Here is a 54,564-nt window from a genome sequence, read left to right as displayed (position 1 = left end):
GCCGGCGACGACTACAATGCGATCCTGGTCCAGGCGCTGGCCGACCGCCTCGCCGAGGCCTTCGCCGAGCGCCTGCACGAACGCGTGCGCAAGGAGTTCTGGGGCTATGTGCCCGAGGAGACGCTGGACAACGACGCCCTGATCGCGGAGAAATATCAGGGTATCCGCCCTGCCCCGGGCTACCCGGCATGCCCCGATCATACCGAGAAGGCGACCCTGTTCCGGCTGCTGGATGCCACCGAGCACAGCGGGCTCACTCTGACTGACAGCTTCGCCATGTGGCCCGCGGCGGCGGTCTCCGGTTGGTACTTCGCGCATCCGGCCTCGAAGTACTTCTCCACCGGCAAGATCGGCCGCGATCAGGTCGAGGCGCTGGCTGCGCGCAAGGGACTTGCCCTGCCCGAGATGGAGCGCTGGCTGGCGCCGGTGCTCTCCTATGACCCAGACGACACGGTAGCGCCCGCCGCCCAGGCTTCCTGAGCGCGACCCGGCGGCTAATAACGCTTAAGCAACAAATTATGATCATTTATTCTTTTGTAGAATAAAACAGAGGCGCTAAGGTGCCCGTGTTGGCAATCCATGACTAGCAGGATTCGGCCCGATGTATCGCTACGATGCCTATGACCAGACGCTCGTCGACGAGCGCGTAGACCAGTTTCGCGACCAGATGGATCGCTACCTCGCCGGTAAGCTGGGCGAAGAAGAGTTCCGTCCCGTTCGACTCCAGAATGGTCTCTATATTCAGCGCCATGCGCCGATGCTGCGCATCGCCATCCCCTACGGCATGCTCAGCAGCGCGCAACTGCGCGCCCTGGCGGCGATCACCCGCCGCTACGACCGCGGCTATGGCCACTTCACCACGCGCCAGAATCTGCAGCTCAACTGGCCGGCGCTGGAAGACGTGCCCGAGATCCTGGCCGATCTGGCCAAGGTGCAGATGCACGCCATCCAGACCAGTGGCAACTGTATCCGCAACACCACCAGCGACCAGTTCGCGGGGATCGCCAAGGACGAAGTGGTCGACCCAAGGCCCTGGTGCGAACTGATCCGGCAGTGGTCCACCCTCCACCCGGAGTTCGCCTACCTGCCGCGCAAGTTCAAGATCGCGGTGACCGGTGCCACCGATGATCGCGCGGCGATTCACGTCCATGACATTGGCCTGCGCCTGTGGCTCGACGATGCCGGCGAGCTGCGCGTGCGTGTGCTCGCCGGGGGCGGCATGGGTCGTACACCGATGATCGGGGAAGTCGTGCGTGAGGATCTGCCCTGGCAGCACCTGCTCACCTACCTCGAAGCGATCGTGCGCGTCTACAACCAGTTCGGCCGCCGCGACAACAAGTTCAAGGCCCGCATCAAGATCCTGGTCAAGGCCCTGGGCGTCGAGGAGTTCACCCGCCGCGTCGAGGCCGAGTGGGCGCATCTCAAGGATGGCCCGCAGACCTTGAACGAAGGTGCGGTGGACGAAGCCAAGACGCACTTCCCCGAGCCGGCGCGTCGCCCGGTCGCCGAATCCGCGATCGTCGCCTACGAGGCACTTCGCCAGGAAAATCGCGCCTTTGCCCGTTTCGTGACCAACAACGTGATGGATCACAAGGTACCTGGCTACAAGGCGGTCACGCTGTCGCTGAAACGTCGCGAGGCGGCCCCGGGCGATATTACCGCCGATCAGATGGACGCGGTGGCGGATCTCGCGGAGAGCTTCGGCTTCGGCGAGCTACGTGTTACCCACGAACAGAACCTGGTGCTCTCCGACGTGCCGGTGGACGAGATCGAGACCCTGTGGCAGCAGCTCGATGCCCTGGGCATGGCCAACCCCACCGTGGGCACCTTGAACGACATCATCTGCTGCCCGGGCGGTGACTTCTGCTCGTTGGCCAACGCGGTCTCGATCCCTATCGCCCAGGCGATTCAGGAGCGCTTCGAGGACCTCGATTTCCTGTATGACCTGGGTCCGATCGATCTCAACATTTCCGGCTGCATGAACGCCTGCGGGCATCACCATGTCGGCAATATCGGCATCCTCGGCGTCGACAAGAAAGGCGAGGAGTACTATCAGATTTCGCTGGGCGGCAACGCCGACGACGACGTATCGTTGGGCAAGATCCTAGGCCCCTCCTTCTATCGCGAGGATGTCCCGGACGTCATCGACAAGGTTCTGAAGGTCTACGTCGAAAAGCGCCTCGACGACGAGCGCTTCCTCGATACCTATCGTCGTGTCGGTCACCAGGCTTTCAAGGAGCGGGTCTATGCCTGAATCGGATACCTCACTCGAATCGCGCGAGGTGGTCACTACCCGTGTGCCGCTGATCAAGCTGGGGCAGCAGGTCGAGGATACCTGGGTGCTGTCCCGCGATACGGAGAGCCTGCCCGAGAGCCGTCCGGCGATCGTGCCGCTGGCGCTGTGGCAAGAGCACACCGACGACAGCGAGCTGGCGCCCTGGCTGCCCAGCGATACCGAGCTGACGTCGGCGCTGGTTGCCACCCTCGAGCGGGAAGCGCTGGTCGCGATCGACTTCCCCGCTTTCACCGACGGCCGCGGCTATACTCTTGCCCGGCTGCTGCGCGAACGCTTCGGCTACGCTGGCGAGATTCGCGCCATCGGGGATGTGCTCATCGATCAGCTCTACTACATGAGCCGCTGTGGCTTCGATGCCCTGGCCCTGCGCGAGGACCAAGATGTCGAAGCGGCGCTGCGCGCGCTCAAGGCGTTCAGCGTCAGCTATCAGCCGGCGGTGGATCTCCACGAGCCGCTGTTCGCCCGCCGTCTGCGTGAGCATCGAGCTGGGTGAACCCGGCTCAGCGACGAAAAAACCCCGGTTCACACCGGGGTTTTTTATGGCTGTACGTTACTCCTCTGTCCGGGCTTGGCGCGGACTCCCGCGCTCTCTAGCCGCGCCGCTTCTGCTGCCTTTCACGGTTGTTGGCGCGGGCCCGCTCCGACTTGCGCAGCATCACGAAGGTCGCGCCGAGCCCGCCCTGATGGGGTGGCGCCGAGGCAAACGCCTGCACCTCCTCGAACTGCTGCAGCCAGTGATGGAGATAGGAGCGCACGACATTGGCACGGCCGTCGTCCTCGCTGGAGCGCCCGTGCACGATCAGTACGCTGCGCAGGTCGTGGCCGTAGGCATCCTTGAGAAAACCGAACAGGGCGCGGCGACACTCGAGTACCGGCATGCGCAGCAGATGCAGACGCGCCTCGGCGGCGTAACCGCCATGACGCAAGCGCTCGAGGACGCCGATCTGAATACCGTCGCGGCGGTACTCGATCGGATCGTGGGCACCGACCAGATCGACGAACTCGTCGGACAGGAAATCGCGCTCGTCGGCGAGCCCCTGCTGTGCGCTCTCGCGGCGAGCCAGCTGTGCCTCCGAAGGTGTTCCGCGACGCCGCTCTACCCTGGCCTTGTCGCCACCCTTGGTCAGCGGGCGAACGTCATTGCCCAAAGCTTGTCGGAAGGCCTGATGCTCGTTGGTGGCATGACTCATGATGGCGCTCCTCCTGTGATCGGCTCGGGCACCGCGCACCGCGGGCGATGTGGTGACGCGACGTGATGACACATGGCTGATAGACGAATCAGCCTCTTCGAATGCTAGCACGAGGATCGGCGACTGCCTCAATCATCGCTTGCGGACTCCCGCCATCGCGCAAGCACCGCTATGCTCCAGGGCACACCGTCACGATCACCGTGCCGACTGGCCCTAACTTCAAGCTCAGGAACATCGATACGCCCATGCTACGTACGCTGAAATGGATCTTCATTGCGCTGTTCGTGCTGCTCGTCACTGCCGCCGGCTGGTTCTGGTACACCTACAAGAGTCCTTACGGCTACCACCCCGCCGAGCCTGCGATGGTGGATACGCGCATTCCACGACAGGATGTCTTCGTCTATGGCACCCTGCGATATAGCGGGATTCGCTGGCTGGTGACCGGCCGCGCCGGCGATAGCCGCCCTGCCACCCTGGCTGGCTATCGTAAACAGGATCTCGATGTGATCCCGGACGACGGTGGTCAAGTAGAGGGTGAGATCATCAGCGTCACACCAAATGAGCTGCGCGCACTCGATCGCTATGAGCGCGTCGGTGTGCGCTACCAACGCGAAAGCGTCAAGCTCGAGGATGGCAGCATCGTCTGGATCTACAGACTCATCGATCCTTGAGGCGATTATCAAAAATGTTAGATAACGGTATAAATTTGGTAGTGACAGGATCACCCTAGACGTCTCTCGTTTGAGCCTCGCCCGGGGCGAACGTACAATGCAGACTCTCTCCCTCGACCGAACCTGCAGGCGCCATGCCCACGCTCACGCTCTATCACAACCCGCGCTGTTCCAAATCGCGCGAAGCACTGTCGCTGCTCGAATCACGCCGTATCAATGTCACCCTGCACCGCTATCTGGATGATCCCCTCGATCGCGAACAGCTCGCTTCGCTGGCGCGTCGGCTGGGCGACGACGCGCCGCAGATGCTGCGCCGTGATGAGTCCGAGTGGCGCCAGATGGGCATCGACGACCCCACGCTGGCACAAATTCTCGATGCCATCGCCGCCCATCCCCGGCTGCTGCAGCGCCCTATCGTCGATGATGGTGAGTACGCGGTCATCGGGCGCCCTCCGCAAGCCGTACTGCAGTTGATCTGAACGCCACTCGATGCCCGGCCCCTGGCGTCATGCCAAGACGCTACCCCACTACGCTACCCGCTTCTGAGGAGATCCGATGGGCTCTGATACCGCGACCCGGGGCAACGACATGCCCTACGTGCTGGTTCTCTACTACTCGCGCCACGGCGCTACCCGGACCCTGGCCGACGAGATCGCTAAGGGCGTCGACAGCGTGGCCGGTATCGAGACGCGTCTGCGCACTGTCCCGGCGGTCTCCCCGGTCAGCGAAGCGACCGCACCGGAGATCCCCGATGAGGGGGCGATCTACGTCGAGGAGGAGGATCTACGCCAGTGTGCCGGGCTGGCACTCGGTAGCCCTACCCGCTTCGGCAATATGGCGGCACCGCTCAAATACTTTCTGGATACCACCAGCGGTTTGTGGATGAACGGTGTCTTGGTGGATCGCCCGGCCACCGCCTTCACCTCTACCGCGAGCCTGCACGGTGGCCAGGAGAGTACGCTGCTGACCATGCTGATTCCGCTGCTGCACCACGGCATGGTCTATGCTGGCGTGCCCTACAGCGAGACTCGCCTGATTCATACCCGTAGTGGCGGCACGCCCTATGGCACCAGCCATGTCGCCGGCGCCGATGGCTCCCGCGAGGTCGACGACGACGAGCGCCACCTGGCGCGGGCCCAGGGCCGGCGGATCGCCGAGCTGTCACTGGGTCTGGCACGGATGCGGGAGGCGCGTGGATGAGTGAACGACTCGATGCCGAGCCCCCCGGCGAAGGCCCGTCCGCGGCCTCGATCAAGGCAAGCCGCAGCGTGTGGGCGGCCTATCTGGTGCTGCTGGCGCTACTGATCGTCGGCGGCCTCTGGCGCTACTCACAGGCCCACGCCGAAGCCGCCGCCCTGGTGGTTCGGGCGCTGCCGCTGGTGCTGTTCCTGCCGACGCTGCTGCTGCGCAGACGGCGCGGCCATCTGTGGTTGACCGCGGTGGGGCTGCTCTATCTGGCCCAGGGCGGGCTGATCATGGCCAATGGCGGCAGTTCGCCGCTGGTGATCGCCGAGATGCTGGCCGCGGCGGCCCTGGCTGTCTCCGCCTTCCGCTACTTCCGCCGGCAGGGCCCGCGCCAACGCCGTCCTTCATGAGACCCTCCGGTGCGCTGATCCTGGCCATGCTGGTGCTCAGCGTGATCGCCAGCCTGTTCGACTGGCCGCTGTGGCCGGCGGCAATCCTGGCCTGGCTGGCGACCCTGCGTCTGCTGCGTGGCCTGCCACGCGCCTCGCGTCGCCAGGCAAGCCTGCTGCTGGCCGCCGGGGCACTTCTGTGGGCAGTCGCCTTGTTACGTGGCACCCCGTACCCGCTATGGCAGGCCTTCACCACCAATCAGACGCTGCTGATGATGTTCGCCGGGGTCAGCTTCCTGACCCTGGCGACTCCGACCGTGCGTAGTGGCGAGGCGAGCAGCGGCAGCCGCCTGGGGACGCTACTGGGGGCGCACCTGTTCGGCGCCGCGATCAATCTGTCGGTGGTGTTCCTGTTCGGCGAACGCATGCAGCGCGATGGCCGTCTCAACCGCACCCAGGCATCGATTCTCGGCCGCAGTTTCGCCGCCGCCGCGACCTGGTCACCCTTCTTTGTCGCCATGGGCGTTGCGCTCACCTATGCGCCCGGGCTCGACTATCTGGCGCTGTTGCCCTGGGGTCTGCTGGCCGGTGCGGCGCTGTTGCTGGTCAACCTCGCCGACGTGGCACGCCTGGATGAGCCATTCCAAGGCTACCCGATCGAGCGCAGCGCCCTGCTGCTGCCGTGCCTGCTGGCGGTCGCGGTGATCGCCCTCCACCTGCTCTGGCCGACGCTCTCGATCCCGCTGATCATAGCCCTGGTGGCACCGCCCTTCGCCCTGCTGCTGATGCCGCGCAACGACCGCCGTACGCGTCTGCGACGCCATTTCACTCAGGGGCTGCAAGGGTTGGCACCGCAGTTCGCGCTGTTTCTCGCCGCTGGGGTCATCTCCACCGGGCTGGCGGCACTGCTGGCGAGCCTGCCCGACGGGCTCGACCTGCCGCTGTCGCACTTCGGCCACTGGCAGGCCTGGTTTGCCCTGGGGCTGATCGTGGCCATCGCCTTCACCGGCGTGCATCCGCTGATCGGCATCGCCACTCTGGCCCCCCTGGTAGCACCGCTGCACCCCGACCCGACGCTGCTCGGCATGCTGTTTCTGATGAGCTGGGCGCTGGGTACCGGCAGCAGCCCGCTATCCGGCAGCAACCTGGCGATCTGTGTACGTTACGGCATCAAGGTGCGGCACATGCTGCGCTGGAATCTGGCCTACGCTGTAGGTGGCTGGTTTGCCTGCGGCGCAGTCCTGGCGCTGCACGCCGCCGCGGCATGATGCCGCCCGCATGAGTAACGGCTTGACGTCGGCCGCCGGGCTGCAATGATGACATTCAAAGACACGCCAACGGAGAACCATCATGAGCGATCTGTCCGGCCTGCGCCGCGACTACGAGGGCGAGTCCCTGGCACCCGAGCACACCCCCGACGACCCAATGGCCCTGTTCGACCACTGGCTGGAACAGGCGATCGCCAGCGAAGGGCTCGATGCCAATGCCATGACCCTGGCCACGATCGACGGCGCCGGCTACCCGCATGCGCGCATCGTGCTGCTCAAGGGGGTCGATCCGGACGGCCTGCTGTTCTACACCAACTATCAGAGCCAGAAAGGCAACGAGCTGGCCCACGTCGCCCACGCCGCGCTGGTGTTCTGGTGGCCGGAACTGCAGCGCCAGGTACGCGTCGAGGGGCGGGTCGAGAAGGTCGCCACCGAACGCTCGGACGACTACTTCGCCAGCCGCCCGCGCAAGAGCCAGTTGGCAGCCTGGGTCTCCCAGCAGAGCGTCGAGATCCCCGGACGCGACTGGCTCAAGGAGCGTCTGGCCCGTTTCGAGCAGGTGTATGCGGACAAGGAGGTCGAGCGCCCGCCGCACTGGGGTGGCTATCGCGTGGTGCCGCACACGATGGAGTTCTGGCAGGGGCAGCGCAGCCGTCTCCACGACCGTGTGCGCTACTCACGCCACGATGAGCACGACGTCACCTGGCACCGTACCCGTCTGGCCCCTTGAGGCGATGCCGGCCGGGCTCGATGACCCGGCCAGGCAAAGACGGAAACAGAAAAGAATAGAGAGAAAGATAGCCCTGGGGACAGACACAGAAACGCCCGGTCGTCACGACCGGGCGTTCTCGTTCCGGGGGGTGGTGGCCGACGCGGCGGCCTGGCCGATAACTTACTCGGCAGTGCCCTCGGTCCACTTCTTGACCACGTCAGGATGCTCGCTGACCCACTTCTTGGCATTCTCGTACGGGTCGCTGCCCGGCTTCTGGTTCATCAGCATCACTTCGCCCATCTGCTCCGGCGTCCAGTAGAAGTTGTCGAGGATCGCGTAGGCTTGCGGCATACGCTCCTTGAGCCCCTTGTGAACGACCGTATCGATGTGCTCGGCATCACCGTAGGCCTTCTTGGGATCCTCGAGGTACTTCAGATCCCAGCGCGCGAACATCCAGTGCGGGGTCCAGCCGGTGACCACGATGTCCTGGTGATTCTGGATCGCGTTGGCCAGGGCCGAGGTCATCGCCGCGCCGCTGCTCGACTGCAGCGAGAGGTCATCGATCCCGTACTCTTTCATCGCTTTCTCGGTCATCGACATCAGGCCGGCGCCCGGATCGATCCCTACGATCTTGTCATCGAAGAGATCCGCATTGGCGTTGAGATCGGCGATCGACGGGACCTTCTCATAGGTGTACTCGGGGACCACCAGCCCAAGCTTGGTGCCGTCGAGATTGGGGCCGAGATCCACGACCTCGTCCTTCACCTTCGACAGATAGTCAGCATGCGTGGTCGGCAACCAGGCGGCGACAATCGCGTCGGCATCGCCGGTACCCAGCGCCTGCCACATCACCGCGGCGGAGAGCGAATCCATGTTGACCTTGTAGCCCTCCTGCTCGAGCACCGCGCGCACCACGTTGGTGGAGGCGACTTCCGAAGCCCACTCCACGTAGGCGAGGTTGATCGTGCCCTTGCTCTCCTCGGCCTGGGCGGTACCGGCACCCAGGCTGATCCCTGCGGCCATGGCCAGCATGGTGTAACGAACCGACTGCGACAGTAGATTGCGTGTCATCGACTTCCCCTTCTTGTGCTTGATTTGGCTTGACGTACTGACTTGACGTACTAACGCTCGGTACCGACCGCGGGTCGCGACCTCCAGGCCGTGACCCGAGGCTACCGCGGGCGGCAGCATTCGCGTCGACCTGGGCCGACGCGCCGAACTCGGGTAGTGGAGCGCCGCCAGCGATGGGCCGGCGGCACCCCGTCATTTGGCCCGCTTGCGTCCGCGGAAGGATTGCGTCAGACGGTCCAGCAGCATGGCCATGATGACCACCGCGAGCCCCGCCTCGAAGCCATCACCCGGGCGCAGGCGCTGGATCGCCCGCCACACTTCGCTGCCCAGACCGTTGGCACCGATCATGGCGGCGATCACCACCATCGACAGCGACAGCATGATGGTCTGGTTGATCCCCCCCATCAGCGTCGGCAGCGACAGCGGCAGTTGCACCTTGACCAGCTTCTGGGTCCGCGTCGAGCCGAAGGCATCGGCAGCCTCGACCAGCTCCGTGGGCACCTGGCGGATCCCTAGCGTGGTGAAGCGGATCGCCGGCGGCATCGCGAAGATCACCGTGGCGAAGATGCCGGAGACCGAACCGATGCCGAAGAACGGAATCGCCGGAATCAGATAGACGAAGGCGGGCATCGTCTGCATGAAATCCAGTATCGGCATGATCACACGATAGAAGCGATCGGAGACCGCGGCCAGAATCCCCAGCGGCAGCGCGATCACCACCGCCACCAGGGTGGCGATCACCACCAGGGTCAACGTCTGGATCATCGGGTTCCACAGGCCCAGGTTCCAGATCAGCGCCAGACCCAGTGCCCCACCGATGGCGAGCCGGTGCCCGCTCAGCCGCCAGCACAGCAGCACGATCAGCCCCAGCAAAGCCCACTCCGGCAGCCACATCAGGCCGTCGTTGAGCAGATTGATACCCGCCTGGGTGGTACGCGAGATGGCCCGCGTCACGCCGGAGAACTCGGTGGTCAGAAAGTTCAGGCCGCTCTCGATCCAACTGCCGAGCGGAATTCTTGGAATCTCGAAGTCCATTTATGCCTCTCCCGCTGTCGCCAGTTGTTCGAGTACTGCGCCCTTGACCACTACACCGAGCAGTCGCTTCTCCTCGTCGACCACGGCGATCGGACAGTGCCGATTGGTGAACATCGAATAGAGTCGGGAGAGCGACTCGTCCGGTCCGACACAGGGATAGTCGTCATCGATCAGGTCACGAATGGACTCTGCGCCGGCCTTGGCCGCTTCATCGGCCTGCTCGGCATCGATGATGCCGAGGAGCTTGCGTTCACGATCGATCACATAGATCGAGTCGAGACTGCTCTCGACCATCTTGCGCAGAACGGTTCGCGGACCATCCTCGGCGCGGGCAGTCGCCCTCACCGGGCGCATCGCCCGACGTGCCGTTACCACCCGCGATCTATCGACCCCCTGGGTGAAGCGCGCCACGTAGTCGTCGGCCGGTGAGGTGAGGATCTCTTCGGGGGTGCCGATCTGCACCACTTCACCATCGCGCAGCAGGATGATGCGATCGCCGATATTGAGCGCCTCGTCGAGATCGTGGGTGATGAAGATGGTGGTCTTCTGCATGCGGTGCTGCAGCTCGATCAGCTCCTGCTGCATGTCACGCCGAATCAGCGGGTCCAGTGCCGAAAAGGCTTCGTCCATCAGCAGCACGCTGGAGTCGTTGGCCAGTGCCCGTGCCAGGCCGACGCGCTGCTGCATACCGCCCGATAGCTGGTTGGGATAGGAGTCCTCCCACCCTTCGAGACCGACCTGCTTGAGCGCATCGGCCGCCTTCTTGGCCCGCTCTTCCTTGGGTATGCCGCGAATCTCGAGCCCATACTCGGCGTTCATGCGAACCGTACGGTGGGGAAAGAGGGCAAAGTTCTGGAACACCATCGAAAAGTGCCGACGACGGCACTGCAGCAGTGCCTTCTCGCTCAGTTGGGGAATGTTCTCCCCGTCGATGATGATGTCGCCCTCGGTGGGCTCGATGAGACGGTTGAGACAGCGGATGAGGGTGGACTTACCGGATCCCGAAAGCCCCATGATGACCAGGAGCTCGCCCTCGCGGACGTCGAAATCGATGTTGGAAAGGCCGAGTGTCTGCCCCGTTTGCTCCAGAATCTGGGATCGGTTGAGTCCCTGGTCACGTAGCTGGAGCGCTTTCTTGGTGTCGCTACCAAACACCTTGCTCAAGTTACGAACTTGAATCTTGGTTTGCTGTGCATTTGTCATTTTGTGGCCTGGTGTGGCTGAGCAAAAAGGTCCCGCGCGAGTGTCACCAAAAGTCCGTCGAAGACACACTGTATGGCTTTGGATACGCAGTGTTTCTGATGGCTTACACGCGCTCGGCCCGGTCGCATCATACGAAATTATAGAAAACCCTTCAAACGACGATGATTTGTAATTGAAAACTCATTCAAGGCGTCATCTCTACTGGCGCACAATCCAGTGGCGCTCGGTCCCTCCCCTCGTCTGCGGTATCCTCCTCGGTAGCAACAGCGCCGGCATGGACCCAATGGATCGGGAATCAACCGACGTCAATCCAGCGCCGCCTCCAGACGGTGGCGCTGCCATTCGCTCTGCGGCGTATTGAGCTTCAGCGTCGCCTCGATCACCCCCTCCTCCAGGTTGGTGACGAGCGTGAACCCCAGCTGCTTGAGCAGACGCCGCATGGGCAGATTGTCGGTCAGCACGGTGCCGACCATGACCAGGGTGCCCACCTGCCGGCTGTAGCGAATCATCTTCTCCATCAGTAGCCGCCCGAGCCCGATTCCGTGGAGGTCATCACGCACGATGATCGAGAATTCGGTACGGATATTATCGGGATCGTTCCAGACTCTGACCACGCCGAGCATCTCTTCCCGGTGTGTCTCCTGCCCGGGCTCGGCCGCTTCGTCCGGCACACGCCGGATCGCAATGAACGCCATCTGGCGGTCGTAATTGATCTGGCTGAGCTGGGCCAGCTCGCGCATCGACAGCACCGCCTTGTGGTGGAAATAGCGGTAGCGAATGCTCTGCTCCGAGAGCCGGGTATGGAACTGGGTGATCAAGGGCGCGTCTTCGCCACGGATCGGTCGCACCTCGACCTCATCCCCCGCCAGCGTCACCGTCTCGCGCAACTCTTCGGGGTAAGGCATGATCGCCTGCACCGCACGCTCGCCCAGATCGAGGGCGAAATCGACCGCGGTGAGCCCATCGCGGTTGAGCAGCAAGGGGTTGAGCTCGAGGCCCTTCAACCGCGGCAGATCCGCCGCCATCTGCGACAGCTTGACCAGCAGCTGCGCGACCTGAGTGATCTCCGCCGCGGCATCCTCGCTGTGGGCGCGAATCAGCCGACCCGCGCGGGTACGATCGATCAGCTCCTCGGCCAGGCGCATGTTGAGCGGCGGCAGCGCGATCTGACGATCCGCCATCACGTCGATCTTGTAGCCGCCGCTGCCGAAGACGATGACCGGGCCCAGCTCGGCGTCGCGAGTGATACCGGCACTCAACTGCCATGAGCCCTTGCCGCGCTGCATGGTCTGCAGACAGTAGCTGTAGATGGGGCTCTGCGGCAGGGTCTCGGCAATCCGTTCGCCCAGCCGCACCACTGCGTCGACCACACTGCCGGGCTGCTCCAGATCCTGGGCCAGTGAGCCGGTCTGACGCGAGGCTTCCCGCCAGTAGCGAAATGGCTCGCAGTTGTCGCGATGCACCACCTTGACCGCCCACGGCCCCGGCAGCGCCTGGGTGGCACGCTCGGCCTCCTCGAAGTCCGCCACATAGCGACTGGGCGCACTCTCGATACCGTAGGCGGCGAGTACCTGGGCGGTCTCCTCGTGGGTCAGGCGATCACGCCCACGCCGCAGTGACTCTTCGATCAGCGCATGGCAACGCTTGCGGATCTCGGGGCTAGAGTCGAACGGCAGCGAGGGCGGTGTCTCGTGCAGCAGCGCCTGTACTCGGCGATAGCGCACCAGGTGCAGGAAGGCGCGCACCGCCTTCTCCGGCGACAGGTAGCTGGGAATCCCGGCGCGATTGAAGGCAGCCCGCGCCACCAGCGCCTCCTTGAGACCCATCCAACTCACCAGCAGTCGGTGGCGATAGCGCTCCCGTGCGGCGATCAGTGCCTCGGCGGTAGCTTGCGCGGGAGCCAGCCGGGTCGGCGCATGAAGCACCAGAACCGCATCCACCTGAGCGTCGCGGGTGACGATGTCGAGCGCAGCCAGATAGTCCGCAGGGGTCGCCGAGCCACCGAGATCGATCGGGTTGCGCCCCGGCCGGCTGACGTCGAGCCCCGCCTCGAGCAGCGCCGTCACCGTGGTCTCGCCGAACTCCGCCAGCTGGCCACCGCCATCGATCAGCTTGTCGATCGCCAATAGCGCCGGCCCCACGCCGTTGGAGACGATCGCCAGCCGATCACCCCGCGGCGGCTTGAGTCGGGAGAGGGTCTCCAGCGCATCGAACAGCTCATCGGAGTCCTCCACTCGGACCACCCCGGCTCGCGCCAGCGCGGCCTCGATCACCGCATCACGGCGTTCGATCCCGGGTGTTTCCGGGAGACTGTCGAGGGTGGCCTGGGGGGTACGCCCGCTCTTGATCGCCAGCACCAGGCGGTTGCGCGAGGCGTCGCGCAGGGCGGTCATGAAGTGGCGCGCATTGCGAATGCTCTCCAGGTGCAGGAGCAGCGCCCGGCACTTGCTGGAGAGGTTGAGATAGTCGATGACATCGGGCAGGCGCACGTCGAGGCTGTCGCCGAGGGTGACCAGGTGCGAGAACCCCACCTCGCGCCCCGCCGCCCAGTCGATCATGGCATTGCCGAGCATGCCCGACTGCCCCAGGTAGGCGACGCTGCCATCGGCGATCGGCTGCGCGGCATAGGTGGCGTTGAGCCGCCGGGAGGGCACCGCCACCCCCAGACACTCCGGCCCCAGCACACGCATGCCCGAACGCCGGATCGCCTTTTGCAGGCGCCCACGCAAAGGCGCCTCGCTTTCGAGCGAGGCGCCTCCGGATAGAATGAGTGCGGCACGTACGCCGATCGCACTCAGGTCATCGATCACCTTGGGTAGGCTGCGTAGCGGCGAGCAGATCACGGCCAGATCGGGTGGGCGTGGCAGATCGGCAATGCGGCGCAGGCACTCGACACCATGCACGTCGGCATAACCGCGCGGGTTGACCGCCCAGAGCGGCTTGTCGAACTGCCCTTCCAGCAGATTGCGCAATACCACTCCTCCCAGCGACTCAGGCTTGGGGGACGCTCCGATCACGACCAGTGACTGGGGCGCGAAAAAACGACGCAGGAATTGCGTGGCCACGGTGGACCTCACGGCTCGGGTTATGGTTATTTCAACCCTACACGCTCAGCGCCTCTGCGTTGAGCCCCGGTCGGGATTTAGCCATACCGCCTCGAACCCATGGGCGCGGTGGCCCCGCCCCAGTACGCCAGCGCCCCGGAGGGTCGAAACCGCCGATGATCACGTCGTACCTCACGCATCCTGACCTCGTTCGGCACGACATGGGCGACTCGCACCCGGAAGCTCCCGTGCGTCTCGAGGCGATCCGCAAGCGCCTGATGCTGAGCGGCCTGCTGCAGCAGACGATGCAATCGGAGGCGCCGCCAGCGAGTCAGTTGGCACTGGCCCGCGTACATACACCAGACTACCTGGAAACGCTCGCGCGCCAGCGTCCCCAAAACGGCTTGCAGACACTGGATAACGACACGCGCATGGGGCCCTGGACACTCGAGGCCGCAGCCCTCGCCGCCGGTGCCGCGATCAAGGGAGTCGACCTGGTCTGCGGCAACCGCGCCGACAACGTCTTCTGTGCCGTGCGCCCACCCGGGCATCACGCCGAACGCGCACTGGCGATGGGATTCTGCTTCTACAACAACGTCGCCGTCGCCGCGGCGCATGCGCGGGCCGTGCACGGTCTGGAGCGCATCGCCATCCTCGATTTCGACGTCCACCAGGGCAATGGCACCCTGGATATCTTCCACGACGACCCGAGCGTGCTGGTCTGCAGCAGCTACCAGGAGGCGTTCTACCCCTGGCGCTATCTCGAGGGCGACTGGCCCAACGTGGTCAATACGCCGCTGCCGGCCGGCACCGCCAGCCGCGACTTCCGCCTGGCGATCGAACATGACTGGCTGCCGGCGCTGGAGCACCACCGCCCGCAACTGGTGCTGCTCTCCAGCGGCTTCGACGCTCATCGCGACGATCCGCTGGGTGAACTGGCGCTGGAGCACGGCGACTTCTACTGGATCACCCACCTGGCGATGGATGTCGCCCGCCGCCATGCCGGGGGGCAGTTGGTCTCGGTACTCGAGGGCGGCTATCACCCCAAGGCACTGCCGTTGAGTGTCGAAGCGCACCTCACCGCCCTGCTCGGCCAGCCCTATCCTGGCTAGCCCGACAGCCACTCCCGCGACGCTTTCGTCACGCGCGACGTCGTCATGTGGCAGAGCCGGCCCGCGGCGCTGTGATATTCTGGGCCCACACCGACCCAGACAGAGATTTTCATGGCCGCCAGCAACGATCAGGATGCCGCGCTGCGCATCGCCTCGGGCCGCAAGCCCTTCGTCGAGCCCCTGCGCCTGGGTGAACGGCTGAAGCAGATTCGCCTCTCCAATCAGTGGACCCTGGGCGACGTCAGTGCGCGCACGGGGCTGGCCCGCTCGACCCTGTCCAAGATCGAGAACGACCAGATCTCACCCACCTTCAGCGCGGTACAGAAGCTGATCACCGGGCTGGGCATCGATCTCCCGCAACTGCTGACCCCGGCCAAGTCACGCTCCCACGCCCGAGGGCGGCGCGATCTCACACCCAGTGGCGACGGCAAGCAGCACCCCACGCCCACCTACGAACATGAGCTACTCTCTTGGCAGCTGGCGCAGAAACGCATGGTGCCGTTCAAGACCATCGTGCGGGCACGCCGCTTCGACGAATTCCAGGAGTGGGTGCGCCACGCCGGCGAAGAGTTCCTGATGGTGCTGGAGGGGGAGATCCTGATCTACACCGAATTCTACGAACCGCTCGCCATGGCCACCGGTGATTCACTCTACTTCGATAGCGACATGGGGCATGCGCTGGTCTCCACCAGCGACACCGATGCCGTGGTGCTGTCGGTCTGCACGCCCGGTGAAGGTGACTAGTCAGGCGACACCGATTGTCTGGCCCCTTCTTCGCCCGCCCATGCCGACCATGGGACCCCATCTTCCCGATCCGAGGAGCCCACTACCGATGCAACATCTCGACGACGCCACGCGTACCGAACTCGAGGCGGCCGCTTTCCGCCGCCTGCTGCGCCACCTGGATGCCAACAAGGACGTGCAGAACATCGATCTGATGATCCTTGCCGACTTCTGCCGCAACTGCCTCTCCAAGTGGCTGGTGACCGCCGCCGAAGAGCGCGGCGAGACACTCGACTATGAAGCCGCGCGCGAATACGTCTACGGTATGCCCTACTCGGCGTGGAAGGCCAACCACCAGGCGCCGGCCAGCGATGCGCAGCTGGCCGCCCTGGAGGCCCGCCAGCAGCGCAAGGCCAATGGTGGAGCGGACGCATGAGCGAGGCGCTGATCCCGCTATCGATCGCGGTACTGACCGTCTCCGACAGCCGTGACGAGCAGAGCGACCGCTCCGGCCAGACTCTGGTCGAGCGGCTCGAAGGGGCCGGCCACCGCCTGGCCGACAAGCGTATCGTGCCGGATGATGTCTATCGTATCCGGGCGGTCGTCGCCAACTGGATCGCCGATCCCGACGTGCAGGTGATCCTGACCACCGGGGGCACTGGCTTCACCGGACGCGATTCGACCCCGGAGGCGATAGCGCCACTGCTCGACAAGCACATCGAAGGTTTCGGCGAGCTGTTCCGCCAGGTCTCGTTCGAGGAGATCGGCAGCTCCACGGTGCAGAGCCGCTGTCTCGGCGGTCTGGCCAATCACACCGTGATCTTCGCCCTGCCCGGCTCCACCGGCGCCTGCCGCACCGGTTGGGATCGGATTCTCGGCGAGCAGCTCGACAGCCGCCACCGCCCGTGCAACTTCGCCAATCTGGTGATTCCGGAACGAGGCACCCACACGCATGGCTGAAACCACTCCCCCGCTCGAGAGCGTGGAGCGCGCGCGGGAAGCCCTGCTCGACGGCGTGGCCCCGCTCGAGCCCGAGCGCATCGCCTGCGCCGAGGCGGCTGGCCGTGTGCTGGCGCAGGACGTTTCCGCGGCGCTCGATGTGCCCCCCGCCGACAACAGCGCCATGGATGGCTATGCCCTGGCCAGCGCCGACTCCGGCGGCGTACTGACGATCTCGCAGCGCATCGCTGCCGGCCAGGCGCCGCAGCCGCTGGCACCCGGCACCTGCGCGCGGCTGTTCACCGGCAGCGAGATACCGCCCGGCGCCGACTGCGTGGCGATCCAGGAGAACGTCACGCTGGAGGATGGGCTGGCACGCATACCACCGACCCAGCCGGGCCAGAACGTGCGCCGCCGCGGGCTCGACGTCAGCGTGGGCAGCCGCCTGCTCGCGGCAGGCACCCGCCTGGGCGGCGCCGCCCTGGGTCTGCTCGCCGGCCAGGGGCTGGAGACGATCGCGGTGGTGAGGCGCCCGCGGGTGGCACTGCTGCTGACCGGCGACGAGATCGTCGAACCGGGGCAGCCGCTGACGCCGGGGCAGATCTACAACAGCAACGGGGCGATGCTGGCCAGCCTGGTCGCCCGCTTCGGCGGCGAACTGGTGGCCCAGGTGCGGGTCGCCGACAGCTTCGACACCACCCGCGCCCGGCTCGCCGAGGCGGCCGCACTGGCCGACGTGATCGTCACCACCGGCGGCGTCAGCGTCGGCGAAGAGGATCACGTCAAGCCAGCCCTGGAGCAGCTCGGCCAGTTGACCCTATGGCGCCTGGCCATGCGCCCCGGCAAGCCGCTGGCACTGGGGACCATCGGCACCACGCGGGTGGTCGGCCTGCCGGGCAACCCGGTCTCCAGCTACGTCGGCGCCTGGCTCTATCTACGCCCGCTGTTGGGGGCATTGATGGGATGCACGGATCAACTGGAACTGCCCCGGGTGCCAGCCGAGGCGGACTTCAGCACCCGCACCGAGGGGCGCCGCCACTATCTGCGCGCCACCCTGGCATTCGAGGGCGAGCGCATCGTGGCCCGGGCCCACCCGGAGCAGAGCTCCGCCGTGCTCACCTCCTGCGCGGCCACCAACGCCTTCGCGGTAATTCCGCCCCACAGCGACATCTCTCCTGGTGATCGCGTCGAGTGCCTCTGGCTGGAAGCGTGACGCAGGCGCAGAAACAGCTCGGAGATAGCCGGCGAGCCGCTGGGTTCGCTGGCACTGGTTCATGGTACCTACCGACTCGGCGGTGGCAGCTCCCGGCTCGGCGATCACCGGTCAGCCGGCAAAGCGCGCCTGCATTTCCGGCCACAGCCGCACGAATGCCGCCTCGAGTCGCGGGTACTCGTCGTCCAGCCAGGGGGTCAACTCGGCCAGCCGGTTAGGACCACGGAGCCGGCTACCGATGCCGGCGATGGCCCGGCAGGTGAAACCGAAATCGGCATAGCGCGCCAGCCAGTCGCCTTCGATCATCGCCGGCACCAGACGCCCCAGCCGATCCGGTGCCGGGGCGCCGCCCAGTACGCGGTAACAGCGCGCCACCAGTTGACGATCGTGATGGCGGGCAGCCAGAAAGTGATCCCACACCAGATCCAGTGCGATACCCACGAAACGCCGCTGTGCGGCCGGGGCGCTGGCACGCAGGGCGAGTACCTCGGGATGGCGATCGATGGCGGCATCCACCTGTCGATGGTGACGAATACCCTCGGCCACCGCTGCCGGCCAGTCTCCCAGCTGCTGGCCCTTGACCCCATCGGCAATTAGATTGCCCCGTAGGAAGTCGTCGCTGCCGTGGCGAGCAAGCTCGGCGTGGGCGAGAAAGTTCATCGGCTGGCGCTCATATACGCTCGCTCATGCGGCGTCACAGGCAGTTGGTTGGCTTGGGTAGGCCGGCCAGACGCGCCCCAACCTTCGCAGGGCTTTCCGGAAACAGCCGCATCAGATAGATCGAGCTGCCTTTCTCCTCGCCCAGCGCCTGGCGCACCGCCTTGACCAGCGGACGCATTGCCGGCGCCGCCTCGTAGCGCTGGTAGAAGTCGCGCAGCAGCGTCAAAACCTCCCAGTGCGCCGCGCTCAGTTCACGTCCCTCCTCGTTCGCCAGTGCTTCCGCCACCGCCGGCGTCCAGTCGGCGAGGGAGACCAGGTATCCCTCGGGGTCGAGACCGATCTCGCGACCTTCGACCGTTATCGTGCGTGCCATCGTCGTCATCAGAACCAGCTCAAACTACGGGGAAAGGTTGCCGTCAACGCGACGAATCCAGCCATGTCGACCACCGTGACGCCGTCACTCAGTCGCTCCAGCAGACCACGGGATGCGGCGTCTTCAGAGAGCACCGAGACACGCCCACCGAAAGCCGCCAGGCTGGGTGCCGCCGCGGGCAGCGCGGCGTAGCAGGCGTCCTCGATCAGCAGCAGATGATCCTCGGCGCCAAAGGCCTCGCTCAGATCCCAGTAGATGCCATCGAACTGGGGCGAGCGGTTGAGCAGATGCAGCATCATCGAAATCTCCTCGCTCAGAAGAGCAGCGTGCGTGGCTGCGCATGGACAAGATGGTCGATCTCATCGGCCTCCAGGGCCAAGGCCGGTAGCGCAAGATCCGCCAGCGTGAGGCCGCGGGCGCGCAGGGCGCTCGCGCTGACCCAGAGCCGCTCGATGTCGTACATCTCCAGCATCGCCAACTGCGCATGGGTCCCCTTCTGCCCTAGCGGCCCAGCCCCCTGGCCCTCGACCAGGGCAAAGACACCATCTCCCTGGAACAGCAGACCGACCGCTTGACCGAAGGCCGCGGCCACCAGGGCGACATCGACGCCCTCGCGCAGCCAGCTGCTGCCGTGCGGCGGATGGCGCAGTATGACCAGCAGGTCGAGCGATATCGGCTGGGTGTCGGCGGCTGGCGCCGTTTCATCGTCTGTCATGGCACTCACTCTGACACTCACTCGTGAATCGGCTCTCAGGGGGCAAAGGTGATCACGCGATCATTGCCCAGCATGGCATCGACCAGTTGCCCCAGCCCGGTCAACACGAACGGCGGCTCGACGTTGTGCGCCTCGCGACCGTGACGCGCACTCTCCTCGGCGCTCATCAGACCGCGACGCAGACCCGCCGCCACGCAGACCAGCAGCTCAGTGCCATGTTCCTGCGCCAGTGATCGCCAGCCCTCGGCCAGGTGGACCTCGTCCTGCGGCGGCGCCATCAGCATCGAAGCGTTGTGCACGCCGTCACGATAGAAGAACACGCTCGACACCCGATGGCCCTGCGCCACCGCCGCCTGGGCGAAACGCAGCGCCGAGAGCGCGCCCTGCTCGCTGTAGGGCGCGGCGTGAACCAGCAGCGCATAGCTCAACACGTCATATGGCCTATCGATCATGGGAAGGCTCGCATCTTACCAAAGCCGGCCACCCCGCCAAAACGTGGCACCCAAACGCAGAAAACCCCACCGAGGTGGGGTTTCCGTTCAGCGGTTGGGCGGTCAGCGCCCTGCGTGTGGATCAATCGTCGGACATCACGCCCAGAATGGACAGCAGGCTGATGAACAGATTGTAGATCGACACATAGAGCGTGATGGTGGCGAGAATGTAGTTGGTCTCGCCCGCCCGGTGAATGATCTCACTGGTCTGGAACAGGATCGCCGCCGACGAGAACAGCACGAAACCTGCGGATACTGCCAACGCAAGCCCCGGGATGTTGAAGATCATCGCCGCGACCATTGCCAGCACCAGCACGATGGCACCAGCCACCATGAAGTTGCCAAGGAAGCTGAAATCCTTGCGCGTGATCAGCGCCACCGCCGACAGCCCCAGGAAGGTGGCCGCGGTCATGCCCAGCGCGGTCATCACCAACTGCGCACCGTTGGGGATGGAAAGGTAGAGATCGATGATCGGCCCCAGGGTAAAGCCCATGAACCCGGTGAACGCGAACGTCGTCAGAATGCCGGCGGCCGAGTTGGCAGTCTTGTGCACCAGGAACATCAGGCCATAGGCACCGATGAAGAAAATGAAGATGTTGATCTGAGTGACGCCCAGCGCCATCGCGACGCCCGCGGTCACGGCAGAGAACATCAGGGTCATGGCCAGCAGCATGTAGGTGTTGCGTAACACCTTGTTGGTGCTGGCCACGCTCGATCGACGCTCAGTGACGTCGTGCGATGTGCGGTAGTCCATACGTATCCCCTCGGTTATGTCGATTACACCCATGGACCAGAATGCCCTTGCAAAGTTCCCCTGACAAGCGTAAATGGCACCGTCGGAAGTGAAATAACCCTTTGAAAGCTAAAGAACCTGTTGACGACCGAGGGAGAGCTGGTACTATCTCCCGCCGTAAGCCGGAGGGATGGCAGAGCGGTTGAATGCACCGGTCTTGAAAACCGGCAAGGGTTAATGCCCTTCCAGGGTTCGAATCCCTGTCCCTCCGCCACTTTTTTCTTAAGGGTCAGCTACTTAGCTGGCCCTTTTTCTTGCCTGAAGCCTTTTGGAAACGCCGTTTCTATAACGCCTATAACGATCACCGTTATAGAGCTTGCGCCGGACCGGTGCTTAAACGCTTGTTGCTATACGAAAGTCGCACTCCCCCTCGCCGGCTCTCCTGCAGGCATGCAATATTCTCATGATCGCCACGAGCCGGGCTGTTGCCTGCCCCAGTTCCGTTTTCGTCCACCGGCCCCCCAAAGAATCATTTGCCTCTCCGGGGCTTTCTCTGAATACTGTATTTACATACAGTTTATTAGGGAAGGCCATGAATCATGTCCCGCATCCAACTCATCGGCCAGGCGCCGAGTAGCCCGCCCCGCCTCGACATCCCCTGCGCTGAGGTGCTGGCCCGCGCCGGCATTGCCGGTTTTGCTAGCCCCGCGGAGGATTACGCCGGGCGCTCCTTCGACCTCAACGAGCGCTTCATCAAGCACCAAGCCGCAACGTTCATCTTCCAGGTCTCGGGCGACTCGATGGAGGAGTACCGCATCTACGAAGGCGACTTCTTTGGTCGTCGATCGCTCGATTACGCCCAGCCCCGGGCATATCGTCGTCGCACTGGTCGAGAGCGAGCTGACTGTTAAGAAGTGGGTCACCCGCGAGGAGTGGTAACTGCTGTGCTCCGGCGGCAATCGCTATCCACCGATTCCCATGACAGATGTCGAGACCCAGATCTGGGGTGTGGTCCGCTCCGGGCATGCCGAGTTCTGCGTATGATCGCCATCGTCGACTGCAACTCGTTCTACGTGAGCTGCGAGCGGCTGTTCAAACCGCACCTGAACTGAACCGCCCACTCTAGGCGACGCGTACGACCTCGACGTACTGCTTCCCTGGAAGTGGAAGGACGCCCTACCGGCCTGAGTCAGACCGGTACAGATGGGGTTGTTGGATCTTTTACAAGGCTTCGGTTGAGTAGATGAGGCTAAACTTATGGCGAGGTCAGCCGATATCACGTAAGTGTCTACCCCCAACCTCTTGGTACTGCAATGTCTGACAAACCATTATATCAGAATGAAAAAGCACTTGCTCCCGTACAGAAAGTCCTCGATGAAGCCTCTGCTGCTATCAATGATCCAACTCGTGAGAGCTCTCATGACGGTGATGTCAATGAAGTCCTAGCTGCTGCTGGTGGAATTGGAACTGGTGCAGGCATAGGTTTTGCTGGGCTCTACTTTGGGGGGGTAACAGGACTCTCAGCCGCGGGGATAACTTCTGGACTCGCTACGGCAGGGTCTCTGGTCGGTGGCGGCATGGTCGCTGGAATTGGCGTTGTTGCCGCTCCCGCCGCACTACTGGGCGTAGGGGCATACGCCTTCATTTCGAAAAGAAACAAACGAAAGCTACATGAAAAGAAAGAGATGCTCCTTCAGAGTGCGGTGGAGAAGCAGAACAAAATCATCTCCGAGCTGAAAGCTAAATTCGGAGAAAACAAAGAACGGGCTGATTACCTTGAGCGCCTCAATATTGTCTTACAGACGATCATTAAAGACCTTGAAAGCGACTTAAACGGAAAAGCCACGTGACTGGGAAAAGAAGGGGCTATCTTGAAGATGGTAAACGCGTTGCGATTTATCACGCGAGGCAGTCTCGAGAAATCGAGTCAAACCTGTCGGACGAGCGCCAGATTCTGAATGACAGAATCAACTCATCTGAAGAATTGATTCTTAAATACGGCAAGGACCTTCCGAAAGCCCAGCCCACAGGCATTAATAAGCTTACGACACATGCTATAAAAGCCAACAGCTGGGCTGAGGTCATAGCCGAGGCGGAAGCTACTGTTACGGGATCTTTATCTTTCTCTGAAATACTCTCCGCTTCGGAAATCAATCAAGTTATACGCAAACATGGCGGGATCGAAAAAGACTTTGGGTGGCTTCGTAGCCTCGATCGCTACGACTTCGCTCTAGCTGTCTCAGCAGGGATTTTATCAGGATTAATTGACATATTCCTTGTAAGGGTTCCTTCACATAGTGGTTTCCTAGGCAGCCAAGGTGCCGATGGCGGCTGGCTTTCAAATAAAGTCAATGATTCATTTGGCAAGATTCTCTCGCCTGAGAGAATTAAATCGTTGGAGAAGCTATACAACGTCTCTTTCGATCCAGCGTCAAATGCGAAGCTTAATATCAATGTGGAAGGTCTTTCACCTCGCACCCACAGATACCAATCACTAGGCCACGATCCCATATTAGGTTTCATATTTGGGGTCAAAGACATATTAATGGGTGAATTCACGACGATTGACAAATTCGGCAACATCATTGTCCAGCAGACAGCCATTCCATTGTTAGAAGGTGAATGGTTTATCGCTCGTGTGTTAAAAGCTCTAAAACGGGTTGCCGGGCATTTGTTGTCTGATGTCGCCACGCCTGCCGGATTGCCCGCGCCTCTCATGCCACTACTTTCCTTTCTTCAGTTTGGCAAAATTGGTGACAAAAATTACTCCATTGCTGAGCTATCACGAATGATGTATCGAAGTGGTTACGATTTCCGCCACTTCATCGCTGCTTCGATCCCCGTCGCAATCAGTGAGCTCATTATTCGAGCGGGATACATGATACGGAAGCTTCGTGATGGAAAATCAGTGAAGGAGGCCATCCCCGCAGCTTCCGACCCCCGCTTACGCAGACAGTTAATTATTGCTCATGGGACGGCTGGGCTTATAAACATTGGTAAGATCGCAGTCACAAAGAATCCATTGGGTGTCAGCTGGCCATTGGTTCTAATTGTTTTGCGGTACGTAGCGCCTGAAACCAGCTATTTGTTGCACGGCAGTGAAGGAGAAAGAATAAAACAAGTCGAAGCGATGATTGATCGAGACTACAGCAGGATTCATAAACAGCTAAACGAATCTTTGAGCGACTCACCGATAATTGAGATTTGAAACACACCCACCCCATTACCACGAAACAAAAGCAATGAAACTCCTGTATACCAAGAGTCGTTGACTAGGGTTTCCAAGTAGTAGAAAGAGTGGTTACAAGAGGCATGAGATATAAAATTGAAGGCCCAAATGCCTGCATAGGCTCGATCGGAGTCACCATCTCAGACGCTGGAGGCAGGTACGCCGGGGAAACAGTCTTTGTGGTAGATACGTTCTATTACAGGGTTCAAAAAATATTTTCTTCAGGAGCCACCCTGAACAAGCAATTTTATGAATATGCTGATAGAGCCATATCGGACATAGCGGCAGACATTATATCCGGCAAAAGAGACCCAGATGCAATCGAGACAGCGAAAAAGTACAAGCAGGGGCTAGATACTTCATCCCTCATCACATTATAAGAGGCTGAGAAAAGGGCTGAAACTAGTAGATAGGGCTTAGCCTAAACAACAAAGAGGCACATACAATGCCAATGCCGCCACCCGATGTCGCCTTCGGATTGATATTCGGCCTGCCGTTGCTTGCCCTGCTAGTCATGACTGTCGTTCCGCCGTCATGGCAGAACATCCAGGGCTGGCTGCTAATCAGCTTCATCGGTATCCCCGGGTTTCTGATCGTGGTGGCATTGGCTGTGAACCTGCCGATGCTGCTATTCGGTGCAATCTTCCTTGGTGGCGTTGCCGCCGCCAAGGTCTCGTACCCCTAATTGCTCCGGCCGCTCCGGCGACAAAAAAGCGGGCCCTGCAAGTGCCTAGCGTTTTGGATGCCTCGCCGACGGTGATTGCATCCGGCGCAAACTTAGACCCGGTTGGCGAACGCCACCTCGGGCGCCGCTTCAGCCAAGGCCTGCGGTCTCTGAGGGTGGGGCGGCTGAGAGACTTGCCGTTCCAGCTCCTGCCAGCGATCGACCGAACGGGCGATTGACTTGGGGCCGAGCTGGGCGACGACGTAGGTGCTGTCTCGCTTACCCTGCTCGCCTTTGAAAAGGTCGCGGTGGATGGCTCGACGCTGGGCGACCATCAGGCCGCCTCCTTGACCATCGCATCTGCCATCGCCTAGCCCCCTTCCGCGGTGCAGCCCGGCCAGTAGATGCGAGCGATGTAACCGTACAGCGCCGAGACAAACATCGCGGCTGCCGATGCTCGGGCGCCCCGCCTGATTCGGCCAACAACTGAGCCGCCGATTGACGATACGCGGGGGATCGGGGGCGGGGCTGTGCGACAAAAGACCAACGTGCTATTGGCAGCGCAAAATCCCAGTGTAATGCTCCAGAATCGCCCAGAAGAGGCGCTATAAAACCTACACGCAGGGAAGCAACATGAAACCGCTAATGATCGCCATCCTGGTGAGCATGGTCGTGGCCATCACGGCTTTTGCCGCAGAGCCCAGCACAGAGCCCCCTCAGATATTCACCCAAGAGGTTGCCTTCGAGGGCACGTGCCCAGCCGTCGCCCCAGAATTCTCCACGCTCAGCGCGGACGATGGGCAACTGCTGGCACAGGGCTGCTGCAAGGTGTGCCGCAAGAGTAAAGCCTGTGGCAACAGCTGCATCAGCAGAAACTACACCTGCCATCGGCCGCCGGGCTGTGCCTGCGACGGGTGACTTTCCCCCTACCCGAGTTGCGCTTCGATCGCGCTCTTGTCGATCACCGACTGAACACTGACGATCTTGCCATCGCGGAAGGTGTAGAAGACGTTCTCGGCGAAGCGAACCCGCCGGCCATCGACCGCCAGGCCAAGGAAGGTGCCTTGTGGAGTGCAGTCGAATGCCAACCGGGCAGCGATGCGCGGTGGTTCGACCACCAGCAGCTCGATGGTGAAATACAGATCCGGAATGGTCGCGAAATCCTGCTCCAGCATCTCGCGATAGCCAGCGAGTCCCAGCAGGTGGCCGTTGCGGGTCACGGCTTCGTGGACAAAGCGACCCAGCGCGTCCCAGACGTCACGAGTCGCTTTACGAACAAGCGCTTGACTCGTGAATTCTGGTAACAAAGCGCGCCAAGAGTGCTACGCTTCTGAGCAGTTCCCGGTGAAGCCTCCATGTGCCGTCTGCTATCCCTCATTCTGATCTGCTGCCTGCTGGCCGGCTGCGTGTCGGCGGTGCCGCGCGTGAGTGCGACGAATTTCCTCAGAGACAGCCGTACCTGTGAGCGCCAGACGCATCAGATCGCCGGCGAGCCAGAGTACCAGGCGTGCATGGGCCGGCTGGGCTGGCCGGACCCACAGACCCAGAGTGCGCGAATCCAGAGCGACCTCAGCAACGCCAATCGCGACCAGGACTTGCTCAACGAGGCGGTCAACGGGTTACAGTTCGGGTTGCAGTGGGATCTCGATCCCGACTAGGGCCGTGGCATATGCCGCCAGTTGATCACCACCGGCCATGACGCCAAACGGTCATCTGCAGGCGTTAGGCTGACATGGGGCAAGCCTGCCCAATGGCGGAAAGTACGTCCCCATACCGCGAAATCGCCCCCTATACAGCGAAATCGAGTGAGCTACGCTGAACGTCCATCTCTTGCGCGAGGATTCCATCATGGCCGAGCCTTTCATCGAAGTGCGAAAGACCCTCAAGCCGGGGAGCCACAATCAGGTCTCCTACGAAGTCTTCGACGGCGATACCGGCGGCAGCCTGGGCTACTTTGACGAGGAGTCACAGGCCCAGCATCGCGCTGCGCGCATGAACGGCATGATCGAGCGCGAGACCGGCAAGCGGCTGAACCGCCCGTCGCTGGATGCCGAGGTCGAGTAGGCCGCCGCCAGCCCCATTCATTCAACAAGCGCTTACCAGACGAAGACCCGGNNCCGGGTCTTCGTCTGTCTGGCTTTCCCTGATGGCGTGCCTGGCGGTCATTGATAGAGCCTGAGGCCGACTCGGGTCACCCGGTTACCCTCCATCTCGCTGACCACCCAGTGAAAGCCGTGCCAATCGACGTCGTCGCCCACCACCGGGTGACCACCGACACGCAGCGCCACGAACTCGCCCAGCGTCATCTCCTGTTCGCCAGGACTGAGGGTGAGACCGTAGGCGTTGGCCACGTCCTGCATCAACGCCTCGCCGTCGAGCGAGAAGGTCCCGAAGAAGGCGCGCTCGCGTTTGAGTTTGGACTCGCCATTGAACAGCCGATTCAGGGAAGGCAGATCGCCGGTGCGCCCGATCAGGCAGATCACGTCCCCCAGTCGCAGCCGGGTACTGCCCTTGGGATGGAGCATGGCGTGCTGGCGGAAGATGGCCGAGATCAAGGTGCCCGAGGGCAGTCGCAGCAGCCGAATGGGCGCATCGTCCAGTGACTCGTTCTCGACCTTGTAGACGAACATCTCGTAGTCGTTCTCCGGCAACACGCCGAGCTGGCCACGACGGTCCGGCGTCGTGGTCTCGGGTAGCGCCACGCGCATCCAGTGGGCGAATCGCGCCAGGGTCGACCCCTGCAGCAGCAGAGAGATCAGGACCACGAAGAAGGCCACGTTGAAGTAGAGCGCCGAGTTCTCGACACCGCTGATCACCGGGAAGATCGCCAGTACGATGGGCACGGCGCCGCGCAGGCCGACCCAGGAGATGAAGCACAGTTCGCGCCAGCGGAAGTTGAAGAACGGTACCAGCGACACGAGCACCGCGACCGGACGCGCCACCAGAATCAGCGCAATCCCCAGGATCATGCTAGGCACGGCGTAGTTGATCATCTCCGATGGGGTAACCAGCATGCCCAGTACCAGGAACAGCCCGATCTGACTCAGCCAGGCGAGACCGTCATGGACCGGCAGGATGTGCGTCAGATGACGTCCGGGCTGGTTACCGATCATCAGCCCGGTGAGATAGATCGCGAGGAAGCCGCTGCCACCGATGATGCTGGTAGCACCGAAGATGCAGAACCCCAGCGCCAGGGCCAGCAGCGAGTAGAGCCCCGGCGCCAGATCGAGCCAGCGCAGCAGCTTGGCCGAGACCCAGCCGCCGCCGAGGCCGATCGCCAACCCCACGCCAAACTGCAGCACGAAACGCATCAGCGTCTCGCTGATCCCGCTCACACCACCGGTCAGCATCTCCGCCAGGGTGATGGTGAGAAAGATCGCCATCGGGTCGTTGGTCCCCGACTCGATCTCCAGGGTGGCACCGACACGCTCGTTGAGATTGACGCCCTGCCCCTTGAGCATCGAGAAGACCGCGGCGGCGTCGGTGGAGCCGACGATCGCACCGACCAGCAGCCCTTCGATTGGAGTGAGGTCGAGCAGCCACATTGCCAGCAGGCCAATGATGCCACTGGTGAGAAACACCCCGATGGTGGCCAGCGACAACGCCGGTTTGAGACCTACGCGGAAGGTCTGGAAGCGCGTGCGCAGGCCACCATCCAACAGGATCATGGCGAGCGCCAGATGGCCGATCAGAAAGGCTTGCGAGTAGTCGTCGAAATGCAGGCCGAGCACGCCCTCCTCTCCCGCGAGCATGCCCAGCCCGAGGAAAAGCAACAGCAGCGGCACGCCGATCCGGGAGGAGACCCGGCTGGCGAGAATGCTCAGCGCGATCAGCGCGCCGCAAACGAGAAACAAGCTATTGATCGAGTCCACGAGACTATCGTCGGTATCCGTTCCCAAAGATTCAGTATGCCATGTCGTTACCCGATTGCGCGGGGAAGCGCACTGAATTTTTTATCCTTTTCATATGCCTAGAGCCAATGGGGATGTGCCTGGAGCGTCACGCTCTGTGGCCCCTGCACGCCGAGGGCCAGGATGACCGCGCGCATGCCGGCGCGATAGCGGTCGAGCGGCGGCAGATGCTCGGCGCCGTAGGCGTCGACGAAGGCCTCACGCTGTGCCGCGCTCTCGAGTATCAGCTCGAGCAGACACAGATCGAACTCCAGTGGCGCCCATACCAGTGCCTCCCAGTCGGCCCAGTAGCCATCCAGTCCGCCGCGCAGGAACTGGTCCGGGCGCAGGTCGGGCAGACTCCAGACCGCACGGCTGGGCAGCGGCCAGGCGAGATCGGCCAGCTTTGCGGCGTCGAGGCCGCCGTGGCTGGAGACGAAGGCCCATGCCGCCTGCGGCCAGGCGTCGAGAGGATGGACCTCGCCAGCCGGGTGCCCCCATCCCGGTAGCGTGTCGCGATGCAGTCGCCGTAGTTGCCGACCCAACTGGCCTGCGAAGGCAGTATCCATCCGCGCCGCCGGCGCCTGGCGCCAGGGCAGACTCCACAGTGGCGCGCCCTGGAGCCGGCCCAGCCAGGTCAGCGGCAGCGGCGCCAGCGGCAGGTGCTGGGGCAACGAACCTGCCAGCGCCGGCAGTTCATGGGCATGGCGCCAGCGGTCGACACCGAACAGATCACGCATGCCGCGCCAGAACGGATCGTCTTCGGCACCGGTACGGGCCAGCTTGTAGAGCTTGGGCGAGAGCTCCTCACTGCGCCACAGCCAGTTGGCGCTATCGGCAAAGCGCAGCGGCAGCGGCGTCAGCGGTACGCCGGCGTAGAGCGACACGCGGCGCGTCAGTTCGGCATCGGCGATGGGCGGAACATCTGACAAGATCGCGACTCCCCGTCGGGTTCAGAGTATCGGACCGAAGGTGGGCAGCGGCGCCCAGGCGGCGTACAATCGGCGCTCACTGGATAGGGGTGCCCGCCGGCCGGGCTGAGAGTGCAGCGCACAACCCTGGAACCTGAACCGGTTAGCACCGGCGGAGGAAAGGCCAGCCTGCCCGCGCATGACGCCCCCGCCGTTGCAGCCACCTTCATGGGAGTGGTCATGTCACCACCCGGGCTGGACATTCGCCGCGCCTCGCTCACCTTCGGCGCCCGCCCATTGTTCCACGATCTCGCCGTCGAATTCGACGCCGGCAGCTGGACCTGCCTGCTCGGGCGCAGCGGCTGCGGCAAGAGTTCGCTGCTGCGCATGATTGCTGGCCTCGCCCTGCCCGACCGCCACCGCATCGAGTGCACGACCAGCGACGGGCTGCCGCTGCAGGGGCGCCTGGCGTGGATGTCACAGCAGGACCTGCTGGTGCCGTGGCTGCGGGTCATCGGCAACGTGATGCTGGGCACCAGGTGGCGCGGCAGATGGGCCGGCCCGACGGCATCGGAAGCGCGTGAGCGGGCGCTGGCGCTGCTGTCACGTGTGGGCCTGGCAGACAAGGCCGATGCCTGGCCGGCGGCACTCTCCGGCGGCCAGCGCCAGCGTGTGGCGCTGGCACGTACGCTATACGAGGATGCCGGGGTGGTGCTGATGGATGAGCCCTTCTCCGCGGTCGACGCCATCACCCGGCTAGAGCTCCACGACCTGGCCAGCGAACTGCTCGCCTCGCGCACCGTGATCATGGTCACCCACGACCCGCTGGAGGCGCTGCGGCTCGCCGACCACCTGCTGGTGCTGCAGGGCGAGCCAGCCCGCGCAGTGCCGATGGCGGCACCGACAGGTCGGCGGCCGCGGGCGCTGGATGATCCGCAGCTGCTGGCGCATCAGGCCGAGCTGGTGGCCCTGCTGCGGGAGCCGGCACATGTCTGACTCGACCGCACTGCACGCGGCCCGGCCCGGTCTCCTGGGCAAACTCCACGGCTCCACCCGGGCGCTGCTGGCACTGATACTGCTGATCGCCGCCTGGCAGGCGGTCATCACCCTCACCGGGGTGCCGCGCTACATTCTGCCTTCGCCGCTGGCGGTGGCACGGGCGCTGGTCGAACAGCGCGCACTGCTGGCCCACAATGCCCTGGTCACCGCGACCGAAATCCTCGGCGGCTTCATCGGCGGCGTGCTGCTGGGGCTGGCCACGGCCCTGTCACTGGCACGCTTCCGCCCCCTGCGCCGCACCCTGCTGCCACTGCTGCTGATCAGCCAGGCGATACCGCTGTTCGCGCTGGCGCCGATCCTGATGCTATGGCTGGGCTACGGCCTGTGGCCCAAGATCCTGATGGCGATGCTGATCATCTACTTTCCGGTCGCCTCCACCGGCTACGATGGCCTGCGTCAGACTCCCCAGGGGTGGCTAGACCTGGCCACCACCTTCGGTCTGTCGCGGCGCCAGACGCTGCTGCGGGTTCAACTGCCGGCGGCGCTGCCGTCACTCGCCTCGGGACTGCGCATGGCCGCCAGCGCGGCACCGATCGGCGCGGTAATCGGGGAATGGGTCGGCGCCAGCCAGGGCTTGGGCTATCTGATGCTCAACGCCAACGCCCGCCTGCAGATCGATGTGATGTTCGCGGCCCTGGTGGTCCTGGTGGCCTTCGCGCTGGCGCTCTATTTCGGTATCGACGCCGCGATTCGCGCGGCGATGCCCTGGCATCGCGATCGCCTGGAGGCCAGTGCGTGACGCTCCTGGATGACGATCACACGCCGACAATAACCACACCCAGAGGGAACCTGCGTATGTCCACGCTATCTCGAACCACCCCTGCCACACTCGGACCACGTCGCCCGGCGCTGGCCGGCATGATCCTGCTGATATTAGCCGCGCTGCTGCCACTCCGCGCCCTGGCCGATGACGAGGCGCTGGCACCACCCCAGATGATTCCGCTGAGCGTGATGCTCGACTGGTACCCGAATCCGGTCCATGCGCCGATCCTGGTGGCCAAGCAGCTCGGGCTGTTCGCCAAGCGCGGGCTGGATGTCGACATTCAGTCGCCGGCGGACCCCAGCGTGCCGCCCAAGCTGGTCGCCGCCGGGCGCATCGACCTGGCCATCAGCTATCAGCCGCAGTTGCATCTGCAGGTCGACCAGGGGCTGCCGGTGGTGCGCATCGGCACGCTGATCGCCACCCCGCTCAATGCGCTGCTGGTGCGCGCCGACAGAGGTATCGACGACCTCTCCCAGCTCGCCGGCAAGAAGATCGGCTACTCGGTGGGCGGCGTCGAAGAGGTGCTGTTGGCGGCGATGCTCGAGCACCACGGGCTGACGCTGGACGACGTCGAGATGGTCAACGTCAACTTCTCGCTGACGCCGGCGCTGATCAGCCAGAAGGTGGATGCGGTCACCGGCGCCTTCCGCAACTTCGAGCCGGCGCAGATGAAGCAGGAAGGGGTCGAGGGCAAGCCCTTCTATATCGAGGAGGAAGGCGTTCCCACCTACGACGAGCTGATCTTCGTCGGCAATCGCGACACCCTGAACCAGCATCGCGACGCCTACCGCCGCTTCATGGACGCGATCGGCGAGGCCACCGCCTGGATCATCAACCATCCGGATGAGGGCTGGCAGCACTTCATCGCCTATGACCCGTCGCTGGATACTCCGCTCAACAAGGCGGCCTGGAACGCCACCCTACCGCGTTTCGCGCTGCGCCCGGCAGCACTGGACGTCAAGCGCTACCGCGACTTCGAGGCCTTCCTGCTCGAGCGCGGCCAGATCAAAAGCCAGAGCCCGATCTCGCGCCTGGCGGTCGATCTCAACGCACCCTGAGTCAGAATCGGCTACTGTGGGGAGCATGAGCTCCCCCATGCCTCTCTACGACCCGCGACGCGACCCGGCCGAGTCGCTGCCCAGCACCGGTGTCGGCGCCCTCGATGCCCTGCCGTCACATACCGGCGTCTACGTCTTTTTCGGTCAAAACGACCTGCCGCTCTATGTGGGCAAGAGTCTCGACATCCGTACCCGTGTGCGCACCCACGTGCGCGACCCCGCTTCCGGGCGTCACCGCCACATGATCGAGCAGACCCGGCGCATCGCCTGGATTCTGACCAGCGGAGACCTCGGTGCACAGCTGCTCGAGGCGGATCTGATCAAGCGCTGGGTGCCGCTCTACAACCGCCAGCTGCGTCGCCGTGTCAGGCTGATCAGTTGGGACTGGCCGGAAGGTGATGCACGCCCCGAGCTGAGCGATGGCCAGTGGGTGGTCACCGCGCGCTCGCGCTTCTATGGGCTGTTCCGCAATCGCCATACCGCACGCAGTACACTCAAGGATATCGCCACCGAGCAGGGTCTGTGCCTGCAGGTCCTGGGGCTGGAGAGGGGGCGCGGGCGCTGCTTCGGCTATCAGCTGGGACGCTGTCACGGCGCCTGCTGCGGGGAAGAGAGTCTGGAGAGCCATGCTCGACGGGCCAAGGCGGCGATGGAACGGCTGCGGATCGAGAACTGGCCGTGGCCGGGTCGAGTCGCATTTCGCGAACACAGTGACAGCGGCAACGTCGCGCTGCACGTGGTCGACCATTGGCACTACCAGGGCAGTGTCAGCGATCTGCACCAGCTCGAGGTACTACCCGACAACCGCGGTTTCGATATCGACACCTACCGGATTCTCAACCGCTTCCTCGCCGCCCAACCCGACAATCTCGACGTCATTCCCGTGGAGGGCGAGATGATCGACGAAGGCGAGACGGACGGCAGCGATTGAGCGCCACCGAATGGAGCATCGCCGCGTCCACGTCAACGGCGAAGCAGACAGTGGCGGTCCAGGGCTCAAACGGTGGCGGTTCGACTCTCGGATAGGCGCGACTCAGAGAGAGGCGAAAAAGCGCGACAGCGCCTGCAGGAACGCTTCCGGCTGCTCGGCGTGGAGCCAGTGCCCCGCGCCTTCCAGCGTCTGCCAGGTCGCTTCGGGCATCACTGCCGCCACTGCATCACGATGAGCGTCACGCACATAGGGAGAATCACCACCGCGCAGCAGCAGCGCTGGCCCCGGATAGGCGCCCTCGCCGTCCGGCGCGGCGATGATATCCGCATAGCCGTCGGCGATCTCGTCGAGCCCCACCCGCCAGCGCAGGATCCCGGCATCGTCCCGTACCAGATTGGTCGCCAGGAACTGGCGCGTGGCAGCGACCTCCACGCTTTCAGCCATCAGCGCATCGGCCTCGCGGCGCGACTCCGGCTCACCCTCGGCGACCCGACGCATGGCGGCAAAGATCTCGTCATGACCGTGGTCATAGGCTACCGGGGCAATGTCGGCGACGATCAGGCTGGCCACCGCCTGGGGCTGCTGGCGGGCCAGGGTGATCGCCACCTTGCCGCCCATCGAGTGACCCAGCAGATCGAACTGAGTGATCTCGAGCGCGTCGAGCGACTCGGCGACATCATCCGCCATCTGCGCGTAGCGCATCCCCGGCGCATGCGGCGAACGCCCGTGATTGCGCAGATCGACCGCCACCACGCGGCGCGTCTGCTGCCACTGCTTGATAGGCGAGCGCCAGTTATCGGCGCTTCCGAACAGGCCATGCAGCACGACAAGGGGGCGTGTGGCGTCATCGGCATCGACGACGCCGGTATCGATACAGTGCAGTTGCAACCTGGCTCTCCTCTTGCTCTTCTTCCAACTTCGGACTCGCCTTTCGGCGGTGGGCACGCCTTTCGACCAGGGGCTTGTCTTTCAGCCACGGCGCTGGCCGCCTTTGTCGTGGCGCCGGCAGTAAGAATAACAGAGCATCGCTCGACCCGTGTCCGGCCTGCCAGCCCAGGATCTCAGCGCCGCGGCAGGCCCGGCAGTGACTCGTCCCGTCCGCTCAGCAGGAACCGCCCCAGCCAGGCCAGCAGGACCCCGTAGAGCGGCAGGAAGAACAGCAGGCTGATGGTCAGCTTCACCGCGTAGTCGAACCAGGCGATATCCACCCAGTGCTCACGCATGAAGGCGTCGGGACCGTGCCAGAAGGCGATCGCAAAGAATGCGAAGGTGTCGGCCAGGTTACCGAGGATGGTGGAGAGCGTCGGCGCCACCCACCAGGCGCGCAGCCGGCGCAGGCGATCGAAGACATGGATGTCGAGCAGTTGCCCCAGCACATAGGCCATGAAGCTGGCCAGCGCGATGCGACCGACGAACAGGTTCCACTGCCCCAGTGCCTCGAAGCCCTGGAATCGGCCCTGCTGGAACAGCACCGACACCCCATAGGAGATCATCAGCGCCGGCACCATCACCCCGGCGATGATACGGCGCGCGGCCGACTTGCCGAACAGCCGCACGGTGAGATCCGTTGCCAGGAAGATGAACGGGAAGCTGAACGCGCCCCAGGTGGTATGCAGGCCCCACAGCGTGAACGGCAGCTGCACCAGATAGTTACTGGCGGTGATCACCGCCACGTGAAAAGCGACCAGCCACAGCAGCGCCTGGCGAATCTGACTCTCGTCGAGCTTGAGCATGAAAGAACCTTTTTCGTCTGCCGGTCGGCCGAGGGGTAAGGGAACCCTCAGTGACAACGTCCCGCTCGCTGCCGCCTCTCAGCGCGCCACCTGGCGTCGCCTCCGGCGAGCGTCGACGGGGGCGGCATTATAGGTACCCTCTCGATACCAGACCAGATGGACCACTAAAAAAACTTTGTAACTTAACGTTACAAAGGTTAATATAAGAAATGAATGTAACAGATTGTTCAGCGCCGGCCCTGCGAATGCGGACTTCACATATGACGGAACAGACACTCTCGGAAACTCAGTTCGGGCCCGCCACCGCGACCCTGAAGGCGATGGCCAACGAAAGTCGGCTACGCATTCTGTGCCTGCTGATGGCCGGGGAACGCTCGGTGACCCAGATCAACCAGCAGATGGCGCTGAGCCAGTCAGCGCTATCGCAGCATCTTGCTGTGCTGCGCCAGGAGAGGCTGGTCACCACGCGGCGCAGCTCGCAGATCATCTACTACTCGCTCAACGGCGATACCGCCGGGCAGCTGATCGCCACCCTCGCCAATCTAGATCTGGGCTAGGCGCACGCGGCACGTGCCAGAAGTGGGCAGGCCGGGGCAGCGGCCCCACCCGCAGCGCCTCCTCCTGCCCCCGGGCACGCCGGGGGAGCCTCTGGGGCCTGTCTGAAAGGCGGCCGAGCCTGTGCCGACTCCCCTGCGGGCAGGCGGTATGTTCGCGCCGGGGTCTAATGACGCTCCCACCCCAGACGGCCTAGCCGCTCCAGCACCCGATCCAGCGTCCGCTCCACTCCCGCTTCGGCCCCCTTGGCCAGACGGCCGGCGAGACCGCGGCGACTCGTCAGCGAGACGTGCAGGACCCGCGCCTGGCTGGAGAGCTTCTCCAGTAGGTAGGCGTCGCTGGTGCCGACGGCATCGATCAGCCCCTGGGACAGCGCTTCGCTACCGTACCAGATCTCCCCGGTCGCCACCTGCTCGAGGTCGAGCTGCGGGCGGCGCTCGCCCACATACTGCTTGAACAGGTCGTGGGTCGACTGCAGATCCTCGAGAAACTTGGCCCTGCCCTCCTCGCTATTCTCGCCCAGCACGGTCAGGGTGCGCTTGTAGCGTCCCGCCGTCAGCAGCTCGACGTCGACGTCATGCTTCTTGAGCAGCCGGTGTACGTTGGGGATCTGCGCCACCACGCCGATCGAACCGATCACCGCAAAGGGCGCCGCGATCAGGTGATGGGCACAGCACGCCATCATGTAACCGCCGCTGGCCGCGACCTTGTCCACGCACACCGTAAGCCGCGCGCCGGCGTCACGCAGGCGGTCGAGCTGCGCGGCCGCCAGACCGTAGCTGTGGACCAACCCGCCGCCGGAGGTCAGCCGCAGCACCACTTCGTCACCCGATTCGAGCTGCGCTATCAGCAGCGATATCAGTTCGGACAGTGCAGGCGTCGCCGAGGCCTTGAGATCGCCCTCGAAATCCAGCACCCAGACCCGCTCGTTCACCGCTGCCTTGGCCGCCTGCTTCTCTTCACGCTTGAGCCGCTTGGCCAGTTGGCGTCGTCCCGACTTGGGTGTCGCCGCCAGCTGCAGCTGGCGCTGACGGCCGGAGAATCGCGCATCCAGCGAGGTCACCCGCAGCTGGCCGGTGCTACCGCTGTCACCGCCACGGCGGCGGCCACGCGCCATCAGAGCCAGGACCAAAGCCAGCGCGACCACCAGTGTCGCGGTCTTGGCCAGGAACATACCGTACTCCGCCAGCCATTCGATCATGCCCTGCTCCTTACATCATTTATGTCTAATCCATTACCCATCTGGCCCTCGCCGCGAGCCGGCGCGAATAGGATTGCTTATCAAACGCCGGAGACCTTCGCGGGCAGGCGAGAATCGGCTTGAGAAACCGCAACTTGCATAACGCACAGCGCAGTGGTTTGCTTATCCGAACGCTAATGGAGGGCCATCATGGATGACGAGCAACTGATCGCCAAGCTGCAACACCGCTTCGATTCCGCGGCCGCGGGCGATCTCAACGCGACCTATCAGTTTTTACTGCACGACGCCGACGATCATCATCTGGTGATCGAAGGTGGCAGCCTTAGCATCCATACCGGCCACCACGCTGCTCCTGATGTGACCATCGAGAGTGACACGGCCACCCTCATCGCTCTGATCAAGAAAGAGCTCAACGCCATGCAGGCGCTACTCGGTGGCCGGGTCAAGGTCAAGGGCGACATCGGCCTGGCCGCGCGGCTGCCCAAGCTGTTCGGCAAGCGTAACGACTGAACGGGCCTCAGCGTGTCGCCACCGCGCGCCGGTGGGTGTCGATCAACTGGCGCGAGATCGAATAGCTCGGCGGCAGCTCCGGCGGATTCTCCGGCGTGAACCAGGCGGCATCGGCAATCTCGTGACCGTCGATACGAATGCGCCGGCTGGTCGCCTCGGCAAAGAAGCCCATCATCAGCGAGTGCGGGAAAGGCCATGACTGGCTCTTGAAGAAGCTGACCCGCCCCACCTCGACGCCGACCTCTTCCATCACCTCGCGGCGCACCGCCGACTCCACCGCCTCGCCGGGCTCGATGAAGCCCGCCAGGGTCGAGTAGCGCCGTGGCGGAAAGCGCGGGCTGCGTGCCAGCAGCATATCGCGGCCGAAGGTCACCAGGGTGATGATGCAGGGGGAAATACGCGGATAGGCGCGCAGTCCACACTGCTCGCAGCTCATCGCGAACTCATGTGCCAGACGCTGGGTGGGATGGCCACAGCGACCGCAGAAGCGGTGGTCGCGCTCCCAATGGCTGACCTGCAGCGCGGTCGCCAGAACCTCGCTCTCGGCCGGTGATATCTGCGCCAGCCAGTCGCGTGCCGGGGGCCATGCCTCGCCGCCTGCTTCGATCGACAGCGCCACCGGCTCGTCGTGCCAGAAGCCCAGGCGCAGTGCCTGCGGCGGCCACGCCACGTCACGTTCGAGCACGCCCTGACCATCGCTGCTCGGCGCCACGCCCTGGGCATTCAGGCGGATAAGCCAGCCCCGCCGCACATCGGCAGGGGGCAGCTCGCGACGCAGCATCAGGAGGCAGCTCCATCACCGTCCAGCGCATCCCAGCGACACTGGCCGGCAGCTTGACGGATCTGCGCCAGGCGCTCGCGGTGCGCCTGCCATTCGGCATCACTGGGTTGTGCCACGACCAGCGGCGTGGTCGCCCGGTCGAGCTGGAGATGGGCCCCGGCGCCGCTGTCGCTGCGGCTCTCGTTCTCTTCGCTACCGGCCAGCGACAGCGCCGTCTGGCCACCGGTCATGGCGAGATAGACCTCGGCCAGAATCTCCGAGTCGAGCAGTGCGCCGTGCAGCACGCGCTGGCCGTTGTCGATATCGTAGCGCTTGCACAGTGCATCCAGGCTGTTGCGCTGCCCCGGATGCATCTGCCGCGCCATCTTGAGCGTGTCGAGCACGCTGCAGTGCTCGGCCACGGGCCCCAGCACCGGCCCGCCGCGGGCGGCCTCGAGCAGGCGGAACTCGTGGTCGAAGAAGCCGACGTCGAACGGCGCATTGTGGATCACCAGCTGGGCGCCGCGCATGAACGCCCACAGCTCGTCGGCGATCTGGGCGAAGACCGGCTCGTTGGCTACCCGCTCGTTGGTAATACCGTGGATCTCGATCGCCTCGGCCTCGATATGGCGCTCGGGATTGATGTACTGATGGTAGGTACGGCCGGTGAAGCGACGGTTGATCAGCTCGATCCCACCGATCTCGATGATACGGTGCCCTTCGCGCGGGTCGATCCCGGTGGTTTCCGTATCCATGACGATTTGGCGCATGCGGCTCTCCTCAACTCTCAAACACTCGATCTGCAATAGCTCCGGCGCCCACACGCCGGGGGCCAGGGTTGGCGCACGTCAGTCGCCGGCGATCACCGCATCGATCGCCTCGTTGGCCAGACGATCGGCCGTCTCGTTGCCGGCATGGCCGCTGTGGCCCTTGACCCAGTGCCACTCGATGCGATGACGCTGGGTCTCCGCCAGCAGCTCACGCCAAAGCTCGGCATTTTTCACCGGCTCTTTCGAGGCGGTCTTCCAGCCACGCTTCTGCCAGCCGTGGATCCACTCGGTGATCCCCTTGCGCAGATACTGGGAGTCTGTCCACAGCGCCACCTCGCAGGGACGATCCAGGGCCCGTAGCGCCTGGATCGCCGCCATCAGCTCCATGCGGTTGTTGGTGGTGTGACGCTCGCCGCCCTTGAGCGACTTCTGGTGCTGCCCCGAGACCAGCAGCGCACCCCAACCGCCGGGGCCGGGGTTACCGCGGCAGCCGCCGTCGGTGTAGATGGTGACCTGAGGCAGCTTGGCCTGGGGTGTGGCGTCCGCGGTGGAAGCCGATGAAGAGGAAGCTGGCAAAACGTGAATTCTCTCTGGCGTATTGACCCATCGGCGGCACGCATCGATGGGCAGTTCGGCCACGCCAATGGCGGCGGGCGTTCAGGTATCGGCGCCTGGCGAGCGCCCTGGCATTGACGGGATCAGGCACTGCGCGAGCTCTCCACTCGTCGCGTGGCGGCCTCTTGCAACGGCCGCGCCGAAGGGGGATCACCGGCCCTGGCAACGTCCCGCGTCGGCGCCTGGGGATGGTGCCGCGCCAATCCCAGCCAGGCACCGGACTTGGCCCCCACCAGTTTGGGCTCGCGCAGCGTGATCGGCTGCACCGGCAGCGCCCGGCGCCGGGCGATCAGCAGATAGGCCTGGCCCAGCGGCACGTTGTAGCGCCGGCCGAACGTCTCCAGGCACCGGTTGCGTGCCGAGCGCCAGGGCAGCCGGAAGCCGCAGTAGTCTACTCGCTCGATCTCGAAGTCGACAAACTCGAGCCAGTCGCGCAGCCGCCGCGGTGTGCGCCAGGGCTGCTGCCACGGCGGCTGATGCCGGCGTGGGGCACCGCCCGCCGGCGCGTAGGGGTGCCAGCCGAAGACTACCAGCCGGCCATCGGCGCGGGTCACCCGGGCGGCCTCCTGCAACACCTGGTGGGGGCGCTCGACCGCCTCGAGCAGATGGTGGACCACGGTCAGATCGAGGCTGTCATCAGCCAGCGGCAAACGTTCCGGCGCGCAGACCAGGGTATTGGACTGGCGTGCCAAGGCCGCGCTGGGCGCCCACTCCAGTGTGTGGCGAATCGGGCTCATGTCGCTGATCAGTGGCGCCATCCCGAGCTGCAGGCTGAGCACGCCATGGCGATGCTCGCAGTGGGGGCCGAGGCAAGCTCGCTCGGCGCGCCATAGCGCGGCACCGGGCCCGCTATCCCAGAATTGGCGGCCGCGCCGGACCGCATCGGCGAGCCGTTGCTGCGTAGACGTGATTGACACGGGCGCCTTAACTCCCCAAGGTTATCGCTTTTTGAGCGGTGCGCGGCGCCACCCTCGGCGGCGCCGAAGGCAGCATGCGGTGGAACCGGCCGGGTCGATCCGGGTCTCAGCGAGGTCGATCGGTCGTGCACCCTCGACCGCCCCGCGTCGACAACGTCTTCATCGTCGACAACCGCTCCATCGTCGCAAGAGGATGACACATGCTGAGCGTGAAGCCGATTCCCGCGCTGGATGACAACTATATCTGGCTCCTGCGTCAGGACACCACCGATGCGGTTGCCGTGGTCGACCCGGGCGACGCGGCACCGGTGATCGACTGGCTCGAGCGCGAACAGCTACGGCTCGAGAGCGTGCTGATCACCCACCACCATCATGACCATACCGGCGGTCTGCGCGAGCTGATCGAACGCTACGCGCCGCAGGTCTTCGGACCCGAGAATCCGCGTATCGAGGGCATTGGCCAGCGCCTCGGCGAGGGTGACGAGTGCCGCGTGCTGGGACGCCGCTTCGAGGTATCGAGCGTCCCCGGGCACACCCTCGACCATATTGCCTTCTACGCCCCCGGCACGCCGGGCCTGCTGTTCGCCGGCGACACGCTGTTTTCCGCTGGCTGCGGGCGCCTGTTCGAGGGTTCGCCGGAACAGATGCGCCACTCGCTGGCCAAGTTCGACACCCTGCCCGACGACACGCTGGTATTTCCGGCACACGAGTACACCCTGGCCAATCTCGCCTTCGCCAGCGCTGCCGAGCCCGACAACACCGCCCGCGACGCCTACCGCCAGGAGTGCGAGCAGGCGCGCCGGCTGGAGCGGCCGACGCTACCCACCACGCTGGGCCGCGAGCGCCAGATCAATCCGTTCCTGCGCCTCGACCAGCCCGCGCTGCGCCAGACGCTGAGCGAGCAAGGCCCCAGCGCCAGCACGGCGGAGGCCTTCGCTACGCTGCGCGGCTGGAAGGATCGCTTTTGAACGCTGTCCGCCGACGCGGCGCCTCGACCGGCGCTACGGGCGGCGATTTACACCCGAGGATGTCTGCTGCATGAATGCCCGCTCGAGACGCCGCTATCTGGTCATCGGCCTGGCCGGCAGCCTGCTCTGCTCGGCGCTGCCGGCGGCGGCCTGGACCGACCCCGGCCAGCGCCAGTCCGCCCAGCCGCGCCAAGCCACCTTCTGGTCGGCGCTGCGTCTGACCGAAAGACCGGCGGCCGACGCCTGGGACACCCTGCGCCGGGGCTTCGCGCTCTCTCACGAGACCGACAATCCGCGCGTGGCGCACTGGTTGGCGTGGTACCGTCAGCACCCGCACCATGTCGAGTTGATCGCCGAGCAGGCGCGCCCTTGGCTGCACTGGGTGACCCAGCGCCTGACCGCCAACCATCTGCCCACCGAGATCGCCCTGCTGCCGTTCATCGAGAGCGGCTACAACCCGATCGCCACCAACCCCGGTGGGGCCGCTGGGCTGTGGCAGTTCATGCCCGCCACCGGCGACGCCATGGGGCTGTCGCGTACCGCCTGGTACGACGGCCGGCGCGATGTGGTCGCCGCCACCAATGCGGCCATGCGCTACCTGCGTCAGCTCGCCGACCGCTGGTATGACGGCGATCTACTGCTGGCACTGGCCGCCTACAATGCCGGCGCCGGCACCGTCAATGCGGCGCGTGACGCCGCCGCCAATCGCGGCGAGCCGATCGACTACTGGCACCTGCGCCTGCCGAACGAGACCATGAATTACATTCCGCGGCTGCTGGCACTGGCGGAGGTGATCGCCAAGCCTGCGGCGTACGACGTCGCGCTGCCATCGATCCCCAACCGCACACCGTTCGTCAAGGTAGCCACCGACGGCCCGCTGACGCTCTCCCTGGCCGCCGAGCTGTCGGGGGTCGACCCTCAGACCCTGCGCCAGCTCAATCCCGGCTTCAAGCGCGCGTCGACCCGGCCCCGCGAGGATGCCAGCATTCTGGTGCCGGTGGCAGCCAAGCAGCGTTTCCTGGCCAACCTGGCCGAGCTGCCGGACTCCAAGCGAACGGTGCTCGAGCGCTATGTGGTCAGGCGCGGCGATACCCTTTCCGGCATCGCCGCGCGTTTCGCCACCAGCGTCAGCGACCTCCGGCGCGAGAATGGGCTCCACGGGAGCACCATCCGTATCGGCCAGGCGCTCTCGGTGCCGGCCCGCGCGCTCGCCAGCAATTCGCGCTGAGGCGGCTGGCCGGCCCGTAACGGGCATTGGGTGCTGCAACCGGCGTCGACGCGAATACGCCGTTTGCGTACAAAGACCTGGGATTCGGGTATAAAGCACGGCCAGACAACGACGAGTACGGGAGCACGCATGCGAGGGGAGCGGCTGCGAGGCAGGGGCTGGAGAAGCGTCCTGGCGCTGGGCGTGGCGCTGATGATGGCGGCCGGCGGCGTGGCCAATGCCACGCCGGTGCCCACCGTACATGCACTGGCGCTCTACGACGATCCAGCGCTGCCGGCGGACTTCGACCACCTGCCCTACGCCAATCCTGATGCACCCAAGGGCGGCACCCTGCGCCGCGCCGCCAACGGCAGCTTCGATTCGACCAATCCGTTCATCATCCAGGGCACCCCCGCCAGCGGGCTCGAGCAGATCTACGACACCCTGATGGCCTCGAGCGCCGACGAACCCTTCACCATGTACGGGCTGCTCGCCGCGGGGGTGCGTCTCGATCCCGACCGCCACTGGATCGAGTTCGACCTGCGCCCGGAGGCACGCTTCCACGACGGCACCCCGGTCACCGCCGCCGACGTGGTATTCAGCTTTCGCCTACTGCGCGACAAGGGCTCGCCCTTCTATCGCGCCTACTATGCCAGCGTCGACTCGGTCACCGCGCTCGACGCGCATCGCGTGCGCTTCGACTTCCCCGACAACGACTCCCGCGAACTGCCGCTGATCCTGGGCCAGCTACCGGTGCTGCCCGAGCACTACTGGCAGGGGCGCGATTTCACTCGTCCCACCCTCGACAAGCTGCTCGGCTCCGGCCCCTACGCCATCGCCGATATCGATCCCGGCCGGCGCATCGTCTATCGGCGGGTCGACGACTACTGGGGGCGCGATCTACCGATCAACCGCGGCCGCTACAATATCGACCGGCTGGTCTACGACTACTACCGCGACCAGTCGGTGGCGCTGGAGGCCTTTCTCGCCGGGGCGCTCGATCTGCGCCTGGAGAGCAGTGCCAAGAACTGGGCTACCGCCTACGACACCCCGGCAGTCAAGGACGGCGCGATCCGCCGGGTGATCGTCCCCGACGGCCAACCCGCCGGCATGCAGGGCTATATCATCAATACCCGCCGCCCGGCACTCTCCGATCCCCGCGTGCGCCACGCGCTCAATCTGGCCTTCGATTTCGACTGGCTCAACCAGCACATCTTCTATGGCGCCTACCGCCGCACCCAGAGCTACTTCCAGAACTCCGAGATGGCCGCCAGCGGCCTGCCCGGCCCGGCTGAGCTGAAGCTGCTGGCCCCCTACCGCGACCAGCTCCCCGCAGCGGTGTTCGACCAGCCGCTGCCGATCGCACAGCCCCAGGGGCTGCGCCCACGCTTGCGCCAGGCCCTCGAGCTGCTGCGTGAGGCGGGCTACGAGGTGCGCGACGGGGTCATGGTCGAGCGCCAGAGCGGACGGCCGCTGAGGCTGGAGTTCCTGCTCTACGACAGCCAGTTCGAACGCATCACCCAGCCCTTCGTGCACAATCTGGCCCGGCTCGGCATCCAGAGCCGTATCCGTGTGGTCGACGTCAACCAGTACCTGAGCCGGCTGCGCCAGTTCCAGTTCGACCTGATCGTCGGCAGCTATCCGCAGTCGGCCAATCCGGGCAACGAACAGCGTGACTTCTGGACCAGCGCCTACGCCGAGACGCCGCAGAGCCGCAATCTTGCCGGGGTCAGCGATCCGGTGGTCGACGCACTGGTCGACGATCTGATTCGAGCCAACAGCCGCAGCGCACTGGATACCGCCGCCCGCGCCCTCGATCGGGTGCTGCGCTGGGGCTTCTATGTGGTACCGCAGTGGAATTTCGACGGCACCCGGGTAGCGCTGTGGGACAAGTTCGGCTATCCGCAGCCGTTCCCGCGCTACACCCCGGATTTCAGCGTGTGGTGGGTCGATCCCCAGCGCGCCCCGGCGATCACCGCGCGTCAGCGCGGGCAGGAGTAGGCGAACCCATGGCCAGCTATGTCCTGCGTCGCCTGCTGCTGATGATTCCCACCCTGCTGGGAATCCTGCTGCTCAATTTCGTGATCGTCCAGGCGGCGCCCGGCGGCCCCATCGACCAGATGATGGCGCGCTTCGAGGGGCTGAGCAGTAACGCCAGCACCGGGCTGGAGGGCGGCGGCGGGGATAGCGTCGGCGGCCAGCGCGGTATGCGTGCGGCGGGGATCGATGACCAGCTGCGCCAGCAGCTGAGCCGGGAGTTCGGCTTCGACAAGCCGGCCTGGGAACGTTTCGCCCTGATGCTGCGCGACTACGCCACCTTCGATCTCGGCGACAGCCTGTTCCGCGGGCGACCGGTACTCGACCTGATCCTCGATCGCCTGCCGGTGTCGATCTCGCTGGGACTGTGGACCACGCTGCTGGTCTACCTGATCTCGATCCCGCTGGGGATTCGCAAGGCGCTACGCCACGGCAGCGCCTTCGACGTCTGGTCGTCGGGGGTGGTGATCGTCGGCTACGCGATTCCCGGCTTTCTGTTCGCGATCCTGTTGATCGTGGTCTTTGCCGGCGGCAGCTATCTCAACTGGTTCCCCTTGCGCGGGCTGACCTCGGCCAATTTCGACGAGCTCTCCCTGCTCGGCAAGGTGCAGGATTACTTCTGGCACATCACCCTGCCAGTGACCGCCTCGGCGATCGGCAGCTTCGCCACCCTCACCATGCTGACCAAGAACAGCTTCCTCGACGAGATCCACAAGCAGTACGTGCTCACCGCTCGCGCCAAGGGTGCTTCCGAACGCCGGGTGCTCTACGGCCACGTCTTCCGCAACGCCATGCTGATCATCATCGCCGGCATGCCGGCGGCACTGATCGGCATCTTCTTCACCGGCTCGCTGCTGATCGAAGTGATCTTCTCGCTCAACGGTCTGGGTCTGCTGGGCTTCGAAGCGGTGATGCAGCGCGACTATCCGCTGATCTTCGGCACCCTCTACCTGTATACCCTGATCGGCCTGCTGCTCAAGCTGATCTCGGATCTCACCTATGTCTGGGTGGATCCGCGTATCGATTTCGCTACCCGAGAGGCGTGATGAGCGACGTGACCCCAACAGTGAGCGCCGAGACGCCGCGCCAGCGCCGCCCGTGGCTCTCCCCGATCGCGCGCCGACGGCTGCAGATCTTCCGCGCCAGCCGTCGCGCGCACGTTTCGCTATGGTTGTTCACACTCCTGTTCGTGGTGAGCCTGGGCGCCGAGCTGATCGCCAATGACAAACCGCTGGTGATGCAGTACCAGGGCGATTGGTACGTGCCTCTGCTGGTGGACTATCCGGAGACCGATTTCGGCGGCTTCCTGCCCACCACCACCGACTACCGAGATCCCTTCGTGCGCAAGCAGATCGAGCGTCACGGCTGGGCACTGTGGCCACCGGTACCGTTCTCCTACCAGACCCTGGATCGCGATATCCAGGGCCCGGTACCCTCGCCGCCCAGCCTCCGGCACTGGCTCGGCACCGACGACCAGGGCCGCGATGTCTTCGCCCGAGTGCTCTACGGCTTCCGCCTCTCGGTCGCCTTTGCCCTCGCCCTGACCGTCGGCTCGATCGTGCTCGGGGTACTGATCGGCGGCGTGCAGGGCTACTACGGCGGCAAGGTGGATCTGTTCGGCCAGCGACTGATCGAAATCTGGTCGGGCCTGCCGGTGCTGTTCCTGCTGATCATCCTCGCCAGCCTGGTCGAACCCAACGTCTGGTGGCTGCTGGGCATCATGCTGCTGTTCTCGTGGCTGGGGCTGGTCGATATCGTGCGCGCCGAGTTCCTGCGCGCGCGCAACCTGGAATACGTGCGCGCAGCACGGGCTCTGGGTCTACCCTCGCGGCTGATCATGTGGCGCCACGTACTGCCCAACGCCATGGTCGCCACCCTCACCTTCATCCCGTTTCTGTTCACCGGCGCCATCACCACGCTCACCGCGCTGGACTTCCTCGGCTTCGGCCTGCCCCCCGGTTCGCCCTCGCTCGGCGAGCTGGTGGCCCAGGGCAAGAACAACCTGCAGGCGCCGTGGCTCGGCATCACTGCCTTTCTCTCTCTCAGCGTGATGCTGTCACTCCTGGTGTTCATCGGTGAGGGCCTGCGCGACGCCTTCGATCCACGGCATATCGTCGGTGCCAGTGCCGCCACCGCCAGCAGCACGAGGGCCTTGCCATGAACCACCCACCGCTGCTGTCGCTCGAGGGAGTGACGGTTCGTGTCGGCGGCTACCAGGCCGTGACCCGCCTCGATCTGGAGGTGGCGCGCGGAGAGACCGTCGCCGTGGTCGGCGAGTCCGGCTCGGGCAAGTCGGTCAGTGCCCTCGGCGCGCTGGGGCTGCTGCCGCCCGGCAGCGAGGTCGGCGGGCAGCGCCATTTCGCCGGCGAGGATCTGGCGCGCCTCACCACGCGCCAGTGGAATGCTCTGCGCGGCGGCCGTATCGGCTTCGTGTTCCAGGAGCCGATGACCTCCCTCAACCCACTGCACACGGTGGGCAAACAGCTACGTGAGAGTCTGCGCTTGCATCAGGGCCTGCGCGGTCAGCGCGCCACGCAGCGCTGCCGCCAGCTACTCGAACAGGTACACTTGCCGCGGGTCGAAGAACTCTTGAAGACGCGCCCGCATCAGCTCTCCGGTGGCCAGCGCCAGCGGGTAATGATCGCCATGGCAATCGCCAACGACCCGCAGCTGCTGATCGCCGACGAACCGACCACCGCACTCGACGTCACCGTACAGCAGGAGATCCTCGCCCTACTCGACGAGCTGCGCCGGGAACACGGCATGGGAATCCTGCTGATCAGCCACGATCTCAACCTGGTGCGCCGCCACGCCGACCGAGTGGTGGTCATGCACCGCGGCCGGGTGGTCGAAAGCGGCCCGACGCCCCGGGTATTCAGTGCGCCCGCAGCGGACTACACGCGTGCACTGCTCGACGCCATCCCAGACGGCACGCCGGCGGCGCTGCCCGCCGACGCGCCCACGCTGCTGGCGGCGCGCCGCCTCGGGGTCGAGTTCCTGCGCCCGAAACCCCTGCTGCGGCCGCGGCCGCCGGCCTTCGTCGCCCTGGAACCGCTCTCGCTCAACCTGCGTCAGGGCGAGACACTGGGCCTGGTGGGCGAGTCCGGCTCGGGCAAGAGCACCCTCGCCGCGGCCCTGATCCGGCTACTACCTGCCCACGGCGAGATCGACTTCGACGGTGAACGTCTCGACCGCCTCAAGGGCAATGCCCTGCGCCAGCGCCGCCCGCAGTTCCAGATCGTGTTCCAGGACCCCTACGGCTCGCTGTCGCCGCGCATGCCGGTCGCCGATATCGTCAGCGAGGGTCTACGCTTCCACCACCCGGCACTGGACGAGGCCACGCTGGCGGCACGTGTCGCCGAGGCGCTGGCCGAGGTCAATCTGCCAGCGGACTGTGCCCAGCGCTATCCCCATGAGTTTTCTGGCGGCCAGCGCCAGCGCATTGCGATCGCCCGAGCGCTGATTCTCAAGCCACGCCTGCTGGTGCTGGATGAGCCCACCTCGGCGCTGGACCGCAGCGTGCAGAAACAGCTGATCGAGCTGCTGCGCGCGGTCCAGGCGCGCCATCACATCAGCTATCTGTTCATCAGCCACGATCTCGCCGTAGTACGCGCCATGGCGCACCAGATCATGGTGCTCAAGGAGGGTCAGGTGGTGGAGAGCGGCGAGTGCATCCGGGTGCTCGATGCCCCGACCAGCGACTACACTCGCGCGCTAATCGCTGCGGCCGCCCTCGATTGATTCGAGGGCGACGCGATCTGAATGACGCTGAGAGGAGGCTATGGCAAACAGACAAGATAACGGTATAAACATGTTATCTAGTTCGCTGGGCACAGGAAGAAACAGCCTAGAACGCCGCAATCTCCTCGGGGCGCAAATGCCGGCACTCTCCAGGTTCGAGCATCGGGTCGAGGCTGAGCGGGCCGATCGCCTCGCGATGCAGCGACGTCAGCGGATAGCCCACCGCCGTCATCATCCGCCGCACCTGGTGATAGCGCCCTTCGGTCACACCGATCAGCACCTCGTGAGGGCCCACCCGCTCGAACGTCGCCGGCCGGGTCGGTTTCTCTTCGCCCTGCAGCGTGATGCCCTTCTCGAACTGCTGCACCACCCTGGCGGCGACACTTTCCGACATCGCCTCGGCGATCTCGCCGCGGTAGCGCTTGACACAGGCTCGGTTGGGCGAGGTCACCCGATGGGTCCACTGACCATCATCGCTGATCAGCAAAAGCCCCGAGGTATCGACATCCAGCCGCCCTACCGGGTGCAGGCGCTCGATCTGCTCGATCTCGATCAGGCTCATCACCGAGGGGTAGTGGGCCGGGCGCAGCGAGCACTCCACCCCGACCGGCTTGTGCAGCATCAGATAGCGCCAGCCGACGCGGGCCAGCGGCTCCCCCTGCCAACGAACGTCCTGGGTATCCGAGACCTGACGCGAGGCATCGCGTACGGTTTCGCCATCGACACTGACCTCCAGCTGGCGCAGCGCACGCTTGGCCTGGCTGCGCGTCAGTTCGGTGGCTTCACTGAGAAATCTGTCCAACCGCATGTATTCGAAATATTCCTTGAGGCGGCGAGCTTAGAGCCAACCGCGATATTTGAAGTAGAGATAGGGCGAGACCCCCGACAGCACCATCAGCCCGATCGCCATCGGATAGCCGAAGCTCCAGTCGAGCTCCGGCATCACTTGGAAGTTCATCCCGTAGATACTGGCGATCATGGTCGGTGGCAGAAACACCACCGAGGCGATCGAGAAGATCTTGATGATCTGGTTCTGCTCGATATTGATGAACCCCTGGGTGGTATCCATCAGGAAGTTGACCTTGTCGGACAGAAACGTGCTGTGCGACATCAGCACCTCGACATCCTGCAGCGCCTCCTTGGCCTGCTCCTGCAGCTCGGCGTGATAGCGCAGGTGGCGAATGAGGAAGTAGAGCGAGCGCTGGGTATCCATCAGACACAGGCGGATCTTGCCCACGCTATCCTCGACCTTGGCCAGCCGATCGATCGCCTCTTCCAGATCCGCGTCCTCGATCTCCAGCACCATGTGGCTGACCTGCTCGAGATCGCGGTGCATGTCTTCGATGCTGTCGGCGAGGTTCTCGACTTTCTGCTCGAACAGCGTGACGATCAGCGACTGCGGCGAGTGCGCCTCGGTCTGGCCACGCCGGGCGCGCAGCCTGAACAGGCGAAAATCGGCCAGGTCGTCCTCGCGCAGCGACAGCAACCGCTGCGACTGGAGAATGAACACCACGGTGTTGGTCTGATGCTTGCCCTCGTTGCGTGACAGAAACAGCGAGTGCACATGCAGGCCGTCGGTATCGGTGAAGAACCGCGCCGAGGATTCGATCTCCTCGATATCGGTGTTGGCCGGCAGTTCGTCGGCGAGAAACGGCTTCAACGCCTCGCGGTCCTCATCATCGAGGTCGTAGGCATCGATCCAGTTGGCCTCCAGCAGGCGTTCGGCGATGGGGCCCTCGCTGAGCTCTTGGAAATCGTTCTGTTCGAGGCGAAAGGTTCGGATCATTGCCCATCCTTACTCATGCAGGTCATCGTCGAAGTCGGTCAACGCAAAGGCATCTGCGTCTCTCCAGGCGGGAAAGGTATCGCGAAACGATGACAGTGACGCTGCCGACAGGGTCACCGTCTCGACGAAGGGTGTCTCGGGTGGGTGATCCACCAGCGGATCGCCCTTGAAGTCCACGGCCAGGGAGTCGCCGCTGTAGCTCAGGCCGTTGCCATCCTCGCCGATACGATTGACGCCGACCACGTAGCTCAAGTTCTCCACCGCCCGGGCCTTTAGTAGTGTACGCCATGGCCGCCGCCGGGGCGCTGGCCAGTTGGCCACGCACAGCAGCAGATCATAGTCGAACGCCTCGCCCTGGGGCGGCTGCTGGCGCAGCCAGACCGGAAAGCGCAGGTCGTAGCAGACCGCGAGCAGAACCCGGAAGCCGCGATACTCGATCACCCGCCGCTGGCCGCCGGCGGCGTAGTGACGCGGCTCCTCCCCCATCCGAAAGAGATGGCGCTTGTCGTAGGTCAGGGTCAGCCCCTCGGGCTCGGCCCATACCATGCGGTTGTAGGCTCGCCCCCCTTCGGTGATCGCCAGGCTGCCGGTGATGGCGCAGCCGCGAGCGCGCGCCTGCTGCTCGAGCCAGGCCAGCGAGGCGCTAGACTCGGCGGGCTCGGCCAGCGCCTCGGCGTTCATGGTGAAGCCGGTCGCGAACATCTCGGGCAGCACGATCAGGTCGGTCTGCGTCGAGTCCAGCGCCCCCATCCGCGTTTCGAGCAGCGCTCGGTTGGCCGCCGGATCCTCCCAATGAAGCTCCGTCTGTATCAGCGTGACGCGCAGGTCGCTCATGGGTATCTCCTTGTTCGTGCCGGAATTCTGGGATCATTTTCGCACCCGAAGCGCGCTGCGGACATGATAGATTACCGGGTCGCCACATCGAACAGCCAGAGACTCACCGCCATGTCAGCCGCCAACCGCCCTGCCACACCACCCGCGACGCCGACGGGGAGCGCTGACGCGCCACGTCGCGAGGCGCGTCGCGGGGTCGGCTTCGGGCTTGCCGCCTACGGCATCTGGGGCTGCTTTCCGCTGTTCTTCGCCCTGTTCGACGGTGTGCCAGCGGGAGAGATACTGATCCACCGAATTCTGTGGTCGTGCCTGTTCCTGGCGCTGGTGATCACCCTGATGCGGCGCTGGGGGCCAGTGCAGGCGGCTTTCCGCCAGCCGCGCCGACTGCTGCCGGTATTGGGTTGCGCGCTGCTGATCGGGCTCAACTGGGGGCTTTACATCTATGCGGTCGAGAGTCAGCACGTGCTTCAGGCCAGCCTGGGCTACTTCATCACCCCGCTGATCAACGTTGCCCTCGGTATGCTGATACTCAAGGAGCGGCTTAGCCGCTGGCAGGGGGTGGCGATCGCCCTGGCCCTGATCGCGATTCTGATCCAGCTCGTGGTGCTGGGCCGTCTGCCCTGGATCAGTCTGGCGCTAGCGGCCAGTTTCGGCACTTACGGGCTGCTGCGCAAGCAGGTGCCTCTCGACGGCCTGTCGGGTCTGTTTGCCGAGACCACCCTACTACTGCCCTTCAGCCTCGCCGCCCTGGCCTGGCTGGTGTCCCGGGACGCCTCGCACTTCGGCATGGCACTGCCCAACACCGCTCTGCTGGTGATCAGCGGCGTGCTCACCACCCTGCCGCTGCTGGCCTTCGCCGGTGCCGCCCGGCGTCTGCGCCTCTCCACCGTGGGCTTTCTGATGTATATCAATCCGACGCTGCAGTTCGCGCTGGCGCTGTGGGTATTCGACGAGCCCTTGTCGCTGACTCAGTTGATCACCTTCGTGCTGATCTGGCTGGGGCTGGCCTGCTATTCGCTCGATGCCTGGCAAGGGCATCGCGCACGCTGACCCCCGCCGCCCCCGGCACGGCCCATCTGTCTGGCCCACTTCTTCGCCCAGCCAAGGCTGCATCGCCAACGCAAAGCGCCCGCCGCTGAAAACAGCGGCGGGCGCCATGGCAGAACCCGGGCAGCGCCAAACGGTGCTAGATCTGCATGCTCATGACATCCTTGTAGGCCGTCACCAGGCGGTTACGCACCTGAACGCCCATCTCGAAGGAGACACTGGCCTTCTGCATATCGATCATGACATCGTTCAGGGCGACGTCGGGATCACCAGCCTGGAACGCCATCGACTGCTGCTTGGCGCTCTGCTGCATCTGATTGATCCGCCCGAGCGAGGCCTGAAGCTCACCGGCAAAACTACCGGGCTGATCGGGAACGGCCGCAGCGCCGGCACTCTGCCCGGCGGCCTGGTTAGACAGCGCCTGCATCTGCTGCAGCGCAGCCTGAATGGCGGGAACACTCATGCGGGTTTCCTGTAACAAGGTTGCCTGATCGATAGCGTCATGACGCCATACGATGGATGGGACGCTCGCAGACTAGCAGCCGGCGCCGCCATGCCATCGCGCTAAATGCGCGCGAAAACAGCGGCTTTTCCCGTCTTCGCGGTTTACGTTCAAACACATAATGGCTGCCATCACACATATGCCCCCGAACCGGGGCCATCCGGTGCTCGCCAGCCGGGCCCCGGTGCGGGATGAGCAGTCCGCGATGCAGGGAACGGAAAAACCGTATGTCGTCGAGTCAAATCACGGTCGCTGAGCGGGGCGCGGCATGAGCACGGCCACGTCGCCCAACGACACTCAGGCAGCCGGCGCGCAGTCAGCACGCGCTGGCGCCGCGCAGAAGCCCGGTCGCGACTGGCTGGGCAAGCTGCAGAGCAACCCGCGTATCCCACTGATCGTCGGCGGCGCCGCCGCGCTGGCGATCGTCGTCGCGTTGCTGCTGTGGGCGCGTTCGCCCGACTACCGCGTGCTCTATTCCACCCTCACTGACGCCGACGGCGGCCGGATCATTACCCAGCTCGACACCATGGGGGTACCCTACCGCTTCAGCGACGGCGGCCAGGCACTGCTGGTACCGGCTGACCAGGTACGTCCGCTACGCCTCAAGCTCGCCGAGCAGGGGCTACCCCAGGCCAGTGGCGTCGGCTTCGAGCTGATGGACAACCAGGCTTTCGGGATCAGCCAGTTCGCCGAACAGGTCAACTACCAGCGCGCCCTGGAGGGCGAACTCGCCCGAACCATCGCTACTCTCGGCAGCGTCGACCGTGCACGGGTGCACCTGGCCATGGCCAAGCCGTCGGTATTCGTGCGCGAAAGCCAGCCTGCCAGCGCCTCCGTGGTGATCGATCTGCAGCCCGGGCGCGTGCTCAGTCCCGGCCAGGTCAACGCCATCGTACACATGGTCTCGAGCAGCGTGCCCGAGCTGGCCACCAATGCGGTCACCGTGATCGACCAGAACGGCGACCTGCTGACCCAGGATCAGGGCGACGGCACGCGGCTCGACGGCACCCAGCTCGACTACGTGCAAAATCTCGAGAAAACCTACGCCAAGCGTATCGAAGCGATCCTCGCCCCGATCGTCGGCGCCAAGAACGTCAAGGCTCAGGTAACCGCCCAGGTCGACTTCGCCCAGCGTGAACAGACCGCGGAGCGCTACGCGCCGAACCAGGCCCCCAACGAAGCCGCGGTACGCAGCGAGCAGAACAGCGCCTCCTATCAGAGCGACGCCGATCTCGCCATGGGCATCCCCGGCGCCCTGAGCAACCAGCCCCCGGGCACGGCGGCATCGCCGATCAACGCACCGGGCACCCAGGCCAATGGCAATGCGGGCAATAACGGCGCCAACGCGGGCAACAACGCCAATAACAACAATGCCAACAACAACGGCAACAATAATGGGGCCAATAACGCAGGCCAGGGCCAGACCACACAGGATACCAACGCCCAGACAGGGCAGATGCGGCGCGACAGCACCATCAACTACGAGGTGGATCGCACCGTCGAACACGTCAAGCAGCACAGCGGTGCCATCGAGCGCCTGTCGGTGGCGGTGGTGGTCAACTACCGCGAGACCACCGGGGATGATGGGCAGCCCAAGGCGGTCGCCCTGAGCGACGCTGAAATGGATCAGATCCGCGGCCTGGTTCGTCAGGCCATGGGCTACTCCCAGACCCGCGGCGACGATCTGGCCGTGGTCAACAGCCCCTTCCAGACCAGCGAGCCCAGCTTCACCCCGCTGCCCTGGTGGCAGACGCCGGAAATCTGGAGCCTGGGCAAGAGCGTGCTGAAGTATCTGCTGGTCGCGCTGGTCGCCATGTTCCTGTGGTTCAAGGTGGTCAAGCCGCTGGTACGGC

At 64.5% G+C, this 54,564-nt stretch carries 62 protein-coding genes, 1 tRNA gene and 1 riboswitch (2 of these 64 cut by a window edge); of the genes, 37 read left to right on the top strand and 26 right to left on the bottom strand.

Translation table 11 applies throughout. The annotated features are described in order from the left end of the window. From metH to DOM67_RS16145, 3 genes are all read left to right on the top strand, one after another. Positions 1 to 480: the final stretch of a methionine synthase gene (metH, locus tag DOM67_RS16155; protein ID WP_110677770.1), read on the top strand. 3,270 nt of this gene lie to the left of the window's left edge; 480 of the gene's 3,750 nt are visible here — the last part of the coding sequence; the start codon falls outside the window, past its left edge; the stop codon is at positions 478 to 480. A gap of 121 nt (positions 481 to 601) precedes the next feature. Further along, positions 602 to 2,254, top strand: coding sequence for a nitrite/sulfite reductase (locus DOM67_RS16150; protein ID WP_110677768.1), 1,653 nt, complete (start codon positions 602 to 604; stop codon positions 2,252 to 2,254). After that, the gene (locus DOM67_RS16145) at positions 2,247 to 2,789 is read left to right on the top strand and encodes a DUF934 domain-containing protein (protein WP_110677766.1); all 543 of its coding nucleotides are present in this window, start codon (positions 2,247 to 2,249) and stop codon (positions 2,787 to 2,789) included. The genes DOM67_RS16150 and DOM67_RS16145 overlap by 8 nt, the downstream gene beginning before the upstream one ends. A 97-nt stretch (positions 2,790 to 2,886) precedes the next feature. Here DOM67_RS16145 and smrA read toward each other — a convergent pair whose 3' ends face one another. Next, positions 2,887 to 3,486, bottom strand: coding sequence for a DNA endonuclease SmrA (gene smrA / locus DOM67_RS16140; RefSeq protein ID WP_110677764.1), 600 nt, complete (start codon positions 3,484 to 3,486; stop codon positions 2,887 to 2,889). A gap of 245 nt (positions 3,487 to 3,731) precedes the next feature. On the opposite strand from smrA, the gene DOM67_RS16135 reads away from it, so the two are divergent. The 6 genes from DOM67_RS16135 to pdxH all read left to right on the top strand — a co-directional run bounded on the left by DOM67_RS16135 (position 3,732) and on the right by pdxH (position 7,729). Further along, positions 3,732 to 4,157, top strand: coding sequence for a gamma-glutamylcyclotransferase family protein (locus DOM67_RS16135; protein ID WP_157958886.1), 426 nt, complete (start codon positions 3,732 to 3,734; stop codon positions 4,155 to 4,157). A gap of 134 nt (positions 4,158 to 4,291) precedes the next feature. Continuing rightward, the gene (arsC, locus tag DOM67_RS16130; RefSeq protein ID WP_110677760.1) at positions 4,292 to 4,636 is read left to right on the top strand and encodes an arsenate reductase (glutaredoxin); all 345 of its coding nucleotides are present in this window, start codon (positions 4,292 to 4,294) and stop codon (positions 4,634 to 4,636) included. Positions 4,637 to 4,712: 76 nt separating this feature from the next. Beyond that, positions 4,713 to 5,357 carry an NAD(P)H:quinone oxidoreductase gene (wrbA, locus tag DOM67_RS16125; protein ID WP_110677758.1) on the top strand — a complete coding sequence of 215 codons (645 nt, stop codon included), beginning with the start codon at positions 4,713 to 4,715 and terminating at the stop codon, positions 5,355 to 5,357. Beyond that, on the top strand, positions 5,354 to 5,752 hold the full coding sequence (locus tag DOM67_RS16120; protein ID WP_110677756.1) for a DUF2069 domain-containing protein: 399 nt from the start codon (positions 5,354 to 5,356) through the stop codon (positions 5,750 to 5,752). Before wrbA ends, DOM67_RS16120 begins: the two co-directional genes overlap by 4 nt. Beyond that, entirely contained in the window at positions 5,749 to 6,999 is a 1,251-nt protein-coding gene (locus DOM67_RS16115) for a hypothetical protein (protein ID WP_232825285.1), read from the top strand. The genes DOM67_RS16120 and DOM67_RS16115 overlap by 4 nt, the downstream gene beginning before the upstream one ends. A gap of 79 nt (positions 7,000 to 7,078) precedes the next feature. Continuing rightward, positions 7,079 to 7,729 carry a pyridoxamine 5'-phosphate oxidase gene (gene pdxH, locus DOM67_RS16110; RefSeq protein WP_110677752.1) on the top strand — a complete coding sequence of 217 codons (651 nt, stop codon included), beginning with the start codon at positions 7,079 to 7,081 and terminating at the stop codon, positions 7,727 to 7,729. Positions 7,730 to 7,891: 162 nt separating this feature from the next. Here pdxH and DOM67_RS16105 read toward each other — a convergent pair whose 3' ends face one another. The 4 genes from DOM67_RS16105 to DOM67_RS16090 all read right to left on the bottom strand — a co-directional run bounded on the left by DOM67_RS16105 (position 7,892) and on the right by DOM67_RS16090 (position 14,085). Then, a complete protein-coding gene (locus DOM67_RS16105) occupies positions 7,892 to 8,782 on the bottom strand; it encodes a glycine betaine ABC transporter substrate-binding protein (protein WP_110677750.1) in 891 nt (296 codons plus the stop codon). 192 nt (positions 8,783 to 8,974) lie between these two features. Continuing rightward, positions 8,975 to 9,817, bottom strand: coding sequence for a proline/glycine betaine ABC transporter permease (locus tag DOM67_RS16100; protein ID WP_110677748.1), 843 nt, complete (start codon positions 9,815 to 9,817; stop codon positions 8,975 to 8,977). Next, positions 9,818 to 11,020: a glycine betaine/L-proline ABC transporter ATP-binding protein gene (locus tag DOM67_RS16095; protein WP_110677746.1), complete on the bottom strand. Its 1,203-nt coding sequence runs from the start codon at positions 11,018 to 11,020 to the stop codon at positions 9,818 to 9,820. A 305-nt stretch (positions 11,021 to 11,325) separates the two neighbouring features. Further along, complete coding sequence (locus DOM67_RS16090; RefSeq protein WP_110677744.1) at positions 11,326 to 14,085, bottom strand: bifunctional acetate--CoA ligase family protein/GNAT family N-acetyltransferase; 2,760 nt, start codon at positions 14,083 to 14,085, stop codon at positions 11,326 to 11,328. A gap of 155 nt (positions 14,086 to 14,240) precedes the next feature. On the opposite strand from DOM67_RS16090, the gene DOM67_RS16085 reads away from it, so the two are divergent. The 5 genes from DOM67_RS16085 to glp all read left to right on the top strand — a co-directional run bounded on the left by DOM67_RS16085 (position 14,241) and on the right by glp (position 18,051). Beyond that, positions 14,241 to 15,176 carry a histone deacetylase family protein gene (locus tag DOM67_RS16085; protein ID WP_110677743.1) on the top strand — a complete coding sequence of 312 codons (936 nt, stop codon included), beginning with the start codon at positions 14,241 to 14,243 and terminating at the stop codon, positions 15,174 to 15,176. 111 nt (positions 15,177 to 15,287) lie between these two features. Further along, the gene (locus DOM67_RS16080) at positions 15,288 to 15,920 is read left to right on the top strand and encodes an XRE family transcriptional regulator (RefSeq protein ID WP_110677741.1); all 633 of its coding nucleotides are present in this window, start codon (positions 15,288 to 15,290) and stop codon (positions 15,918 to 15,920) included. Positions 15,921 to 16,008: 88 nt separating this feature from the next. Continuing rightward, entirely contained in the window at positions 16,009 to 16,335 is a 327-nt protein-coding gene (locus DOM67_RS16075) for a DUF1244 domain-containing protein (protein ID WP_110677739.1), read from the top strand. Then, positions 16,332 to 16,859, top strand: a complete 528-nt coding sequence (gene moaB, locus DOM67_RS16070; RefSeq protein ID WP_110677737.1) for a molybdenum cofactor biosynthesis protein B — start codon at positions 16,332 to 16,334, stop codon at positions 16,857 to 16,859. The genes DOM67_RS16075 and moaB overlap by 4 nt, the downstream gene beginning before the upstream one ends. Continuing rightward, the gene (gene glp / locus DOM67_RS16065) at positions 16,852 to 18,051 is read left to right on the top strand and encodes a gephyrin-like molybdotransferase Glp (protein ID WP_110677735.1); all 1,200 of its coding nucleotides are present in this window, start codon (positions 16,852 to 16,854) and stop codon (positions 18,049 to 18,051) included. Before moaB ends, glp begins: the two co-directional genes overlap by 8 nt. 111 nt (positions 18,052 to 18,162) lie before the next feature. On the opposite strand, the gene DOM67_RS16060 is transcribed toward glp, so the two are convergent. The 6 genes from DOM67_RS16060 to DOM67_RS16035 form a co-directional block, all read right to left on the bottom strand. Continuing rightward, positions 18,163 to 18,711, bottom strand: a complete 549-nt coding sequence (locus tag DOM67_RS16060) for an ACP phosphodiesterase (protein ID WP_110677732.1) — start codon at positions 18,709 to 18,711, stop codon at positions 18,163 to 18,165. Between the two features lie 34 nt (positions 18,712 to 18,745). Continuing rightward, positions 18,746 to 19,093 carry a TusE/DsrC/DsvC family sulfur relay protein gene (locus tag DOM67_RS16055; protein WP_110677730.1) on the bottom strand — a complete coding sequence of 116 codons (348 nt, stop codon included), beginning with the start codon at positions 19,091 to 19,093 and terminating at the stop codon, positions 18,746 to 18,748. Then, positions 19,093 to 19,383, bottom strand: coding sequence for a sulfurtransferase complex subunit TusB (gene tusB / locus DOM67_RS16050; RefSeq protein WP_110677728.1), 291 nt, complete (start codon positions 19,381 to 19,383; stop codon positions 19,093 to 19,095). The genes DOM67_RS16055 and tusB overlap by 1 nt, the downstream gene beginning before the upstream one ends. A 14-nt stretch (positions 19,384 to 19,397) precedes the next feature. Next, positions 19,398 to 19,799, bottom strand: a complete 402-nt coding sequence (gene tusC, locus DOM67_RS16045; RefSeq protein WP_110677726.1) for a sulfurtransferase complex subunit TusC — start codon at positions 19,797 to 19,799, stop codon at positions 19,398 to 19,400. Positions 19,800 to 19,834: 35 nt separating this feature from the next. Next, positions 19,835 to 20,227 (bottom strand): sulfurtransferase complex subunit TusD, encoded by a 393-nt coding sequence (tusD, locus tag DOM67_RS16040; protein WP_110678013.1) that lies wholly within the window; start codon positions 20,225 to 20,227, stop codon positions 19,835 to 19,837. Between the two features lie 145 nt (positions 20,228 to 20,372). Next, a complete protein-coding gene (locus DOM67_RS16035; RefSeq protein WP_110677724.1) occupies positions 20,373 to 21,044 on the bottom strand; it encodes a Bax inhibitor-1/YccA family protein in 672 nt (223 codons plus the stop codon). A gap of 163 nt (positions 21,045 to 21,207) precedes the next feature. Here DOM67_RS16035 and DOM67_RS16030 point away from each other — a divergent pair. From DOM67_RS16030 to DOM67_RS16010, 6 genes are all read left to right on the top strand, one after another. After that, a tRNA-Ser gene (locus tag DOM67_RS16030) sits at positions 21,208 to 21,297 on the top strand. Between the two features lie 325 nt (positions 21,298 to 21,622). Then, the gene (locus tag DOM67_RS16025; RefSeq protein ID WP_232825284.1) at positions 21,623 to 21,934 is read left to right on the top strand and encodes a S24 family peptidase; all 312 of its coding nucleotides are present in this window, start codon (positions 21,623 to 21,625) and stop codon (positions 21,932 to 21,934) included. 402 nt (positions 21,935 to 22,336) lie between these two features. Beyond that, on the top strand, positions 22,337 to 22,873 hold the full coding sequence (locus DOM67_RS16020; RefSeq protein ID WP_110677723.1) for a hypothetical protein: 537 nt from the start codon (positions 22,337 to 22,339) through the stop codon (positions 22,871 to 22,873). Next, complete coding sequence (locus DOM67_RS16015; RefSeq protein ID WP_110677721.1) at positions 22,870 to 24,231, top strand: hypothetical protein; 1,362 nt, start codon at positions 22,870 to 22,872, stop codon at positions 24,229 to 24,231. The genes DOM67_RS16020 and DOM67_RS16015 overlap by 4 nt, the downstream gene beginning before the upstream one ends. A 104-nt stretch (positions 24,232 to 24,335) precedes the next feature. Beyond that, on the top strand, positions 24,336 to 24,632 hold the full coding sequence (locus tag DOM67_RS19845; RefSeq protein ID WP_157958885.1) for a hypothetical protein: 297 nt from the start codon (positions 24,336 to 24,338) through the stop codon (positions 24,630 to 24,632). A gap of 65 nt (positions 24,633 to 24,697) precedes the next feature. Next, positions 24,698 to 24,937, top strand: coding sequence for a hypothetical protein (locus DOM67_RS16010; RefSeq protein WP_110677719.1), 240 nt, complete (start codon positions 24,698 to 24,700; stop codon positions 24,935 to 24,937). Positions 24,938 to 25,029: 92 nt separating this feature from the next. Here DOM67_RS16010 and DOM67_RS20015 read toward each other — a convergent pair whose 3' ends face one another. Continuing rightward, a complete protein-coding gene (locus tag DOM67_RS20015) occupies positions 25,030 to 25,251 on the bottom strand; it encodes a hypothetical protein (protein ID WP_198651840.1) in 222 nt (73 codons plus the stop codon). Positions 25,252 to 25,549: 298 nt separating this feature from the next. Between DOM67_RS20015 and DOM67_RS16000 the strand changes: the two genes are divergently transcribed. Next, the gene (locus DOM67_RS16000) at positions 25,550 to 25,834 is read left to right on the top strand and encodes a hypothetical protein (RefSeq protein WP_157958884.1); all 285 of its coding nucleotides are present in this window, start codon (positions 25,550 to 25,552) and stop codon (positions 25,832 to 25,834) included. A gap of 8 nt (positions 25,835 to 25,842) precedes the next feature. Here the strand turns inward: DOM67_RS16000 and DOM67_RS15995 are convergent, their stop codons facing one another. Beyond that, entirely contained in the window at positions 25,843 to 26,223 is a 381-nt protein-coding gene (locus DOM67_RS15995) for an ester cyclase (RefSeq protein WP_110677715.1), read from the bottom strand. Between the two features lie 48 nt (positions 26,224 to 26,271). On the opposite strand from DOM67_RS15995, the gene DOM67_RS15990 reads away from it, so the two are divergent. Both DOM67_RS15990 and DOM67_RS15985 read left to right on the top strand, forming a co-directional pair. Next, positions 26,272 to 26,574, top strand: coding sequence for a hypothetical protein (locus DOM67_RS15990; RefSeq protein WP_110677713.1), 303 nt, complete (start codon positions 26,272 to 26,274; stop codon positions 26,572 to 26,574). A 190-nt stretch (positions 26,575 to 26,764) separates the two neighbouring features. Further along, positions 26,765 to 26,980, top strand: coding sequence for a hypothetical protein (locus DOM67_RS15985; RefSeq protein ID WP_110677711.1), 216 nt, complete (start codon positions 26,765 to 26,767; stop codon positions 26,978 to 26,980). 98 nt (positions 26,981 to 27,078) lie between these two features. On the opposite strand, the gene DOM67_RS15980 is transcribed toward DOM67_RS15985, so the two are convergent. Both DOM67_RS15980 and DOM67_RS15975 read right to left on the bottom strand, forming a co-directional pair. Then, positions 27,079 to 28,788, bottom strand: coding sequence for a potassium/proton antiporter (locus tag DOM67_RS15980; RefSeq protein WP_110677709.1), 1,710 nt, complete (start codon positions 28,786 to 28,788; stop codon positions 27,079 to 27,081). Between the two features lie 98 nt (positions 28,789 to 28,886). Then, entirely contained in the window at positions 28,887 to 29,738 is an 852-nt protein-coding gene (locus DOM67_RS15975; protein WP_110677707.1) for a hypothetical protein, read from the bottom strand. A 75-nt stretch (positions 29,739 to 29,813) separates the two neighbouring features. Continuing rightward, positions 29,814 to 29,916, top strand: a riboswitch (TPP riboswitch). Between the two features lie 41 nt (positions 29,917 to 29,957). Here DOM67_RS15975 and DOM67_RS15970 point away from each other — a divergent pair. The 4 genes from DOM67_RS15970 to DOM67_RS15955 are packed head-to-tail and all read left to right on the top strand — an operon-like array spanning position 29,958 to position 33,528. Next, complete coding sequence (locus DOM67_RS15970; RefSeq protein WP_188115128.1) at positions 29,958 to 30,713, top strand: ABC transporter ATP-binding protein; 756 nt, start codon at positions 29,958 to 29,960, stop codon at positions 30,711 to 30,713. Beyond that, entirely contained in the window at positions 30,706 to 31,515 is an 810-nt protein-coding gene (locus DOM67_RS15965; RefSeq protein WP_110677705.1) for an ABC transporter permease, read from the top strand. Before DOM67_RS15970 ends, DOM67_RS15965 begins: the two co-directional genes overlap by 8 nt. Positions 31,516 to 31,571: 56 nt before the next feature. Then, complete coding sequence (locus DOM67_RS15960) at positions 31,572 to 32,597, top strand: ABC transporter substrate-binding protein (protein ID WP_232825282.1); 1,026 nt, start codon at positions 31,572 to 31,574, stop codon at positions 32,595 to 32,597. 37 nt (positions 32,598 to 32,634) lie between these two features. Further along, positions 32,635 to 33,528: a GIY-YIG nuclease family protein gene (locus DOM67_RS15955; protein WP_157958883.1), complete on the top strand. Its 894-nt coding sequence runs from the start codon at positions 32,635 to 32,637 to the stop codon at positions 33,526 to 33,528. Between the two features lie 102 nt (positions 33,529 to 33,630). Here the strand turns inward: DOM67_RS15955 and DOM67_RS15950 are convergent, their stop codons facing one another. Beyond that, positions 33,631 to 34,416, bottom strand: coding sequence for an alpha/beta fold hydrolase (locus DOM67_RS15950; protein ID WP_110677699.1), 786 nt, complete (start codon positions 34,414 to 34,416; stop codon positions 33,631 to 33,633). Positions 34,417 to 34,589: 173 nt separating this feature from the next. Beyond that, positions 34,590 to 35,261, bottom strand: coding sequence for a 7-cyano-7-deazaguanine/7-aminomethyl-7-deazaguanine transporter (locus DOM67_RS15945; protein ID WP_110677697.1), 672 nt, complete (start codon positions 35,259 to 35,261; stop codon positions 34,590 to 34,592). A 260-nt stretch (positions 35,262 to 35,521) separates the two neighbouring features. On the opposite strand from DOM67_RS15945, the gene DOM67_RS15940 reads away from it, so the two are divergent. Then, a complete protein-coding gene (locus DOM67_RS15940; RefSeq protein WP_110677694.1) occupies positions 35,522 to 35,818 on the top strand; it encodes a metalloregulator ArsR/SmtB family transcription factor in 297 nt (98 codons plus the stop codon). 164 nt (positions 35,819 to 35,982) lie between these two features. On the opposite strand, the gene sohB is transcribed toward DOM67_RS15940, so the two are convergent. After that, positions 35,983 to 37,017, bottom strand: coding sequence for a protease SohB (gene sohB / locus DOM67_RS15935; RefSeq protein ID WP_110677692.1), 1,035 nt, complete (start codon positions 37,015 to 37,017; stop codon positions 35,983 to 35,985). A gap of 189 nt (positions 37,018 to 37,206) precedes the next feature. On the opposite strand from sohB, the gene DOM67_RS15930 reads away from it, so the two are divergent. Beyond that, positions 37,207 to 37,527 carry an SCP2 sterol-binding domain-containing protein gene (locus tag DOM67_RS15930; protein WP_110677690.1) on the top strand — a complete coding sequence of 107 codons (321 nt, stop codon included), beginning with the start codon at positions 37,207 to 37,209 and terminating at the stop codon, positions 37,525 to 37,527. 7 nt (positions 37,528 to 37,534) lie between these two features. On the opposite strand, the gene nudC is transcribed toward DOM67_RS15930, so the two are convergent. From nudC to DOM67_RS15910, 4 genes are all read right to left on the bottom strand, one after another. Next, the gene (nudC, locus tag DOM67_RS15925) at positions 37,535 to 38,308 is read right to left on the bottom strand and encodes an NAD(+) diphosphatase (RefSeq protein ID WP_110677688.1); all 774 of its coding nucleotides are present in this window, start codon (positions 38,306 to 38,308) and stop codon (positions 37,535 to 37,537) included. Further along, positions 38,308 to 39,057 carry a DNA polymerase III subunit epsilon gene (gene dnaQ / locus DOM67_RS15920; protein WP_110677686.1) on the bottom strand — a complete coding sequence of 250 codons (750 nt, stop codon included), beginning with the start codon at positions 39,055 to 39,057 and terminating at the stop codon, positions 38,308 to 38,310. Before dnaQ ends, nudC begins: the two co-directional genes overlap by 1 nt. A gap of 78 nt (positions 39,058 to 39,135) precedes the next feature. Then, complete coding sequence (rnhA, locus tag DOM67_RS15915) at positions 39,136 to 39,633, bottom strand: ribonuclease HI (RefSeq protein WP_232825281.1); 498 nt, start codon at positions 39,631 to 39,633, stop codon at positions 39,136 to 39,138. Between the two features lie 122 nt (positions 39,634 to 39,755). Then, a complete protein-coding gene (locus DOM67_RS15910) occupies positions 39,756 to 40,589 on the bottom strand; it encodes a methyltransferase domain-containing protein (protein ID WP_110677684.1) in 834 nt (277 codons plus the stop codon). Between the two features lie 200 nt (positions 40,590 to 40,789). Between DOM67_RS15910 and gloB the strand changes: the two genes are divergently transcribed. The 6 genes from gloB (at position 40,790) to DOM67_RS15880 (ending at position 48,542) form a co-directional block, all read left to right on the top strand. Further along, positions 40,790 to 41,557 carry a hydroxyacylglutathione hydrolase gene (gene gloB, locus DOM67_RS15905; protein WP_110677681.1) on the top strand — a complete coding sequence of 256 codons (768 nt, stop codon included), beginning with the start codon at positions 40,790 to 40,792 and terminating at the stop codon, positions 41,555 to 41,557. Between the two features lie 70 nt (positions 41,558 to 41,627). Further along, complete coding sequence (locus DOM67_RS15900; protein WP_110677679.1) at positions 41,628 to 42,785, top strand: transglycosylase SLT domain-containing protein; 1,158 nt, start codon at positions 41,628 to 41,630, stop codon at positions 42,783 to 42,785. Positions 42,786 to 42,977: 192 nt separating this feature from the next. After that, positions 42,978 to 44,765 (top strand): extracellular solute-binding protein, encoded by a 1,788-nt coding sequence (locus DOM67_RS15895; RefSeq protein ID WP_110678007.1) that lies wholly within the window; start codon positions 42,978 to 42,980, stop codon positions 44,763 to 44,765. Positions 44,766 to 44,773: 8 nt separating this feature from the next. Beyond that, the gene (gene yejB / locus DOM67_RS15890) at positions 44,774 to 45,847 is read left to right on the top strand and encodes a microcin C ABC transporter permease YejB (RefSeq protein ID WP_110677677.1); all 1,074 of its coding nucleotides are present in this window, start codon (positions 44,774 to 44,776) and stop codon (positions 45,845 to 45,847) included. Next, positions 45,847 to 46,962, top strand: coding sequence for an ABC transporter permease (locus DOM67_RS15885; protein WP_110677675.1), 1,116 nt, complete (start codon positions 45,847 to 45,849; stop codon positions 46,960 to 46,962). Before yejB ends, DOM67_RS15885 begins: the two co-directional genes overlap by 1 nt. Continuing rightward, entirely contained in the window at positions 46,959 to 48,542 is a 1,584-nt protein-coding gene (locus DOM67_RS15880; RefSeq protein WP_110677673.1) for a dipeptide ABC transporter ATP-binding protein, read from the top strand. The genes DOM67_RS15885 and DOM67_RS15880 overlap by 4 nt, the downstream gene beginning before the upstream one ends. 106 nt (positions 48,543 to 48,648) lie before the next feature. On the opposite strand, the gene DOM67_RS15875 is transcribed toward DOM67_RS15880, so the two are convergent. Genes DOM67_RS15875 through DOM67_RS15865 form a run of 3 tightly spaced genes read right to left on the bottom strand, consistent with a single transcriptional unit; the run spans position 48,649 to position 51,162 of the window. Next, positions 48,649 to 49,350: a pseudouridine synthase gene (locus DOM67_RS15875; protein WP_110677671.1), complete on the bottom strand. Its 702-nt coding sequence runs from the start codon at positions 49,348 to 49,350 to the stop codon at positions 48,649 to 48,651. A 30-nt stretch (positions 49,351 to 49,380) separates the two neighbouring features. Then, positions 49,381 to 50,328 (bottom strand): magnesium/cobalt transporter CorA, encoded by a 948-nt coding sequence (corA, locus tag DOM67_RS15870; RefSeq protein ID WP_110677670.1) that lies wholly within the window; start codon positions 50,326 to 50,328, stop codon positions 49,381 to 49,383. A gap of 9 nt (positions 50,329 to 50,337) precedes the next feature. Next, positions 50,338 to 51,162 carry an amidohydrolase gene (locus DOM67_RS15865; RefSeq protein ID WP_110677668.1) on the bottom strand — a complete coding sequence of 275 codons (825 nt, stop codon included), beginning with the start codon at positions 51,160 to 51,162 and terminating at the stop codon, positions 50,338 to 50,340. Between the two features lie 111 nt (positions 51,163 to 51,273). Between DOM67_RS15865 and rarD the strand changes: the two genes are divergently transcribed. Continuing rightward, positions 51,274 to 52,212, top strand: a complete 939-nt coding sequence (gene rarD / locus DOM67_RS15860; protein ID WP_110677666.1) for an EamA family transporter RarD — start codon at positions 51,274 to 51,276, stop codon at positions 52,210 to 52,212. Between the two features lie 136 nt (positions 52,213 to 52,348). Here the strand turns inward: rarD and fliE are convergent, their stop codons facing one another. Further along, positions 52,349 to 52,672 carry a flagellar hook-basal body complex protein FliE gene (fliE, locus tag DOM67_RS15855; protein ID WP_110677664.1) on the bottom strand — a complete coding sequence of 108 codons (324 nt, stop codon included), beginning with the start codon at positions 52,670 to 52,672 and terminating at the stop codon, positions 52,349 to 52,351. A 307-nt stretch (positions 52,673 to 52,979) separates the two neighbouring features. Between fliE and fliF the strand changes: the two genes are divergently transcribed. After that, positions 52,980 to 54,564 carry the 5' portion of a flagellar basal-body MS-ring/collar protein FliF gene (gene fliF, locus DOM67_RS15850; RefSeq protein ID WP_110677662.1) on the top strand. It continues 263 nt past the right edge of the window, so only the first 1,585 of its 1,848 coding nucleotides appear in the window; its start codon is at positions 52,980 to 52,982; its stop codon lies beyond the right edge, outside the window.

It is taken from the genome of Salinicola sp. RZ23 (assembly GCF_003206675.1).
Lineage (GTDB): Bacteria > Pseudomonadota > Gammaproteobacteria > Pseudomonadales > Halomonadaceae > Salinicola > Salinicola endophyticus.
Note: the sequence above shows the minus strand (reverse complement) of the source record. Positions and strands in the feature narration are given on the sequence as shown.

Coding starts and splice junctions, on each gene's coding strand:
- DOM67_RS16150 (WP_110677768.1), top strand. CDS start 602: ATGTATCGCTACGATGCCTATGACCAGACGCTCGTCGACGAGCGCGTA.
- DOM67_RS16145 (WP_110677766.1), top strand. CDS start 2,247: ATGCCTGAATCGGATACCTCACTCGAATCGCGCGAGGTGGTCACTACC.
- smrA (WP_110677764.1), bottom strand. CDS start 3,486: ATGAGTCATGCCACCAACGAGCATCAGGCCTTCCGACAAGCTTTGGGC.
- DOM67_RS16135 (WP_157958886.1), top strand. CDS start 3,732: ATGCTACGTACGCTGAAATGGATCTTCATTGCGCTGTTCGTGCTGCTC.
- arsC (WP_110677760.1), top strand. CDS start 4,292: ATGCCCACGCTCACGCTCTATCACAACCCGCGCTGTTCCAAATCGCGC.
- wrbA (WP_110677758.1), top strand. CDS start 4,713: ATGGGCTCTGATACCGCGACCCGGGGCAACGACATGCCCTACGTGCTG.
- DOM67_RS16120 (WP_110677756.1), top strand. CDS start 5,354: ATGAGTGAACGACTCGATGCCGAGCCCCCCGGCGAAGGCCCGTCCGCG.
- DOM67_RS16115 (WP_232825285.1), top strand. CDS start 5,749: ATGAGACCCTCCGGTGCGCTGATCCTGGCCATGCTGGTGCTCAGCGTG.
- DOM67_RS16105 (WP_110677750.1), bottom strand. CDS start 8,782: ATGACACGCAATCTACTGTCGCAGTCGGTTCGTTACACCATGCTGGCC.
- DOM67_RS16100 (WP_110677748.1), bottom strand. CDS start 9,817: ATGGACTTCGAGATTCCAAGAATTCCGCTCGGCAGTTGGATCGAGAGC.
- DOM67_RS16095 (WP_110677746.1), bottom strand. CDS start 11,020: ATGACAAATGCACAGCAAACCAAGATTCAAGTTCGTAACTTGAGCAAG.
- DOM67_RS16085 (WP_110677743.1), top strand. CDS start 14,241: ATGATCACGTCGTACCTCACGCATCCTGACCTCGTTCGGCACGACATG.
- DOM67_RS16080 (WP_110677741.1), top strand. CDS start 15,288: ATGGCCGCCAGCAACGATCAGGATGCCGCGCTGCGCATCGCCTCGGGC.
- DOM67_RS16075 (WP_110677739.1), top strand. CDS start 16,009: ATGCAACATCTCGACGACGCCACGCGTACCGAACTCGAGGCGGCCGCT.
- moaB (WP_110677737.1), top strand. CDS start 16,332: ATGAGCGAGGCGCTGATCCCGCTATCGATCGCGGTACTGACCGTCTCC.
- glp (WP_110677735.1), top strand. CDS start 16,852: ATGGCTGAAACCACTCCCCCGCTCGAGAGCGTGGAGCGCGCGCGGGAA.
- DOM67_RS16060 (WP_110677732.1), bottom strand. CDS start 18,711: ATGAACTTTCTCGCCCACGCCGAGCTTGCTCGCCACGGCAGCGACGAC.
- DOM67_RS16055 (WP_110677730.1), bottom strand. CDS start 19,093: ATGACGACGATGGCACGCACGATAACGGTCGAAGGTCGCGAGATCGGT.
- tusB (WP_110677728.1), bottom strand. CDS start 19,383: ATGATGCTGCATCTGCTCAACCGCTCGCCCCAGTTCGATGGCATCTAC.
- tusC (WP_110677726.1), bottom strand. CDS start 19,799: ATGACAGACGATGAAACGGCGCCAGCCGCCGACACCCAGCCGATATCG.
- DOM67_RS16035 (WP_110677724.1), bottom strand. CDS start 21,044: ATGGACTACCGCACATCGCACGACGTCACTGAGCGTCGATCGAGCGTG.
- DOM67_RS16025 (WP_232825284.1), top strand. CDS start 21,623: ATGTCCCGCATCCAACTCATCGGCCAGGCGCCGAGTAGCCCGCCCCGC.
- DOM67_RS16020 (WP_110677723.1), top strand. CDS start 22,337: ATGTCTGACAAACCATTATATCAGAATGAAAAAGCACTTGCTCCCGTA.
- DOM67_RS19845 (WP_157958885.1), top strand. CDS start 24,336: ATGAGATATAAAATTGAAGGCCCAAATGCCTGCATAGGCTCGATCGGA.
- DOM67_RS16010 (WP_110677719.1), top strand. CDS start 24,698: ATGCCAATGCCGCCACCCGATGTCGCCTTCGGATTGATATTCGGCCTG.
- DOM67_RS20015 (WP_198651840.1), bottom strand. CDS start 25,251: ATGGTCGCCCAGCGTCGAGCCATCCACCGCGACCTTTTCAAAGGCGAG.
- DOM67_RS16000 (WP_157958884.1), top strand. CDS start 25,550: ATGAAACCGCTAATGATCGCCATCCTGGTGAGCATGGTCGTGGCCATC.
- DOM67_RS15990 (WP_110677713.1), top strand. CDS start 26,272: ATGTGCCGTCTGCTATCCCTCATTCTGATCTGCTGCCTGCTGGCCGGC.
- DOM67_RS15985 (WP_110677711.1), top strand. CDS start 26,765: ATGGCCGAGCCTTTCATCGAAGTGCGAAAGACCCTCAAGCCGGGGAGC.
- DOM67_RS15970 (WP_188115128.1), top strand. CDS start 29,958: ATGTCACCACCCGGGCTGGACATTCGCCGCGCCTCGCTCACCTTCGGC.
- DOM67_RS15965 (WP_110677705.1), top strand. CDS start 30,706: ATGTCTGACTCGACCGCACTGCACGCGGCCCGGCCCGGTCTCCTGGGC.
- DOM67_RS15960 (WP_232825282.1), top strand. CDS start 31,572: ATGTCCACGCTATCTCGAACCACCCCTGCCACACTCGGACCACGTCGC.
- DOM67_RS15955 (WP_157958883.1), top strand. CDS start 32,635: ATGCCTCTCTACGACCCGCGACGCGACCCGGCCGAGTCGCTGCCCAGC.
- DOM67_RS15945 (WP_110677697.1), bottom strand. CDS start 35,261: ATGCTCAAGCTCGACGAGAGTCAGATTCGCCAGGCGCTGCTGTGGCTG.
- DOM67_RS15940 (WP_110677694.1), top strand. CDS start 35,522: ATGACGGAACAGACACTCTCGGAAACTCAGTTCGGGCCCGCCACCGCG.
- sohB (WP_110677692.1), bottom strand. CDS start 37,017: ATGATCGAATGGCTGGCGGAGTACGGTATGTTCCTGGCCAAGACCGCG.
- DOM67_RS15930 (WP_110677690.1), top strand. CDS start 37,207: ATGGATGACGAGCAACTGATCGCCAAGCTGCAACACCGCTTCGATTCC.
- nudC (WP_110677688.1), bottom strand. CDS start 38,308: ATGCTGCGTCGCGAGCTGCCCCCTGCCGATGTGCGGCGGGGCTGGCTT.
- dnaQ (WP_110677686.1), bottom strand. CDS start 39,057: ATGCGCCAAATCGTCATGGATACGGAAACCACCGGGATCGACCCGCGC.
- gloB (WP_110677681.1), top strand. CDS start 40,790: ATGCTGAGCGTGAAGCCGATTCCCGCGCTGGATGACAACTATATCTGG.
- DOM67_RS15900 (WP_110677679.1), top strand. CDS start 41,628: ATGAATGCCCGCTCGAGACGCCGCTATCTGGTCATCGGCCTGGCCGGC.
- DOM67_RS15895 (WP_110678007.1), top strand. CDS start 42,978: ATGATGGCGGCCGGCGGCGTGGCCAATGCCACGCCGGTGCCCACCGTA.
- yejB (WP_110677677.1), top strand. CDS start 44,774: ATGGCCAGCTATGTCCTGCGTCGCCTGCTGCTGATGATTCCCACCCTG.
- DOM67_RS15885 (WP_110677675.1), top strand. CDS start 45,847: ATGAGCGACGTGACCCCAACAGTGAGCGCCGAGACGCCGCGCCAGCGC.
- DOM67_RS15880 (WP_110677673.1), top strand. CDS start 46,959: ATGAACCACCCACCGCTGCTGTCGCTCGAGGGAGTGACGGTTCGTGTC.
- DOM67_RS15875 (WP_110677671.1), bottom strand. CDS start 49,350: ATGCGGTTGGACAGATTTCTCAGTGAAGCCACCGAACTGACGCGCAGC.
- corA (WP_110677670.1), bottom strand. CDS start 50,328: ATGATCCGAACCTTTCGCCTCGAACAGAACGATTTCCAAGAGCTCAGC.
- DOM67_RS15865 (WP_110677668.1), bottom strand. CDS start 51,162: ATGAGCGACCTGCGCGTCACGCTGATACAGACGGAGCTTCATTGGGAG.
- rarD (WP_110677666.1), top strand. CDS start 51,274: ATGTCAGCCGCCAACCGCCCTGCCACACCACCCGCGACGCCGACGGGG.
- fliE (WP_110677664.1), bottom strand. CDS start 52,672: ATGAGTGTTCCCGCCATTCAGGCTGCGCTGCAGCAGATGCAGGCGCTG.